General features: G+C 38.5%; 50 protein-coding genes and 7 tRNA genes (1 of these 57 running past the window's edge). 19 read left to right on the top strand and 38 right to left on the bottom strand.

Annotated elements, in window-relative coordinates; translation table 11 throughout:
• A protein-coding gene (gene purL / locus H5084_RS12910) for a phosphoribosylformylglycinamidine synthase (protein ID WP_182690729.1) crosses the window boundary here: on the bottom strand, positions 1-558 show its 5' portion. 3,339 nt of this gene lie to the left of the window's left edge; 558 of the gene's 3,897 nt are visible here — the first part of the coding sequence; its start codon is at positions 556-558; its stop codon lies off the left edge, out of view.
• Between the two features lie 193 nt (positions 559-751).
• Between purL and mltF the strand changes: the two genes are divergently transcribed.
• Positions 752-2,611, top strand: coding sequence for a membrane-bound lytic murein transglycosylase MltF (gene mltF, locus H5084_RS12905; protein ID WP_182690728.1), 1,860 nt, complete (start codon positions 752-754; stop codon positions 2,609-2,611).
• Positions 2,612-3,005: 394 nt separating this feature from the next.
• Entirely contained in the window at positions 3,006-3,419 is a 414-nt protein-coding gene (locus tag H5084_RS12900) for a CBS domain-containing protein (protein ID WP_182690727.1), read from the top strand.
• Positions 3,420-3,505: 86 nt separating this feature from the next.
• Here the strand turns inward: H5084_RS12900 and H5084_RS12895 are convergent, their stop codons facing one another.
• The 4 genes from H5084_RS12895 to ndk form a co-directional block, all read right to left on the bottom strand.
• Positions 3,506-3,676 (bottom strand): hypothetical protein, encoded by a 171-nt coding sequence (locus tag H5084_RS12895; RefSeq protein ID WP_169727660.1) that lies wholly within the window; start codon positions 3,674-3,676, stop codon positions 3,506-3,508.
• Complete coding sequence (tadA, locus tag H5084_RS12890) at positions 3,669-4,295, bottom strand: tRNA adenosine(34) deaminase TadA (protein WP_084296283.1); 627 nt, start codon at positions 4,293-4,295, stop codon at positions 3,669-3,671. Before tadA ends, H5084_RS12895 begins: the two co-directional genes overlap by 8 nt.
• 113 nt (positions 4,296-4,408) lie before the next feature.
• Positions 4,409-5,281: an A24 family peptidase gene (locus H5084_RS12885; protein WP_028869115.1), complete on the bottom strand. Its 873-nt coding sequence runs from the start codon at positions 5,279-5,281 to the stop codon at positions 4,409-4,411.
• Positions 5,282-5,642: 361 nt separating this feature from the next.
• Positions 5,643-6,077, bottom strand: a complete 435-nt coding sequence (ndk, locus tag H5084_RS12880) for a nucleoside-diphosphate kinase (protein WP_028869116.1) — start codon at positions 6,075-6,077, stop codon at positions 5,643-5,645.
• A gap of 110 nt (positions 6,078-6,187) precedes the next feature.
• Here ndk and H5084_RS12875 point away from each other — a divergent pair, with 110 nt between their 5' ends.
• Positions 6,188-7,120, top strand: a complete 933-nt coding sequence (locus H5084_RS12875) for an endonuclease/exonuclease/phosphatase family protein (protein WP_084296277.1) — start codon at positions 6,188-6,190, stop codon at positions 7,118-7,120.
• A gap of 449 nt (positions 7,121-7,569) precedes the next feature.
• Here H5084_RS12875 and H5084_RS12870 read toward each other — a convergent pair.
• The 4 genes from H5084_RS12870 to orn all read right to left on the bottom strand — a co-directional run bounded on the left by H5084_RS12870 (position 7,570) and on the right by orn (position 8,626).
• Positions 7,570-7,645 (bottom strand) — tRNA-Gly (locus H5084_RS12870).
• Positions 7,646-7,683: 38 nt separating this feature from the next.
• A tRNA-Gly gene (locus H5084_RS12865) sits at positions 7,684-7,759 on the bottom strand.
• Between the two features lie 61 nt (positions 7,760-7,820).
• Positions 7,821-7,896 (bottom strand) — tRNA-Gly (locus tag H5084_RS12860).
• A gap of 190 nt (positions 7,897-8,086) precedes the next feature.
• Positions 8,087-8,626, bottom strand: a complete 540-nt coding sequence (orn, locus tag H5084_RS12855) for an oligoribonuclease (RefSeq protein ID WP_182690726.1) — start codon at positions 8,624-8,626, stop codon at positions 8,087-8,089.
• 97 nt (positions 8,627-8,723) lie between these two features.
• Here orn and rsgA point away from each other — a divergent pair, with 97 nt between their 5' ends.
• From rsgA to H5084_RS12825, 6 genes are all read left to right on the top strand, one after another.
• A complete protein-coding gene (gene rsgA, locus H5084_RS12850; RefSeq protein ID WP_182690725.1) occupies positions 8,724-9,764 on the top strand; it encodes a small ribosomal subunit biogenesis GTPase RsgA in 1,041 nt (346 codons plus the stop codon).
• 104 nt (positions 9,765-9,868) lie between these two features.
• Positions 9,869-10,723: an archaetidylserine decarboxylase gene (gene asd / locus H5084_RS12845; protein WP_182690724.1), complete on the top strand. Its 855-nt coding sequence runs from the start codon at positions 9,869-9,871 to the stop codon at positions 10,721-10,723.
• A 37-nt stretch (positions 10,724-10,760) separates the two neighbouring features.
• Positions 10,761-12,299 (top strand): threonine ammonia-lyase, biosynthetic, encoded by a 1,539-nt coding sequence (gene ilvA / locus H5084_RS12840; protein WP_028869121.1) that lies wholly within the window; start codon positions 10,761-10,763, stop codon positions 12,297-12,299.
• A 9-nt stretch (positions 12,300-12,308) separates the two neighbouring features.
• Positions 12,309-13,382 (top strand): potassium channel family protein, encoded by a 1,074-nt coding sequence (locus H5084_RS12835; RefSeq protein WP_182690723.1) that lies wholly within the window; start codon positions 12,309-12,311, stop codon positions 13,380-13,382.
• Between the two features lie 101 nt (positions 13,383-13,483).
• Positions 13,484-14,425 carry a MotA/TolQ/ExbB proton channel family protein gene (locus tag H5084_RS12830; protein ID WP_182690722.1) on the top strand — a complete coding sequence of 314 codons (942 nt, stop codon included), beginning with the start codon at positions 13,484-13,486 and terminating at the stop codon, positions 14,423-14,425.
• 96 nt (positions 14,426-14,521) lie between these two features.
• Complete coding sequence (locus H5084_RS12825) at positions 14,522-15,556, top strand: energy transducer TonB (RefSeq protein WP_182690721.1); 1,035 nt, start codon at positions 14,522-14,524, stop codon at positions 15,554-15,556.
• A 315-nt stretch (positions 15,557-15,871) separates the two neighbouring features.
• Here the strand turns inward: H5084_RS12825 and parE are convergent, their stop codons facing one another.
• From parE to nudF, 4 genes are all read right to left on the bottom strand, one after another.
• Entirely contained in the window at positions 15,872-17,761 is a 1,890-nt protein-coding gene (gene parE, locus H5084_RS12820; RefSeq protein WP_028869124.1) for a DNA topoisomerase IV subunit B, read from the bottom strand.
• A 99-nt stretch (positions 17,762-17,860) separates the two neighbouring features.
• Positions 17,861-18,448, bottom strand: a complete 588-nt coding sequence (locus tag H5084_RS12815) for a YqiA/YcfP family alpha/beta fold hydrolase (protein ID WP_182690720.1) — start codon at positions 18,446-18,448, stop codon at positions 17,861-17,863.
• Between the two features lie 172 nt (positions 18,449-18,620).
• Positions 18,621-19,457, bottom strand: coding sequence for a 3',5'-cyclic-AMP phosphodiesterase (gene cpdA / locus H5084_RS12810; protein ID WP_028869126.1), 837 nt, complete (start codon positions 19,455-19,457; stop codon positions 18,621-18,623).
• Positions 19,458-19,628: 171 nt separating this feature from the next.
• Positions 19,629-20,225 carry an ADP-ribose diphosphatase gene (nudF, locus tag H5084_RS12805; RefSeq protein WP_409077638.1) on the bottom strand — a complete coding sequence of 199 codons (597 nt, stop codon included), beginning with the start codon at positions 20,223-20,225 and terminating at the stop codon, positions 19,629-19,631.
• 429 nt (positions 20,226-20,654) lie between these two features.
• Here nudF and H5084_RS12800 point away from each other — a divergent pair, with 429 nt between their 5' ends.
• The gene (locus tag H5084_RS12800) at positions 20,655-22,007 is read left to right on the top strand and encodes a TolC family outer membrane protein (protein ID WP_182690718.1); all 1,353 of its coding nucleotides are present in this window, start codon (positions 20,655-20,657) and stop codon (positions 22,005-22,007) included.
• A 151-nt stretch (positions 22,008-22,158) separates the two neighbouring features.
• Here H5084_RS12800 and hldE read toward each other — a convergent pair whose 3' ends face one another.
• From hldE to ffh, 7 genes are all read right to left on the bottom strand, one after another.
• A complete protein-coding gene (hldE, locus tag H5084_RS12795; RefSeq protein ID WP_182690717.1) occupies positions 22,159-23,589 on the bottom strand; it encodes a bifunctional D-glycero-beta-D-manno-heptose-7-phosphate kinase/D-glycero-beta-D-manno-heptose 1-phosphate adenylyltransferase HldE in 1,431 nt (476 codons plus the stop codon).
• 164 nt (positions 23,590-23,753) lie between these two features.
• On the bottom strand, positions 23,754-24,125 hold the full coding sequence (locus H5084_RS12790; RefSeq protein WP_182690716.1) for a DUF454 family protein: 372 nt from the start codon (positions 24,123-24,125) through the stop codon (positions 23,754-23,756).
• A gap of 122 nt (positions 24,126-24,247) precedes the next feature.
• Positions 24,248-24,598, bottom strand: a complete 351-nt coding sequence (gene rplS, locus H5084_RS12785) for a 50S ribosomal protein L19 (RefSeq protein WP_028869131.1) — start codon at positions 24,596-24,598, stop codon at positions 24,248-24,250.
• A 41-nt stretch (positions 24,599-24,639) separates the two neighbouring features.
• A complete protein-coding gene (gene trmD / locus H5084_RS12780; protein ID WP_028869132.1) occupies positions 24,640-25,386 on the bottom strand; it encodes a tRNA (guanosine(37)-N1)-methyltransferase TrmD in 747 nt (248 codons plus the stop codon).
• Positions 25,387-25,405: 19 nt separating this feature from the next.
• Complete coding sequence (gene rimM, locus H5084_RS12775) at positions 25,406-25,933, bottom strand: ribosome maturation factor RimM (RefSeq protein ID WP_182690715.1); 528 nt, start codon at positions 25,931-25,933, stop codon at positions 25,406-25,408.
• Between the two features lie 26 nt (positions 25,934-25,959).
• Positions 25,960-26,208 (bottom strand): 30S ribosomal protein S16, encoded by a 249-nt coding sequence (gene rpsP / locus H5084_RS12770; RefSeq protein ID WP_028869134.1) that lies wholly within the window; start codon positions 26,206-26,208, stop codon positions 25,960-25,962.
• Positions 26,209-26,420: 212 nt separating this feature from the next.
• Positions 26,421-27,842, bottom strand: coding sequence for a signal recognition particle protein (ffh, locus tag H5084_RS12765; RefSeq protein ID WP_182690714.1), 1,422 nt, complete (start codon positions 27,840-27,842; stop codon positions 26,421-26,423).
• A 147-nt stretch (positions 27,843-27,989) separates the two neighbouring features.
• Between ffh and H5084_RS12760 the strand changes: the two genes are divergently transcribed.
• A complete protein-coding gene (locus H5084_RS12760; protein ID WP_182690713.1) occupies positions 27,990-28,778 on the top strand; it encodes an inner membrane protein YpjD in 789 nt (262 codons plus the stop codon).
• A 214-nt stretch (positions 28,779-28,992) separates the two neighbouring features.
• Here H5084_RS12760 and H5084_RS12755 read toward each other — a convergent pair whose 3' ends face one another.
• Complete coding sequence (locus tag H5084_RS12755) at positions 28,993-29,700, bottom strand: endonuclease (RefSeq protein ID WP_245600421.1); 708 nt, start codon at positions 29,698-29,700, stop codon at positions 28,993-28,995.
• A 397-nt stretch (positions 29,701-30,097) separates the two neighbouring features.
• Here H5084_RS12755 and H5084_RS12750 point away from each other — a divergent pair, with 397 nt between their 5' ends.
• Entirely contained in the window at positions 30,098-31,372 is a 1,275-nt protein-coding gene (locus H5084_RS12750) for an HlyC/CorC family transporter (RefSeq protein WP_182690712.1), read from the top strand.
• A gap of 442 nt (positions 31,373-31,814) precedes the next feature.
• Entirely contained in the window at positions 31,815-33,377 is a 1,563-nt protein-coding gene (gene focA, locus H5084_RS12745) for a formate transporter FocA (RefSeq protein WP_182690732.1), read from the top strand.
• Positions 33,378-33,454: 77 nt separating this feature from the next.
• Here the strand turns inward: focA and H5084_RS12740 are convergent, their stop codons facing one another.
• From H5084_RS12740 to H5084_RS12665, 16 genes are all read right to left on the bottom strand, one after another.
• Entirely contained in the window at positions 33,455-34,378 is a 924-nt protein-coding gene (locus H5084_RS12740) for a LysR substrate-binding domain-containing protein (protein ID WP_028869139.1), read from the bottom strand.
• Positions 34,379-34,509: 131 nt separating this feature from the next.
• Positions 34,510-35,019: an S-ribosylhomocysteine lyase gene (gene luxS / locus H5084_RS12735; RefSeq protein ID WP_028869140.1), complete on the bottom strand. Its 510-nt coding sequence runs from the start codon at positions 35,017-35,019 to the stop codon at positions 34,510-34,512.
• A gap of 89 nt (positions 35,020-35,108) precedes the next feature.
• Positions 35,109-35,723: a hypothetical protein gene (locus H5084_RS12730; RefSeq protein WP_028869141.1), complete on the bottom strand. Its 615-nt coding sequence runs from the start codon at positions 35,721-35,723 to the stop codon at positions 35,109-35,111.
• Between the two features lie 174 nt (positions 35,724-35,897).
• Positions 35,898-37,478 (bottom strand): glutamate--cysteine ligase, encoded by a 1,581-nt coding sequence (gene gshA / locus H5084_RS12725; RefSeq protein ID WP_028869142.1) that lies wholly within the window; start codon positions 37,476-37,478, stop codon positions 35,898-35,900.
• A 151-nt stretch (positions 37,479-37,629) separates the two neighbouring features.
• Positions 37,630-38,043, bottom strand: a complete 414-nt coding sequence (locus H5084_RS12720; protein WP_182690711.1) for a YqaA family protein — start codon at positions 38,041-38,043, stop codon at positions 37,630-37,632.
• 162 nt (positions 38,044-38,205) lie between these two features.
• Positions 38,206-39,324: a sodium ion-translocating decarboxylase subunit beta gene (locus tag H5084_RS12715; RefSeq protein ID WP_220485959.1), complete on the bottom strand. Its 1,119-nt coding sequence runs from the start codon at positions 39,322-39,324 to the stop codon at positions 38,206-38,208.
• A 22-nt stretch (positions 39,325-39,346) separates the two neighbouring features.
• Complete coding sequence (gene oadA / locus H5084_RS12710; protein WP_028869145.1) at positions 39,347-41,155, bottom strand: sodium-extruding oxaloacetate decarboxylase subunit alpha; 1,809 nt, start codon at positions 41,153-41,155, stop codon at positions 39,347-39,349.
• Positions 41,156-41,187: 32 nt separating this feature from the next.
• Positions 41,188-41,445, bottom strand: a complete 258-nt coding sequence (locus H5084_RS12705) for an OadG family transporter subunit (RefSeq protein ID WP_182690710.1) — start codon at positions 41,443-41,445, stop codon at positions 41,188-41,190.
• A 537-nt stretch (positions 41,446-41,982) separates the two neighbouring features.
• A tRNA-Arg gene (locus H5084_RS12700) sits at positions 41,983-42,059 on the bottom strand.
• A 78-nt stretch (positions 42,060-42,137) separates the two neighbouring features.
• Positions 42,138-42,214: transfer RNA gene (locus tag H5084_RS12695), tRNA-Arg, on the bottom strand.
• 65 nt (positions 42,215-42,279) lie between these two features.
• Positions 42,280-42,356 (bottom strand) — tRNA-Arg (locus H5084_RS12690).
• 18 nt (positions 42,357-42,374) lie between these two features.
• Positions 42,375-42,467, bottom strand: a tRNA-Ser gene (locus tag H5084_RS12685).
• A gap of 175 nt (positions 42,468-42,642) precedes the next feature.
• Positions 42,643-42,828 carry a carbon storage regulator CsrA gene (gene csrA, locus H5084_RS12680; protein ID WP_028869147.1) on the bottom strand — a complete coding sequence of 62 codons (186 nt, stop codon included), beginning with the start codon at positions 42,826-42,828 and terminating at the stop codon, positions 42,643-42,645.
• A 98-nt stretch (positions 42,829-42,926) separates the two neighbouring features.
• The gene (locus H5084_RS12675; protein ID WP_028869148.1) at positions 42,927-44,159 is read right to left on the bottom strand and encodes an aspartate kinase; all 1,233 of its coding nucleotides are present in this window, start codon (positions 44,157-44,159) and stop codon (positions 42,927-42,929) included.
• 41 nt (positions 44,160-44,200) lie between these two features.
• Positions 44,201-46,828, bottom strand: a complete 2,628-nt coding sequence (gene alaS / locus H5084_RS12670; RefSeq protein WP_182690709.1) for an alanine--tRNA ligase — start codon at positions 46,826-46,828, stop codon at positions 44,201-44,203.
• A 581-nt stretch (positions 46,829-47,409) separates the two neighbouring features.
• Positions 47,410-48,252, bottom strand: a complete 843-nt coding sequence (locus tag H5084_RS12665; RefSeq protein WP_182690708.1) for a 23S rRNA (adenine(2030)-N(6))-methyltransferase RlmJ — start codon at positions 48,250-48,252, stop codon at positions 47,410-47,412.
• 800 nt (positions 48,253-49,052) lie between these two features.
• On the opposite strand from H5084_RS12665, the gene H5084_RS12660 reads away from it, so the two are divergent.
• The 4 genes from H5084_RS12660 (at position 49,053) to H5084_RS12645 (ending at position 52,777) form a co-directional block, all read left to right on the top strand.
• Entirely contained in the window at positions 49,053-49,700 is a 648-nt protein-coding gene (locus H5084_RS12660) for a single-stranded DNA-binding protein (RefSeq protein ID WP_028869152.1), read from the top strand.
• 357 nt (positions 49,701-50,057) lie between these two features.
• Entirely contained in the window at positions 50,058-50,378 is a 321-nt protein-coding gene (locus H5084_RS12655) for a DUF2845 domain-containing protein (RefSeq protein WP_182690707.1), read from the top strand.
• Between the two features lie 669 nt (positions 50,379-51,047).
• Positions 51,048-51,866 carry a hypothetical protein gene (locus H5084_RS12650; RefSeq protein ID WP_182690706.1) on the top strand — a complete coding sequence of 273 codons (819 nt, stop codon included), beginning with the start codon at positions 51,048-51,050 and terminating at the stop codon, positions 51,864-51,866.
• A 626-nt stretch (positions 51,867-52,492) separates the two neighbouring features.
• Complete coding sequence (locus H5084_RS12645) at positions 52,493-52,777, top strand: hypothetical protein (RefSeq protein WP_025565836.1); 285 nt, start codon at positions 52,493-52,495, stop codon at positions 52,775-52,777.
• A gap of 818 nt (positions 52,778-53,595) precedes the next feature.
• Here the strand turns inward: H5084_RS12645 and H5084_RS12640 are convergent.
• A complete protein-coding gene (locus tag H5084_RS12640) occupies positions 53,596-54,747 on the bottom strand; it encodes an iron-containing alcohol dehydrogenase (protein WP_182690705.1) in 1,152 nt (383 codons plus the stop codon).
• A gap of 462 nt (positions 54,748-55,209) precedes the next feature.
• Here H5084_RS12640 and H5084_RS12635 point away from each other — a divergent pair, with 462 nt between their 5' ends.
• Positions 55,210-55,650 carry a MarR family winged helix-turn-helix transcriptional regulator gene (locus tag H5084_RS12635; RefSeq protein WP_028869159.1) on the top strand — a complete coding sequence of 147 codons (441 nt, stop codon included), beginning with the start codon at positions 55,210-55,212 and terminating at the stop codon, positions 55,648-55,650.
• Between the two features lie 205 nt (positions 55,651-55,855).
• Positions 55,856-57,625, top strand: coding sequence for an alkaline phosphatase (locus tag H5084_RS12630; RefSeq protein ID WP_182690703.1), 1,770 nt, complete (start codon positions 55,856-55,858; stop codon positions 57,623-57,625).
• The last annotated feature ends 46 nt before the right edge of the window (positions 57,626-57,671 follow it).

Genomic DNA, 57,671 nt, shown 5'->3' with positions numbered 1-57,671 from the left:
TTCATCATCAGCTAATGCTAAACCTAAACTCACATTGGCAGCTTCTAATGCGCTTCGACCTTGGCCTATCACATCAACGCTTGTCATTTCACCCGCTTTACCGTGAACAAATAATGTCGCCGCATCATCCAATGAAGTTAATACGACTTCCATCATTCGATCATGTAACAATTCTGTTAACGCTTTGATTTGTTCAGGATTCAGTTCAGCACTGGTTTCAACATAATAAGCGATACCTCGCTCAAGGCGCTTCACTTTGGTTAAACCACAATTTTTAGCAATGTCCGTTGCTTTTGAAGACCAAGGCGAAATAGTGCCTGGGCGTGGTGCCACAAAGAGTAGTATCCCTACAGGATCATGCTCTGCTATTTTCGGTCCGTAAGTTAATAGCTTTTGTAATACAGCTAACTCTTGGTCATTTAAAGAATCAGATAAATCTGCGGCATGCATAAATTCAGCATATAGGCCTGTCACAGGTAAATCTAACGCTTCACAGTTTTTCAACAACTGATTAACACGAAATGTCGATAAGGCAGGTGCCCCTCGCAAAATTTCCATAGGTTATTACTCTCGTTGGATAAATAAATGAACTTGGGTTTAGCTCTATATTATAAAAGAAAAGCATTTTTTATTAAATAGAAACACTCTATAGTCTGTGATAAATAAACCCGTTAATTGGTAAATAAATGGATATTTAAATCCTTTATTGGATAATGTGACCACTCGACTAACTGGATTGATACAACTATCTATGAATAAACCTGTCTTCATTACTTCTATTTCTATTCGATTAAAAATTATTTTATCAATCGTGTTGGTGTGTTTTCTCGCGGCTTGTAACCCATTTGTGCATACAACTGATCTCCAAAAAATGCAGAAACGCCGTACTTTGATCATGGGCACAATTAATAGTTCATTAACTTATAATTATGATGGCGAAAATTACAGCGGGTTAGATTATGAGCTTGGAAAGAAGTTTGCCAATTATCTAAAAGTTAAATTAGTGGTGAAAGAATTCGAGAGCTTAGACGATTTATTTGCTGCATTAGATAATAACGATATTGACTTTGCAGGGGCGGGATTAACATTAACGCCTAATCGAGCAGAAAAATACCGTAGTTCCCCGCCATACTATTACCTCACTCAAAAACTTGTTTACCACAAAGGTACCTATCGCCCGCGAGAAATGGCAGACATCAATGGTCCCGTGAGTGTGTTAAAAGGCAGTAGCCACGAAGAAAACATTAGTAAATCACAGCAAGAGTATCCGGACCTAGTGATCGATGTATTAGATAACGAAGATCAAGAGTCCTTATTACGTAAAATAGCAGAAAAAGAGATCAAATTTGCGATCGTAGACAGCACTATTTTAGCACAAAAACAGCGCTATTACCCCGCACTAGCTGAAGCATTCACTATCAATGAAAAACAACCTGTGGCTTGGCTAATTCGTAAAGCGTCTGACGATACCTTGTATTCAGCGATGATCGAATTTATGGGGAACCAATACAAATTAGGTACCATTGCAAAGATAGAAGAAAAGTACTTTGGTCATGTTGGACACTTCGATTATGTGGATACACGCACCTTCTTAAAACGCATTACAAGCAAATTACCAAAATACGAAGCCTTATTTAAAAAACACGCGACACCAGAGGTAGATTGGTTATTACTTGCCTCCGTAAGCTATCAAGAATCGCATTGGAATCCTAAGGCACGTTCACCTACGGGTGTGCGAGGCATGATGATGTTGACTCTAGATACAGCGAAGTTCATCGGTGTCAAAAATCGACTCAATGCAGAGCAAAGTATTGAGGGTGGCGCTAAATATCTGACCCAACTGATCAAAAGGTTACCTGAAAGCATTCCAGAAGATGAGAAGATTTGGTTTGCATTAGCTTCCTATAATATAGGCTTAGGGCACTTATTAGATGTACGCCGAATTACTAAAATGCGTAAACAAAACCCCAATTCATGGGCCGATGTAAAAGATAATTTACCTTTATTACATCAACGAAAATGGTATACAAAAACACGTTATGGTTACGCACGAGGACGCGAAGCACAGCATTATGTAGATAATATTCGCCAATATTTGAAAACCTTGACTTGGCATGTACAAGAACAAGAAAAAGCACAAAGAATAGAAGCAGAAAAGCAAGCTGAAATAGAACGGTTAGCAGCAATTGAAGCAGCAGAGAAGCAAGCTGAAATAGACAGATTAGCAGCTATTGAAGCGGCAGAAAAGCAAGCTGAAATCGATCGATTAGCGGCTATTGAAGCGGCAAAACAAGCGGAGGTAGATCGTTTAGCGGCGATCGAAGCAGAAAAACAAGCGGAAGTAACGCGTTTAGCCAGCATTGAAGCAAAAAAACAAGCTGAAATTAAACGCTTGGCGGCGATCGCTGCGGCTAAAGAACAAGCTGAGTTAGATCGTTTAGCAGCGATTGAAGTCGCTAAGGAACAAGCGAAAATAGATCGTTTGGCCGCGATGAAAGCAGAGAAAGAAAAAGCATTGAAAAAAGAAGCTGAGGAAAAAGCAGCTAAAGGAGCAATTGAAGCAGCATCCAGCGCGGCAATCAAAACACAAACTGATGCAACTTCGCCATAGAGACAATAAGCATAAGATCCCCATTGTGAGCTAGTTCGTCTAACGCCTTTAACTATAGTCTTATTTAAAGGCTATACATAGTTAAAGGCCACAATTAAAACGCCGCTTATACCGGTTATCATTCAAGTAGCAAAGATCTGCAAGCAATGAAGATAACCGTTTCTACACATTAATTTTTAATTCAGTACCTTGTATCGAAGTATCGAAATTTATACACATCTATGCTAGCTTAATATCCTACTCTGTCACGATCACTCATATTACTACCAGCCCCACATTAATAGACAAAAACTATCAAAACAATAAAAACAATCAATTTAGACTATTAAATTTAATGCGGTATTATCCTTACATCTAGCAGAAACTAAATAAGCTAACTGATTAAGGTTATAAAATGAGCAAGCAAACGGTACAAAAAATTATGCAAAAACAACCTGTTAGTGTGCAGTGTCAAACACCATTGGTAGAGATAATTAAGGTATTGATAAGTAGTCAACAGGCACAATTACCGGTGATAAATAGTAGCAAACAATTAATTGGTATGGTGTCGTTGATTGACTGTCAAAAAGCATTAATGATCAGCGCTTACCATTGCGACAAACCTGTACGAGTAAACGATATCATGGCTAAAGATTTTACTTTTTTACAGGCCGATGAGGGCCTTTCAGAAGTAGCGATTAAAACGCAAAAATACACAGAGAATATTTTCCCTGTGCTTAATGAAGGGAAATTGATCGGAATAATGAAACGAGTTGATTTGTTAGTACACCTACAGCACAACTTAGCGCTTTGCTCACAGGCTCAGTAAACCTAAGCGATATACTTGATTACTTAGAACAGGAACGATGTTGGCATACAAGTGTTCCAACATCGTACATAGGAAGGGTTAGGCAATTAGTCCTTCTTTTCTATCGTCACTTGTATATTTTTGCTATTTCCAGCAAACCACTTTTGCACATATAAACTACCAACAATAGGGGCTTGCCCTTCTTCAGGCACTTCTTTATAACGTACGCTATTTTTAGTTTCTTTTTCAATTTCAAAATTAACCACTTTATTAGACATTGTCTTTGTCTCCTTTGTTTGCCTGTTTAAGCGCCTTTTTCTCTTTACGACGGCGCCTGAAAAAATCACTTATTTTAGTCGCACATTGTTCAGCATAAATGCCCGATGTCACTTCAATCTGATGATTTAAATGTTCATTACGCACTAAATCAAAAACACTGCCTGCTGCACCCGTTTTATAATCACCCGCACCATACACTAACCTTTTAATACGCGCGTGTACCAAAGCCCCCGCACACATAGGACAAGGCTCTAAGGTGACATACAGCGTGCAGTCAATAAGGCGATAATTTTCTAATACTTTACCCGCATTAGTGATCGCGATAATTTCTGCATGCGCACAGGCATTATGTTCAAGAATAGAAAGATTCCACCCTTCAGCAATGACTTCATTACTTTTAACTAATACCGCACCAACGGGTATCTCCCCCACGGCTTCTGCTTTATCTGCCAATACCAGTGCATACTGCATCCAATCTTGGTCGTTATAGTCAGCCGTGTTTTTCAAGGGCAAAGCATTCTCACCTTTTTGACTCTTGGGCACCGTAGGGCTATTTACAATAGACGATTGTGCTCGCGATACTGAGCAAGGTGCTATAGGGACATTATTCTCAGCCATAGGCATATCACAGTTATCCCCGGAAACACTACAGTCTGTTATAGAATGGCTGCAGTCAAATTGTTGAAGAGTATGTTGATTGGATTTGTTAGACATATCTTGATGCTATTAAACTATAAAATAAGAGAATAATATAATGTTGTTAATTCAACACCATAAATGAGATAAACCCAGCCAGCGATTGCCAAATAAGGCCCAAAAGGTAATGGTCGACTTTGTTTATCTTTAGAGGCGGCAATCACAACAATACCAATGATTGCACCGGCAAATGAAGATAATAGAATAATCAGTGGTAATGACTGCCAACCAAACCAAGCACCTAGTGCAGCCAGTAATTTAAAATCACCGTAGCCCATCCCTTCTTTACCTGTGAGTAACTTAAACCCCCAGTAAATAGACCACAGGCTCAAATAACCAAATACAGCCCCGAGCAAAGCATCCTCTAAGCTGGTAAAAGTGCCCGACATATTCACCAATAATCCTAACCAAACTAATGGTAACGTGAGTTGATCAGGTAACAGCATGGTATCAAAATCGATAAAAGTAAGGCAGATCAATACCCAAGTAAAAATTAATGCAAATAAAGCGGGCCAACCAAAGGGAATATAATAAGCAACAGCAACGGACATTAATCCTGTCAACAACTCTATGCTTGGGTAACGCGCTGATATCTTGCAATCACAATGCTTACATCGGCCTTTTTGAACTAACCAGCTAATCAGCGGAATATTTTCAAGAGAACCAATAAGGTGGTTACATTTAGGACAACACGAGCGCGGCAACACAAGGTTAAAAGGCGCTTCATCTAGGTCAATATTAGCTTCAGGGAAAGCATCTTTGCATTCGGCTTTCCAACTACGTTCCATCATCACCGGTAAGCGATAAATAACAACATTCAAAAATGAACCAATCAATAGTCCTAAGATTAAAACAGTCCCAAAATAATAACTTGGAACTTGTTCCATTAGCATGATCACTTCATTCATAATTGCCTTAACTTTGTCTATTCGTTAATTGTGGATGATTCCGATTGTATTAAGTATGCACTCTTTCTGATTTCGATTGGCATAATATCCTAATGATACTTTGAGATGCAAAGTCAGCAAGGAAAATTTATGTAAAGTATACATTTCAAGGTAAGTACCATGTCCCTTCCCCTGAAAGCATAAACTCAAGGATCAATTCAGCATTGCAAGAATCAACAAGGGAGCGAACACAACTTCAGATGGCACATTGTTGTGGCGAGCAGGCTCGTTTTTAACGAAAAATTTTAAGTAACATGGGGATAAAAAACTACTTGAACCTATAAGAACAAGTAGTTTTAAGAGAGCGTATTTGGAAACAAAATTAGTTAGCGGCAGCCAAGCAAATTTCATCATCAGTAAAAAAGTAAGCAATCTCACGAGAAGCAGACTCAGGACTATCTGAACCGTGCACAGCGTTATAACGAGTCGAGTCAGCATAATCTGCACGAATAGTACCTGCTGCTGCTTGAGTTGGGTCTGTTTTACCAATTAATTCACGGTAAGCAGGGATCACGTTCTCGCCTTGTAACACCTGAACCATAATTGGCCCTGAAGTCATAAATTCAACCAGTGGTTCGTAAAATTCTCTGCCTTTGTGTTCTGCGTAAAAGCCTTCTGCTTGTTCACGTGTTAATTGCATCATTTTTGCAGCAACAATCGTAAAATGAGCATTCTCAAAACGCTGTAAGATAGCGCCAATTAGGTGTTTACCGACAGCATCTGGTTTAATAATGGAAAGTGTTCTTTCTAATGGCATAATAGCTTCTTAAATCGAGTTAATAGGAAGTGCAATATAACCCGTATAGATAGTAGCTATCAATAACAACATAACTATAGGGGAATTAATGTCACACTTCATTTCGACAAATGTGTATTTATCAAGCAACTTATAGTCGTTACCATTCAAGGAAATTCAACATTAAAATTCATCTTCGTAAACGAATCTTAACCAAGAAAATTATCTTTGGTGTTTTACTATTACTGACGGCGGTCTTTGGTTGGAGTTTTTTACCAAGTAGTCCGGGGAAAATGACGTTAATCGATCAGCAATATAGGCAGTACTCTGTAACCTGCCCTGCATTCATTAATGTAAAAAGTACAGCGCACACCAATACGCTCAATAGTACATTTTCTTTATTAAACTGGAATATTTATAAACAACAGCATCAACAATGGTCTAAGAAGTTAAATGAATGGGCGAATCAAGCGGACCTAATCACCTTGCAGGAAGCTAAGTATGATCAAGACCTGATCCATTTTAGCCAACAACAAAAACTGTTTTATTATCAAAATATTGCCTTTAATTACCAAAAACAAAATTATGGCGTTAACACCTTTAGTCGTGTTCAAGCGCAACAGGCCTGTGGAACGCGTTATTCAGAACCTTGGACCATGGTTCCTAAAACTGGCATAGCAACCACCTATGCATTTAAAGACACAACACAATCATTATTACTAGTAAATTTACACGGCGTGAACTTCACTTTTACGGCTGAGCCACTTAAAGAGCAAGTTGCGCCTTATATACAACTCATTGAACGACATCAGGGCCCAATTATTATTAGTGGAGACTTTAATACTTGGAGTGAGGCGAGAACGGAAGAGATTATCGGCACGCTTGTAAGAGCAGGCTTTAATGAAACACAGTTCTCTAAAGATCAACGCCTGACTATCCTTGGTCTACCCTTAGATCATATATTTTTCAGAGACTTAGAAATGATTAATGCAAAAAGTATTGCCACGATTGCCTCTGACCATACACCGCAATTAGTCACCTTTAGCTTATTAACGGATAACTAAAATATAGAATTATTCGAATAAAGTTTTTTAAATCAAAAATAGTGTTTTACTTAGATTTTTAAGATATTGGATGTTCTATAGGATATTTGATGTTCTATAGGATATTTGAAATTGGAAGCATGAGCCCAATATTAGATAAAAAATACGAGACTAAAAACAAAACTGATAACCCCAGCTCTTAATAAGCAAGGTCGTTTTATTGAGTTTGGGAGTATTAATAGGTTTGTATATGCAAGTAATTTGGAGCGGTACACGAGACTAAAAAACACATGACCCCAGCACTTAATAAGCAAGGTCGTTTTATTGAGTTTGGGAGTATTAATAGATTTGTATATGTAAGTAATTTGGAGCGGTACACGAGACTAAAAAACACATGACCCCAGCACTTAATAAGCAAGGTCGTTTTATTGAGTTTGGGAGTATTAATAGGTTTGTATATGCAAGTAATTTGGAGCGGTACACGAGACTCGAACTCGTGACCCCGACCTTGGCAAGGTCGTGCTCTACCAACTGAGCTAGTACCGCTTCATATTTAGCTTTAGTTTTAGTTTTAAAATGTAGTTTGGAGCGGTACACGAGACTCGAACTCGTGACCCCGACCTTGGCAAGGTCGTGCTCTACCAACTGAGCTAGTACCGCTTCATCTAAAACTAATCGGGAAATAATCTTAAAAATAAATATGGCATTTAACTTTAAAATTTGGAGCGGTACACGAGACTCGAACTCGTGACCCCGACCTTGGCAAGGTCGTGCTCTACCAACTGAGCTAGTACCGCATCACATTTTCCTATAACAAATTTTCTGACAAGAGTCAGAAGCAAGGCATTTGGTGACGCCCCTTTGCTACGAGCCCGAATTATAGAGATGGCGTTAATGATTGCAAGCTTTTTTTAGCTAATTTAAGCTTAACAAAGCTTACATGCAGAGTTTTTAACCAAATCATTACTAACTTGCTTGAAAAGCGAACTAATACTTAAAAAAATGCTTTTGATAATGCTGTAATTCAGAAATTGACTCTTTAATATCTTGTAACGCTAAATGTGTTCCTGTTTTTTTATGTGCGTCAACCATCTCAGGTGCCCAACGGCGACCTAACTCTTTAATCGTACTAACATCAATATTGCGGTAATGAAAAAAGGCTTCTAAGGTCGGCATATGTTTGACCATAAAACGACGATCTTGGCCAATACTATTACCACATAACGGTGCAGCACCTGCTGGTACCCATTTTTGTAAAAACTCAAGCGTCTCTTTCTCCGCTTGCTCACAACTAATTTTGCTTGCTTTAACACGCGCAGTTAAACCTGAATTACCATGGTGCTCAGTACACCATTCATCCATGGCGTCCAGCGCTTGATCACTCTGGTGGATCACAAACTGTGGACCTTCCGCTAAGATATTCAAATCACTGTCGGTCACAATCGTTGCAATCTCAATAATTTTATCGCTATCAGGATTTAATCCTGTCATTTCTAGATCAATCCAGACCAAATTATTTTTGTTCATTTTGATAACCACCCTTTTCTCTTGATGAATAGCTTTATTATTTAAAAAATATAGTATGATACGCCATTCAAATCACCAGTGGTAGCAAAGGAAGCCTGTGGCTAAGAAGAAAAAACTCAGTAAAAACCAAGTTCGTCGTGTTCAAAGCAATCATAACAAGCGCTTAACACCCAAAAACGATAAACAATGGGATGAATCTGAACTAGGTCCGCAGCTGGAAGGCTTGGTGGTTAGTCGATTCGGACAACACGCTGATATAGAAGATCAAGACGGCAAAGTAGAACGCTGTACTTTACGTCGTTCAATACGCTCATTAGTAACTGGTGACCGCGTTGTGTGGCGGGCAGGTAAAGAATCGCACCAAGGTATTAGTGGTGTTATTGAAGCCGTACATCCTCGTAAAACCGTATTAACACGACCAGATTATTATGATGGTATTAAACCCATCGCCGCTAACATTGACCATATTATTATTGTCAGCTCCATTGCACCCGAGTTTTCTCGTAACATTATTGACCGCTACTTAGTCGCCTGTGAAGATATTGGGATCACTCCTATTATCGTGTTAAACAAAGTTGACCTATTAGACAAAGAGTCAGCAAAAATCATTGACCAAGAATTACAGAGCTACCGTAATATTGGCTATCAGGTTTTGTATAGTTCAATGCATGGCGATGGTCTAGACGATTTAAAGTCGGTTATGAAAGATAAAATTAATATTTTTGTAGGCCAGTCTGGCGTTGGTAAAACTTCATTATTGAACATGTTATTGCCTGAGGTTGAAGCTGTTACAGGTGAAATTTCAGAGGGTTCTGGCCTTGGTAAACATACCACTACCACAGCCCGTTTATATCACTTCAGCGATGGTGGTGATTTAATAGATAGCCCAGGAATACGTGAGTTTTCATTATGGCACTTAGAAGCTGAACGCATTGCAAGTGGCTTTATTGAGTTTAGAGAGCACTTAGGTGGTTGCCGTTTTCGAGATTGTAAACATCAGGCGGATCCAGGTTGTGCTTTAGTTGCAGCCGTTGAAGCGGGTAAAATTGATAGTGTGCGCTTTAAGAGTTTCCTACGTATTTTAGAAACCATGGATGATGCAAAAAATGCACGTCACCGCGATCCAAATATCTACTAAAATAGACGTTTGTAAAAAAGTATAATTGAAAACCGCCTTTAAAAACACGTTTAAAGCGGTACAAAACAGTGATTAATTAATATTTAAAAGCAGAGAATTTTACTATGAGCGATAAACTAAAAATTATTGGCCAATACCTTTTACCTAAACACCTCGTTACTTTATTAGCAGGTAAATTAGCGAATGCAAAAATGGGTAAGTTCACAACATTGTTAATTACTAAATTTATTAAGCAATTTAAAATCGATATGAGTGAAGCAAAGCATTCTGAGGCTGCTGATTTTGAGACCTTTAATGACTTTTTTACACGTGAATTAAAAGCAGGTTTACGCCCAATTGTTGAAGGCGACAACAACCTAGCGACACCCGTTGACGGATGTGTTAGCCAACAGGGCGAGATTAAAGCGGGACGTATTTTTCAAGCCAAAGGCCATGACTTTAGTTTACGTGAACTATTAGGCGGACGAGATGACGTCGCAGCTCCCTTTGATGAGGGTATTTTTTCTACCGTTTATTTAGCACCTAAAGATTATCACCGTATCCATATGCCAATTACCGGCAAGTTAGAGCAGATGATTTTCATTCCTGGTGACTTATTTTCAGTTAACCCATTAACTGCGCAAAATGTGCCTAACTTATTTGCTCGCAATGAACGTGCCGTTGCTATTTTCTCAACCGCTATCGGACCAATGGCTATGGTATTAGTTGGCGCAACCATAGTCGGCAGTATTGAAACGGTTTGGGAAGGCACACTAACGCCACAAAAAAATAAAGAGATTCAATATTGGGATTATCAGGATCAAGAGATTATCTTGCAAAAAGGGGCTGAAATGGGTCGCTTTAAACTAGGTAGCACGATTGTTGCATTATTCCCTAAAGACAGTATTGAATTTAGTGAAGCTTTAGCACCTTCAAGCGTGACACGTTTAGGCGAACTATTTGCAACCGTAAAATCTTAAATTTAAACCTTAGACTAATAGCATAACAAGGCTTGTCATGACAGTAATATCCAGTGAACAATATTTAAAAAAAATCTTATTAGCCCCTATTTATGAAGCAGCGATTGAAACTAAGCTACAGCCACTAAATAAGCTATCTATTCGCTTAAATAACCATATTTTATTAAAGCGTGAAGATTTGCAACCGGTTCACTCTTTTAAATTACGAGGTGCTTACAACAAGCTTTCAAGCCTCAGTGATCAACAAAAGAAAAATGGCGTGATTGCAGCATCAGCAGGTAACCATGCGCAAGGTTTAGCGTTATCGGCTAAAAAGATGGGTGTTAAAGCTACTATCGTGATGCCTAAAACCACACCCGAAATTAAAGTTAATTCGGTACGTACTTTTGGTGCAACAGTGGTCTTATTTGGTGAGAGCTTTGATGCAGCCAACGCGCATTCATTGGCGCTTGCAAAGGAGCACGGTTACACCTTGATCCACCCTTTTGATGACCCTGATATCATTGCAGGCCAAGGCACTGTTGGAAAAGAACTATTACAACAAGATGCACATATCGATAAGATATTTGTCCCTGTAGGTGGCGGTGGTTTAGCAGCGGGGATCGCCGTTTATATCAAACAGTTATTACCGCATATTCAAATTATTGCCGTTGAACCTGAAGATGCAGCTTGTCTAAAAGCCGCTTTAGCGGCTGGCGGTCCGGTGACATTACCTAAAGTGGGTTTGTTTGCAGACGGTGTTGCGGTAAAAACCATCGGCCGAGAAACATTCCGCTTATGTCAGCAATATATTGATGATGTGATCACCGTGAGTAGTGATGAGATTTGTGCTGCGGTTAAAGATATTTTTGATGATACTCGTGCAATAGCTGAGCCTGCAGGAGCTTTATCATTAGCGGGATTAAAAAAATATGCACAACAACACCAACTAAAAGACCAACGTCTTACTGCTATTTTAAGTGGTGCAAACGTTAACTTTCATAGTTTACGTTATGTTTCTGAACGTTGTGAATTAGGTGAGCAAAATGAAAGTATCTTAGCAGTCACTATTCCCGAGAAACAAGGTGCTTTCTTAGCTTTTTGTAATCAACTCGATGGCAGAGCCATTACTGAATTTAACTACCGTTATAGCGATAGCAAGCAAGCTAATATTTTTGTTGGCGTAAGAACACCCAATGGGTTTGAGGAATTAACTAGTTTAACTGAAAATCTGACCATTGCAGGTTATACGGTTGCTGACTTAAGTCACGATGAAACCGCTAAACTACATGTTCGTTATATGGTCGGAGGTGTGCCTTCTCAGCAATTAACGGAACGTTTATATAGTTTTGAATTTCCAGAGCACCCTAATGCCCTACTTAAATTTTTAAACCTATTAGGCATGCATGCCAATATCACTTTATTTCATTACCGCAACCATGGTGCCGCATATGGGCAAGTATTAGCAGGGTTTGAAGTCAGTGATGCTCAGGTAGACGAGTTTAGCGAACACTTAAATGCGTTGGGTTACAGCTATAAAGATGAAACAGGCAATCCTGCTTATCGTTACTTTTTATCACATACACAGAACGATTAAGGTAATGCTATGCTGCCTTTTTTAACACCGCTTAAAATAACGAAAATTATACAAAAGCTAACGCGCAATATGACTTGGCCAGCAATGTTTGGCTTGATCATAATGCAAGCGGCTATTACTTATGTTTTATTTGTTTTGGCAAATGAGAGGGCTCTAATTGAGCACCCATTACAGTTTTTTTATTATAATATGGTGGTGGTTTCAACGGTTGGTTTTGGTGACTTTAGTCCGCAAACAAGCTTTGGTAGATTGATTGTCGCCTTCTGGCAAATTCCTTCTGGATTAATTGTATTTGCTTCATTTATCGGAAAAACCACCCAATTATTCATTGATATAGCGAGAAAGAATATGAACGGCAGTAATGACTTTTCACATTTAACGGGGCATATACTGCTGTTTTGCTGGGATAAACACTCAACGAAGCAAGTCATACAGTTAATTCTTGGCGATAAAAAACGCCATAATCGTCAAATATTATTATGTGTCACTGAAGATATGGAGAACCCGTTTCCAGAAATTGATGAGGTTTCCTTCGCTAAATTAGACTCGTTTTCGGACACGCAAGAGCTAGATAGAGTTGGCCTAAAAACAGCCCAACGTATTATTATCGATGGCAGTACCGACGATGAAACCTTATCTATAGCCCTCAGTATTGCGACCTTCACTGATAAGAATGCGAATATAACCGCACACTTTTTTGATGAAAGTAAAGCCAAGCTATTAAAGATTCACTGCCCCTATATTGAATGCAGTATCGATAACAGTGCACAGATAATGGTAAGAAGCATGCAAGATCCTGGTTCAAGCCAAGTCACCGAGCGATTGCTTTCAACGTTAAACGGCGCAACCTTATACAGTATTTTAATTCCCGATTTGATCACCGACACTAGCTTCGGTGAGTTATTTAAAACATTCAAACAACGCTACGATATGATCTTAATAGGCTTTAGCAAAGATAAAAGTGGCAATGATATGAGTTTAAACCCAACCAATGATGCGATAGTTAGCGCGGGTTATCACCTTTATTATATTGCCAATGAACGCCTTTATGTTGAGGATATTGATTGGCAAGATATCAATTAGTATTTGCTCAATATTCGTGAAATATTTGCAGAGTGTTCGTAGAGCACTCTTTCAATGATCACTCCCTATTTTGTTCATTTTGATGCTAGGACGCAGCGATAATGAGTATAGAAACAAGCGCGACTTCATATCAATCATTAACCTCAATAGTAGCTGAAAACATACCTCTTTGGTTCCAACAAGGTGGGACAATGGGCATGATTATGTGGTTATTACTGTTGTTATCTTTTGTTACAACAGTTGTGACACTAGAGCGCTTGTTCTTTTGGGCTATTTATTATTTTCAACGGGAGCGCTTTACACTACAAGAGTGTTTTGCCGCTTTAAATAAACACCAAAAGACCGACGCCTTATTAGCTTGTCAAAAAATACCAACACCCGCATTAAAAATGTTGGCTCATGGTATTGAAGGCCTGCCCACTTCCCCCACAGAAAAAATGCATGCCTATGCAGCTATACAGATAAATAAGTTATCACGAGGACAATCGTTATTGCGTACTATCGCCATCATTTCTCCGATACTAGGAGTGATAGGTGCTTTGCTGTTCTTTATTGAAGTTTTACCGGTTATTGCAGTAGAAAATAGCAGCAATAATCAAGCGCTGTTGGTGGTAACTTCGCAGGCATTAATTCCAGTAGCGACGAGTCTCATTGTGATGACTTTGGCTTTATTACCTTATCACTTGTTTGGTGTTTTTATTAACACACTACGCTTACATCTAGCCACCATACTTGCTCAGTTTAACCACCTTTGCCAACAGCAAAGCTTAATCAATAGCACAACCAATAAAGCGATGCAGAGCGTTAACAGTGCACAGCAAAAAAATGTTACAGAAAACATTCAAAATGATCCCGTATCAGAACAAACAAGCATGCCTTATCATTATGAATTTTCAAAAGAAACGGGTGAGGTCAATGTAACTATTCACCCTCAAACTGAAGATATCAAACGAGTCAGTTCATCCTCAATTGCTAAAATGTATGCTCAAACACTCACGCCTACTAATGCGAATACAGATGAAAAGCCTATACTAAAGAAATAACTTAATAGTATTTTTATGTCATTAAGTTTTTATGCCCATTAAGTTTCTATGTCAAAACAAACTAACAACATCAACGAATATTAAGGCACCCAGTATATGAAGTCTGCTTATCACTACTTTCCTTTTATTATCATAAGCTTTTTATTATATGCAGTGTTTTTCTATTTTCATGGTGATCTATTACCAAGTAATCAAGTTAATCTGCTAGCAACAAAAAAAGTATCGGAAATAACCCAACCGACATTAACAGCGACACCAACACCGACACCGACACCCAAAACAGCCTCATCTTTAGAATCAGCCGCTTCTACAACAATAATCAAAGAAAAAGAAGCGCCCCTTACTAATAATAAACAGCACATTAATCAACAACGTATCGACCAACAACTGCTGACATCACCACAATCTAAACAAGAGGCAGCATCAACAATTGATAGCATAACCGATCAACAACCTGCATCAATCACAATAGTAGCTTCTATGTTAGAGGCAACTCAAGCCGATTATCAACTGGCTAAAATCCGCCATCAAAACAGTATTAAAAATCATCTAAGTACCGACGATGCACTATTAAAAGAATTTATATTTAACCAAAATCTGATTAATTTACCTGCTTTAATTCCCAAAAAAGTAAGCAATAATAAGCCCAGTGAAAAGGTGAAAAATCTTAGTTCCTATTCATCTAACGCCCTCAATGAAAATACAGTGTTAACATCCATTGCTTCGACATTACCGCTTAACAATCCAACACAAGTTATTCGTAATAATAAACTTAAAATCATAATAAAGCAGCCACCAAAGCAGGCTTCAACGCCAAGGACCGAACCAAAAAGGCTCAACCCAAAAGGCACCGATAAACCAACAATATTACAGGAAGCCGTCGCTATTTCAGGTAAAAAGCCTAAATACCCTCAGCGGGCAGCTTTAAGGCAACAAAAAGGACAAGTAAAAGCAACAATGACAGTCATGGAAAATGGACAAACGATAGCGGTAAAATTAACAACGTCTAGCGGTCATGAAATGCTTGATAAAGCGGTATTGAACTTTATAGAAAATGAGCGGTTTATGCCCGCTTTAAAAGGGCAAGAAAAAATAAGCAGCGAGCAGTCATACTCATTTCGCTATCAATAATAAGTACTTAACAACCAGTTAAAAATGATCGATAGCAACGCCATTAAGTATGTTTTCAAATATAACGAAGGAAAAATGAGTCAATTTAAGATGAAATTGCGTCAAATGCTCGGTCCATATTCAAAATTTGTAACGCAGATGTGATGCATTTTAACCAGCTAGTTAGTTAGCGAAATGGGTATACCAATAGGAAACAGTCATCTTATAGGGGGCACTCCCTTTGTATCAAGCAATGTAATACAGAGGGAATAATATCAGCTTATGCTTTCTATAAGATAACTGATGCTTTATTTGGGACAGTTTATGCTTTATATATTAATCAATTGCAGCCATATCACCACTTGCTTCTAACCATGACTTACGGTCTCCCGCGCGTTTTTTAGCTAGCAACATATCCATCATTTCCATCATTTTATCTGCATCATCGATGGTTAATTGTACTAGGCGACGCGTATTCGGATCCATGGTAGTTTCACGCAACTGTAAAGGGTTCATTTCACCAAGGCCTTTGAATCGTTGAACGTTAACTTTTCCACGCTTTTTCTCTGCTTGAATGCGATCTAGTATGCCATCTTTTTCAGATTCATCTAAAGCATAATAAACTTCTTTACCGATATCGATTCGATATAAAGGTGGCATCGCTACATAGAAGTTACCGGCTTCAACAACGGCTCTAAAATGACGTACGAACAAAGCACAAATTAGGGTCGCAATATGTAATCCATCGGAATCCGCATCAGCAAGAATACAAATTTTTCCGTAGCGCAATCCAGACAAGTCTGTAGAAGCGGGATCAATACCAATTGCGATTGATATATTGTGAATTTCTTCTGAGCTTAAAATTACATCGGACTCATCTTCCCAAGTATTCTTTATTTTACCTCGTAATGGCATAATCGCTTGAAACTCTCGGTCTCGAGCTTGTTTTGCACTACCGCCAGCAGAGTCCCCTTCAACTAAAAACAGCTCGCCTCGCGTTGGGTCTGGAGTCGAACAATCAGTTAGTTTCCCTGGTAAAGCGGGCCCTTGCGTAATTTTTTTACGTGCGACTTTTTTGCTTTTACGATTACGTGCTTGAGCATTATTAATACAGAATTCAGCTAAGGCTTCCGCCTCATTAACATTGGCGTTTAACCATAAACTAAAGGCATCTTTAACAACACCTGACACAAAAACTGAACATTGACGAGAAGATAAGCGTTCTTTTGTTTGCCCAGCAAACTGCGGCTCTTTTATTTTAACGGAAAGAATATAACTACATTTGTCCCAGATATCTTCCGGACTTAATTTAATACCACGAGGTAGAATATTACGAATATCACAAAACTCGCGCATCGCATCCAATAAGCCTTGGCGGAAACCATTAACATGCGTGCCCCCTTGAGAGGTTGGGATCAAGTTAACGTAACTTTCAGTAATAGAGTCACCGCCTTCTGGTAGCCACACAACAGCCCAGTCAGCCATTTCTCTGTTGGCAGAAAACTTACCTACAAAGGGCACAGAAGGTAATAATTCGTTGTCAGCAACGGCTTCTAATAAATAATCATTAAGGCCATCTTGATAGCACCATTCATAATTATTTTTATTCACTTTATCTTTAAATTTAATGGTTAAACCCGGACATAATACGGCTTTAGCTTTTAATAAATGTAATAGACGTGAAACAGAAAATTTAAAACTATCAAAATATTTTGGGTCTGGTCTAAAGTGCACGCTAGTGCCGGTATTACGTTTTCCACAAACACCGATTTCACTTAGTTCTTCTACTTTGTCGCCATTTTCAAAGGCAATATGAAATATTTTAGCATCACGACGAATTTGTACATCAACACGCGTAGAGAGCGCATTAACCACGGAAATACCTACACCGTGTAAACCTCCTGATATTTCATAATTTTTACCAGAAAACTTACCACCGGCGTGTAACTTACAAAAGATCAGTTCAACACCAGATATCTTCTCTTCTGCATGCATATCAATCGGCATACCTCGACCATCATCAATGACTTCCAAAGACTGGTCTTCGTGTAAGATCACCTGAATAGAACTTGCATGGCCTGCCAATGCTTCATCGACCGAGTTATCTATTACTTCTTGGGCTAAATGATTTGGACGATTGGTTTCAGTATACATACCAGGTCGATGACGAACGGGATCGAGTCCGTTTAATACTTCAATGGAATCTGAATTATATTGTTCGCTCATGCATGCACCTATGGTTATTCTGTTTAATAATGATGAAGTTTAATGGTTGTTAATTCTGCGCGTAAGTTACCACAGAACAAAACAGTTGATTGTATGTATTTAGTAAAGAAAATGAATTATTTCTGCAACATAACGTTCAAAGCCAATAAAGCTATGATCGCCCCCATTTTCACAGGTTATTTTACATTGTTTATATTTTTTTAATGCATCTCGGTAGTCTAAAACTTCATCTTGCTGCTGTAATAACACCCAAATGTTCTCAGGATAGTTAATTTTTTCAACATGTAGAGCCTTGAGCTGCTCAATATAATCAGAGTTAATAATGTATGGCTGCTGAAGATAGGGATGAATCTGTTCACCTTGGTAAAAATCTAGCAAAATATTCGGTGTGACTGCGGGGTTAATAAGTACAACTTTTACCGCATATTGCTGAGCCACCTTGGTTGCTAAAAATCCACCTAAAGAACTGCCCATAACCGCTATTTTACATTTATCATATTGTTTGAAGACAGATTCAATAACAGACCACATATCTTCAGGATAGACGGGAAGTTGTGGGCAAACAAAATGAATTTCAGGATGTTCTAACAATAAATAATCACGCATTTGTTGTGCTTTAAGTGATGCAGGAGAGCTATGAAAACCATGAAGTGAAAGCAATACTTTGGTTATGTTAGCGGTTGTCATTTTACCTCTTATTTAACTTCAGATCAGAGTAATGAAAGCGGAAGTTATTTTTATGTAGTTCAGTTAAATTTATAATTATACAACATTGTTGATTTTGTTCACTGCTATACGAGCTATAGAGCCAATAACTGCTTATTGCAGGCTAGTTTTACTTACCCCGAATTGAGATTATTTAATATCCGGTGGCATTCACATCAGTAACAAAATCACCAATATCAATACGTTCAACTTGGGTGTTTATTTTACCTGATTTTGTCAATGTTAAATAGCGATATCCAGGGGCTTTATCATCAACAGCAAAATCATCACTTTGTGGTTTAAATTGTACACAAGTAGATGGGCTGGTTAGGTAACGAACCCCATTTTTAGTGACATCAAAAGCTTGGTGAACGTGGCCAGATAAAACCGCTTTCACATTATCGAACTGACTGATCAACTCAATAAGTTGCGCATTGTTTTTCAAAATATGTTGGTCTAACCAGGCCGAACCTACAGGCAATACATGGTGATGAATTGCAATCAAAGTATGTTTTTTTGGGTACTGCTTAAGCTTATCTTCTAGGAAAAATAATTGTGACTCACTGAGATGACCGTAAGGTACGCCAGAGACTTGAGAGTCCAATAGAATAATTTGCCAATGTTCGCTGACTATTTGTTTGGTTTGCGCAAGACCTTCATTTAATAAAGCAGGCAACATCACTTCTTGCATATCATGATTACCCGGCAACCAATAACAAGGCATTTTTAATGTTTTAATGCGCTCACTGAAATCAAGGTAAGACTGAGTAGAATGATCTTGCGACAAATCACCAGTGCACAAAACAGCAGCACATTTAGCAGTGTATTGTTGAGCATGCTCTATAACAGCATCATAACTATCTACTGTTTTAATGCCTAATAAGTCTTTATCACTATCAGCAAAAAGATGTGTGTCGGTAATTTGTAATAACTTTACCTCCCCCTTATGATCCGCATTTAGCGTTGCTACCGTCTGATGTACACCATTCATTTTTATATTATTCACTCTATAATTTAAAGTTAACACACCACGCTAAATGGCCATTTTATTAAAAGTCAGCTAATTATTTTATCATTCTCACAATAATGAAAATGAATTAATGATTAAAAGTGTCGACAAAAGCACATTTTCACAACCTAAAATATGCAATCAGTATAAAAATTAGATATTTAAGCCATTTTTATAATTTAATTGTAACCACTGCAACCCAATAATCGTTGCCGCATTATCAATTTTTCCAGATTGCACCCATTGATAAGCTTGCTCTCTAGAGACCACATGAACTCGAATATCTTCGCCTTCTTCAGCTAAGCCAAAAACACCTTCCACATTACGACTGTCTACATTTGCTACAAATAAATCGATAGTTTCAGTCGTGCCGCCAGGACTCACAAAATAACTGAGCATAAATTGGCACTGGTCAATCACTAATCCAGCTTCTTCGAATGCTTCTCGCTTTGCTACTTCCTGTGCATCTTCACCTTCATCTATCATGCCGGCAATTAATTCTAATAACCAAGGAGACTGTTTGCTGTCCATCGCGCCAAAACGAAACTGTTCCACCAAGATCACCGTATCCAACGCTTTATCATAAGCTAATAAAGCCGCCGCTTTACCTCTTTCAAAAAACTCACGTTGAATGGGCTGGCTCCATTCACCAGAAAACAATTTATGTTTTAAAGTGAACTTATTACATTTAAAAAAACCTTTATAAAGTGGCTCACAGCCTAATATTTTCACATCATTTTTGTCGTACATTATTTTCCCTTTCATTCTCTGTTTATCATATTCAGTCATCTGATATGAATTGAAATCGCTAGCATCAGTCGTGTTGGCAATACCGCTAGTGGCCTATTATTGAGCGTGTAAATGAAATACTTAAATGCATAAACCGCACCAATAAACGATTTACTCATTTTTTAAATAGTTATAGGATAAACATTATAATTAATGATTAAAGTTAATAATTATAGAGACACACAACTTTTTTAAAAATGGTTTTAAAAATCATTTACATACAGTAAAACCCCTATTGAAAAACTCAAAAAAATACGATTATATTCAAATTTTAATTGTATTTTTAAGCAACAAATAATAGTTAAAAATAGGTTTTTATAATACCCTACAATATTAAAAATTAGCCTTTCTTCATATGAGCAAAAACACACTCAATAGGATTTCCATATCATGAATTTAAAACGCCTTTATATTGCAAGCTTACTAGGCTTATCAAGTGTTGCCGTCAATGCTGATACGCTACAACAAGTTTATGAAACAGCCAAATACAAAGATCCCATTATTTTAAAAAGCAAGGCACAATATGATGTGTTTGTTGAGCAAGTATCAGAATCAAAATCGGTATTATTACCACAAATTGGTTTTGGATTAGATGCCAACCATGTGCAATCTAGTATTAGTACTAATACCAACACCAACTATGGCGCAAGTTTAGACCTAACACAGTCACTTTATAATGGTACTTATTGGCAACAAACTGATATTGCAGAGAAACAAGCAACACAATACGCTGCTATTTACGGTTATGCCGCACAAGATTTATTATTCCGCGCAGCTACTGCTTACTTTGATGTATTGCGTGCCGATGAATCAGTTAAATCTGTAAAAGCGAACAAGCGCGCTGTTGAGCGCCAACTAGAGCAAACTAAACAACGTTTTGATGTGGGTTTAATTGCAATTACTGACGTACATGAAGCGCAGGCAGAATACGATAGAACAGTGGCTGATTTAATCACAGCAGAAAATACATTGGCTAATAATTATTACCTATTGCGTGAGTTAACTGGTGAAGATGTTAAACAAGTTGCGTACTTAGATACTAAAACATTTGACCCGCAGCCACTTGAAGGCGATGTTAAAATTTGGCGTAATAAAGCCTTAGAGTATAATTTAGATTTACATAACAAACGTATTGCTAAAGAACTAGCAAAAATGAATATCGAATTAGCTGAAGCTGGTCATGAGCCAACACTCAATTTCACCGCTGGTTTAGGCTATAACGATTATAATTACCATGACTCAAACTCAACATCTTATGATGCAACAGCCGCTACTTTTGGGCTTAGCTTGAATGTACCTATTTACACTGGTGGTGGTATTACTTCTCGAGTTAAACAAGCACAATTTAACTATGTTGTAGCAAGTGAAGATCTAATACAAAGCTTCCGTAGTATTGATGCACAGATCAACAGTGGTTATAACAACGTTCAAGCTTCTTTAAGTTCTATTCGCGCTTACGAGCAAACGGTTGTTTCATCACAAAGTGCGTTAGATGCCGCTGAAGCAAGCTTTGAAGTAGGAACACGTACTATTGTTGACGTTTTGGATGCGACACGTAACTTATACAGCTCTGAAAACTTATTAGCCAATGCTCGTTATGATTACATCATTAATATGCTGCAACTTAAACTATCTGCAGGTACATTATCTGAGAAAGATATTTTTGATATCTCAGCTGGATTAACTGATGTATCAATGAGCCCAGATGCTAGTGTTTCTGAGATCTCAAAAGCTAAAAAGTAACAACACTAAAATAGCAATTCATCGAAATTGTTATTAACATGAAATACTAAGTTCTAGCATCAAATTAAAAAGTACTAAATTAACAAGTGCTAAGATCAAAAAAGGGAAGCTTCTGCTTCCCTTTTTTATTCTCGCCAATTCTCAGTTAACTTTAACGTTCATTACGAATTGTTTTAATGATCTCGGTTGTTGAGCAACCATCTTTAAACTGCAGTACTCTCACCTCACCACCATTGGCAATGACTTCAGCGCCACCGGCTATTTGCTCAGGTGTATAATCTCCACCTTTAACCAGTAGATCAGGTAAAATACCAGCAATCAAACGCTGTGGAGTATCTTCACAGAACTCGACCACCCAATCCACAGCACCTAATCCCGCTAATACAGCCATACGTCGGTCTGCAGTGTTAATAGGACGCCCTTCCCCTTTTAAATCGCGTACAGACTGGTCACTATTAACAGCAACAATGAGTCTATCTCCTTGTTCACGAGCAGTATTTAAATAGGAGACATGGCCAGCATGTAAAATATCAAAGCAGCCATTGGTCATGACTACCTTCTCTCCACGATGCTGCGCTAATTTTACCGCTAATTGTAATTGGCTTTCTGTTAACACACCAAAGCCAATTTCTTGTTGGCTATAGACTGCATTTGCTAACTCAATGGTATTCACTGTCGAAGTACCAATTTTGCCCACCACGACACCTGCGCCTGCATTGGCTAGCGCACAGGCATCTTCATAGCTGCTGCCCGCTGCAATAGAGGCAGCTAATACTGCAATCACAGTATCCCCTGCACCAGTAACATCAAATACTTCTTGCGCTTGAGTAGGTAGGTGGAAAGGTTCTTCGTGCTCTCTAATCAAAGTCATACCGTGCTCACTACGAGTCACTAATAAGGCTTCTAATTGCAAATCTTTAATTAACTGTCTAGCGCGTTCGAATAGCTCTTGATCATTTTTACAATGACCTACTACCCCTTCAAATTCAGAGAGATTAGGAGTAAGTAGCGTCGCACCGCGGTATTTTTCAAAGCTCGTCCCTTTAGGGTCAACCAAAACTTTAACGCCGCGACTTTTGGCAAGTTGGATCATTTTTTGTACGTCAGCTAATGACCCTTTATTGTAGTCAGAAAAGACAATCACAGGATTAGACTGATCCAATGCGTTGCTCATCTTATTAATCATTGCTGTACTATCAACATCAGCAAATGATTCTTCAAAATCCAGACGAATTAATTGTTGGTGGCGGCTTAATACACGTAACTTTGTAATTGTCGGTGCATTAGGAACAGTGACAAAATCTGTTTCTACATGCACTGAATGTAGGCTATCTTTAATCGATTGTGCCGCTTCATCGTCGCCAACCAAGCCCACTATTTTTGACTTTGCCCCTAATGCTGCAATATTGAGTGCAACATTTGCCGCACCACCAGGACGTTCTTCTATTTGTTTAACATTAACGATAGGTACTGGCGCTTCAGGAGAGATACGTGCAGCAGGACCATGCCAATATCTATCTAGCATGACGTCACCGACAACTAATACGTTTGCTTGCTCATATTCAGGTAAGGTTATTTTCATTTTATCTCTCTCTAGGGCGTTTATCGGCTTAGATTATCACAGACCTCATTAAATCACATTTTCAAAACAGACAATTTGATGTTTTTAAACACATAAAATTCGATAATCAAACACTCATAAAGTAAATTCAACACAAGGCATTCATGCAACTGCAGCTTGTACCGCTAAGACTCAGGTAACTTCCTGATAAAGAGAAGTAAAATAAGCATTATTACGACTAACATTAATTGTAAATACAATTGCCCTATCAATAAAAGGATAGAGATCAGGAAACTAATGACAATACTTAAATAAATAATTGGTTTACGTTGTTTATTGATTTTTTTATGCGCTTGCCAATGTTTTAAATCATCACCAACAGCAGGTAGATTTAACAACCACAGTTGAAAGCGAGGTGAGCTTTTAGAGAATCCGAAGAGCGCCAATATAAAAAAAGGAGTTGCTGGAAGTAAGGGTAAAATAATGCCTAATAGTCCGAGTAATGTTGCGCAGCAAGCGACTACGAATAAGGTATATTTAATTAAATTTTGTAACATTTAACCTTTCCCCTAATCTTAAAAAATGCCAAAAAAAAGGCCTGCATTAAGCAGACCTTTTTATTATAGCAATTTTGCAACTTACATTGCTCAGCCAATTTTAATTAGCTGAGAAAATGAAATTACTTACCTAGCTTCTCTTTAATACGAGCAGCTTTACCAGTAAGTTCACGTAAGTAGTAAAGTTTAGCTTGGCGAACCAGACCGCGACGTTTAACTTCAACGCTTCCTACAAGTGGGCTGTGAGTTTGGAATACACGCTCAACACCTTCACCGTTCGAGATTTTACGAACTGTGAATGCTGAATGTAAACCACGGTTACGCTTAGCAATAACAACACCTTCAAATGCTTGAAGACGCTCTTTTTCACCTTCTTTTACGCGAACACGTACAACAACAGTATCACCTTGAGAAAACTTAGGGATGTCTGTACGTAGTTGTTCGTTTTCAATTGCTTGTAAAATATTACTCATTTTAATACCTTTTAATTCTAGTTAACTAATAACATCGCTGTTTAGTTGGAGCTACTATCCAGAGCAGCAAGCAATTTTGCTTGCTCGTCAGTCAGAGCTAGATCTTTTAATAAATCGGGTCTTCTTTGTTTCGTGCGCTGTAATGATTGAGTTAATCGCCATTGACGAATTTTCTCGTGATCACCACTTAATAAAACACTCGGCACTTGCTTTCCATCTAACACCTCAGGCCTTGTATAATGAGGGCAATCAAGCAATCCATCCGCAAAGGAGTCTTGCTCAGCTGATTGACTATGACCCAAAACACCCGGTACAAAACGTACCACAGCATCTATTAAAATCATTGCCGGCAGCTCACCACCACTTAACACATAATCACCAACAGACCATTCTTCGTCTATTAAGCTTTCGATTATACGCTCGTCTATTCCTTCATAGCGTCCAGCCACTAATATCAAAGCTTGAGAGCTTGATAAAGACTGCGCACCTTGATGGTCTAAACGTCGACCTTGAGGAGAAAGGTAAATTACCTTTGCCTCGTGTCCTGCTTCTCTTGCGCTCTGTTTTGCTGCGTTGATTGCATCCCGTAAAGGTTGCACCATCATCAGCATTCCAGGCCCACCACCATAGGGACGATCATCGACCGTTCTATGTTTATCTAATGTAAAATCACGTGGATTCCAACATTCGATAGAGAGCAAGTTATTTTTAATCGCTCGACCTGTTACCCCATTCTCGCTAATGGCCCGAAACATGTCCGGGAAGAGGCTAATAACCCCTAACCACATAACTTTTCTCCTAGGGTAATTAGAAATCAGGTTCCCAATTAACTGTAATTAGTTGGCCTGTAATATCAACATTCAATATTACTTGCTCTTCGATGAACGGAATTAACCGCTCTTTTTGTCCAAAAGCATCATTCGAGTTGGCTTTTACAACAAGCACATCTTTAGAGCCTGTTTCCATCAAATCAGTGACAACACCAAGATGATAACCTTTGTCAGTATTAACCTGACACCCGACTAAATCGCGCCAGTAGTAGTCTGCTTCCAATTCTGGAAGGCTAGATGGTTGAACAAGAAGGTCAAGGCCAACTAAGGCTTGTACTTCTTCACGAACATCGTAACCGTCTACTTTTGCAACAAAACCTTTATTGTGACGTTTCCATTCAGTGATATTCACTTCACGTAAAGCCCCATTAGATTTCATTAACAATGGCTTGTATTGAAAAATACTTTCAGGATCATCGGTGTAGGAGTGGATTTTTAACCAGCCTTTGATGCCGTAAACTGCACCAAATTTGCCTATTTCTATTGGTTGTGCTTGTTCGCTCACCTAATATCTCCTTCACCTAACCGCAATTAAGCAGCTACAGCGTTATCTTTTACTAATTTAGCTACACGATCACTTAGCTGTGCGCCAAGACCAACCCAATGGTTGATTCGATCTGTATCTAAACGTAATTTTTCTGATTGACCTTGTGCAGTTGGGTTAAAGAAACCAACTTTTTCAAGGAAACGACCGTCACGTGGGCTACGGCTATCAGTTACTACCACTTGGTAGAATGGGCGTTTTTTAGCGCCACCACGAGCTAAACGAATAGTTACCATATCGTCCTCTATATATATTATTAAACGTCGAAAGTCAGTGAATTCTGACCACCTGCTTCTGTAGAAAGCCGCAAAATTATACTCTTATTTAGAAAAAGAACAATCAAAATCACAGTTAGCAATCAATTCAAACGGCTAAAATATAAAAAAACCCCGTTGAATAAGATTCAACGGGGTTTCTAAACAATCCTAACATTGTGCTTGATTATGTTTTATTTTTTACGGAAACCGCCTAAACCAGGCGGTAATCCAGCGCCTCCCATGCCCGGCATACCGCCGCCCATACCAGGCATCATGCCTTGCATGCCACTCATCATTTTACGCATGCCACCGCCTTTACCGGCCATTTTCTTCATCATTTTTTGCATTTGCGTAAACTGTTTAAGCAGTTTATTCACATCTTGAATTTGCGTACCAGAACCCGCAGCGATACGACGCTTACGGCCACCTTTGATAATTTCAGGCTTGGCACGTTCCTTTTTAGTCATTGAATTGATGATCGCTTCCATTTGATTGGTTGCTTTGTCATTCACTTGATCTTTCATTGCATCAGGAATATTCGACATACCCGGCAATTTATCCATCATGCCCATCATGCCACCCATGCTTTTCATCTGCACTAATTGGTCACGGAAATCTTCTAGGTCAAAACCTTTCCCTTTTTGAACTTTTTTCGCTAATTTAGCCGCTTTATCTTTATCAACTTTAGTTTCAAGTTCTTCGATTAATGAAAGAACATCACCCATGCCTAAGATACGAGACGCAATACGATCTGGATAGAAAGGTTCTAAAGCATCAACTTTTTCACCCATACCGATAAATTTAACGGGTTTACCAGTGATATGGCGAATTGAAAGTGCAGCACCACCACGTGCATCACCATCAGCTTTTGTTAAGATAACACCGGTTAATGGTAATGCTTCATTAAATGCTTGTGCTGTATTAGCCGCATCTTGGCCGGTCATCGCATCTACAACAAACAATGTCTCAATTGGATTAATCGCTGCATGTAAATCTTTAATTTCATCCATCATCTCGCCGTCAACATGCAAACGACCTGCCGTATCGACAATCACAACATCAATGAATTTCTTTTTCGCATGAGCAATAGCAGCATTGGCAATATCAATTGGCTTTTGCGTGATATCACTTGGGAAAAACTCAACACCCACTTCACTCGCTAGGGTTTCTAACTGTTTGATCGCCGCAGGACGGTAAACGTCAGCACTCACGACTAAAACTGATTTCTTTTCTTTATTTTTTAATAACAATGACAACTTAGCAACAGATGTGGTCTTACCCGCACCTTGTAAACCTGCCATTAATAATACTGCTGGCGGTTGGGTCGCTAAATTTAAATTTTCGTTGACTTCACCCATTGCCAATTCAAGTTCGTTTTGTACAACTTTAATAAAGGCTTGGCCTGGGTTTAAACTTTTGGCAACTTCTTGTCCAATCGCGCGTTTTTTGATTGCTTTAATAAAGTCACGAACAACCGGTAAAGCTACATCGGCTTCTAACAACGCCATACGTACTTCGCGTAATGTGCCTTTAATGTTGTCTTCTGTTAATCGACCTTTACCACTGATACTTTTCAGTGACTTCGACAATCTGTCCGTTAAATTCTCAAACATGTTTATGTCTCATAGCTATAAATAATTAGGATTTTGTGTATTATACGCATTTATGCTTTTTCAAAATAGTATTAACTTCTCATCCATTCAATAAAGCTTATAATGAAGGTTATTAAAAGCCATTTTTCTGAGTAAAGGCAGTAATATATGAGTCAACTGGCAACTATCAGTGTTGTATTTTATTTACTAAGTGGCTTACTTGCTAGCCGCCAATTATTTTCACCTCAAGCAAAGTTAAGCTATCAGATTATTACCTTATCAAGTGTCGCACTATTAAGCCACGCTGCTTGGTTATATCAGAACATCTTTTTAATAAATGGTCAAAACTTGCCTATTTTAAATGTTGTTTCATTGGTGAGTTTTTTAATTGCGGCACTGTCACTGGCTATCAACAAAAAAATCAATACCGGCGTTCTGTTGCCAATCGTGTATGGGTTTAATATTATCAATTTTATCGCCGTGGTGTATTTACCAAGTCATTACATTACCCACTTGGAAGATAACCCGCAGGTTGGCTCACATATTATTTTAGCGTTACTCGCTTATGCCATGATGGCCATCGCCAGTTTATTTGCCTTACAATTAGCCTATGTCGATTACCGATTAAAGAAACACAGATCGCCTATCGCAGGGTTGAATTTACCTCCCTTAATGACACTTGAAAAAAGCTTATTTCAGTTTATTTTAATAGGATTTATCTTATTAAGTTGTACATTGGTCACTGGCTTTATGTTTTTAGATGATATGTTTGCAAGTGAAAGCGCGCACAAAGCTGTGCTGACGATTATTGCTTGGGTTATTTATGCGACCTTGTTATGGGGGCATTTCAAGAAAGGATGGCGTGGCCGTTTAGTGATTTACATTACCATCGTAGGCTCATCATTTTTAACACTTGCTTACTTTGGTAGCCGCTTTGTTAGAGAAATTATTCTCTGATCCTTTACGCCAGCATGTTCACAGCTAAGTGATACCATCTTGTTATGATAAGCAGTTAAAAAAGATAAACAGCTATCAGCACTCAACAAGATGGTTTACATTCTTGTTGCCTTAAGAAGCCTCTACACCCCATTAAAATAATGCCATTAAACTGATTTCATTAGAACGGTTTCATTAAATAGTGTGTAGTTTATTAAACTCAATTTGATGGGGACTAGTTTAGTCCAGCAGCTTGGCAACTTTGCTGTACTATTTCGTTATTGTTGCCCTGTATTTTTTGAATACGTTTAGCACGTTCGCATTCCCATGCATTAACGGGATAGGTTTTATGCCAAGCGGTCATTAACTGACGCTGCTGACGACTCATTTTATAACTCGGATAAATAGTATCCATGTATAAATAAGTACGTGCAATCACACCTCGGCTTTGTACAGGCGGCTCTACTTTACGCTTTTCTATTTTCATTGCGCAGCTACCAAAACTACTTTGAACATTGCCTAACATCACAAAGTTATAATTGCTGCGACTTGCATTAACTGACCCAATCGCGGGATATAGATTGTACATATCAGCTTGCATATATCGGTATTCTGCATTGGTCTTTTCTGCGCAACGTCGCCCTTTATAGGCTTTACCCTTGCTCGTCACGCATTGCTTATCACCACTTCGCCATTCAGTAAAGTTACGCCCGAAGTTTTCTGCTGGCACAACATGTTCCCACTCAATGCGTTTTGCTCGTTTTTTGTATTTTTTGCTTTCAAAGCCGGAGCTAGCAATCACATTTTTTTTGCTATCAAACTCTGCATCGCAATATAAAGTGTGACGTTCTTGAGGATCGGTATAGACTTCTTTTTCTAATTTCTTTTTAGCACTAGAAAAGGATTGGATTTGTGTGTTTTCGGCATAGGAAGATAATGACAAAAATAGTAATGTAATAAACAGTAAAGGTTTGATAAGCAGGCCCAATTAGTCAAAAGGCGGCATTATCAATATTAATTAACACACTGACAAGTGATTAACGTCATAAAATGACAATTATTGAGTTTTAATTGAGCATATACAGAATCGTACTCAAGAGTCACATTACAGCTCGCTGATCAGTAGTCGTTAGCGCTATATAAGTTGGCAAATAGCTGAGTAAATAGCTAAGTAAATAGTTTGGAGGATAGATTCGATAATTTTTAATAATTCACATTATCTTGTCAATATATTTTTTTATAGGTTTTTTTAGAAAATCTACTTTGTTATATTTGCATTTCTTCGATAATATCAAGGTCATCATTTTTAATTTTTTTAAAAGCAACTATCGAGAGTACTCTTGAACGAAATACCCACAAGTGCATTATTTATTAGTTTAGTCGTTTTAATCATCATCTCAGCTTATTTCTCTAGTTCAGAAACCAGCATGATGTCTTTAAATCGCTATCGTTTACGGCACTTAGCAGCAGACAAAAACAAAACTGCAATACGTGTTGAAAAACTATTAAACAAACCAGATAAATTGATCGGCTTGATCTTGATTGGTAACAACTTAGTTAATATTTTGGCTTCTGCTATTGCCACTATTATAGGGCAGCGCATGTTTGGTGATGCAGGTATCGCTATAGCGACTGGCGTACTGACATTAGTCATACTGATTTTTGCCGAGGTCACGCCTAAAACACTCGCGGTTTTATACCCTGAAAAAATTGCTTTCCCTAGCTCAGTATTATTAGCTCCTCTACAAAAAATATTAAGCCCCTTAGTTTGGTGTATTAATGGTATTTCTAACGGTTTATTAAGAATATTTGGTATCAGTGTTCATAATCAAAGTGACAATGCATTATCGAGTGACGAATTGCGCTCTGTTGTACATGAAGCCGGATCAATGATCCCTGAGCATCACCAACAAATGCTCTTAAGTATTCTTGAGTTAGAGAAAGTCACTGTCGATGAAATCATGGTGCCACGTAATGAAATTGCAGCGATTGATATCAACCAAGATTGGGATACAATTTTAAAGCAGTTAAAACATCGTACGCATACTATGACTTTGTTATACCGCGACACCATTGATGACTCTATTGGTTTCTTACACGCACGTGACTCGCTATTGATCCTGTTAAAAGAAGACTTCACTAAAACTACATTGTTAAGAAGTGTGCGTGAGTTGTACTTTATTCCAGAAGGCACACCACTGAATACGCAATTGATTAAGTTCCAACAAAACAAAGAACGTATGGGCTTAGTGGTGGACGAATATGGTGATATTCAAGGGTTAGTGACCTTAGCAGACATATTAGAAGAGATTGTTGGAGACTTCACTACAACACATGAACCGCACAGTTCTGAAGAGATCCACAAGCAACAAGATGATAGTTATATTATTGAAGGTAGCTTAGGTATTCGTGATTTGAACAAAGAAATGGGTTGGTCTTTACCTACCGATGGACCGCGCACCTTAAATGGTTTGATCCTTGAACATCTTGAAACGATTCCAACATCAGCAGTAAGTACTCGTATCTGCGGTTACCCTATGGAAATCATAGAAGTTGAAAATAATATGGTTAAGTTAGTGAAAATTATTCCTCATTTATATACTGAGGAAAACTAATATTATCAGTTCATTTAGTATAAAAATCGATTAACCTCGCTATTTTAAGAACACAAAATCAGCTACTTTCTATCAAGCAAGCCAATCGGTTTGCTTTTTTTTACTTTGAATTTAGTGTTTAAGCCCCTCCCCTTAGTCATTTCCCGCCAGAAAAACATTAATTACTGATGACCAGCGCCACCTTGTAGTGACTGGATTAAGCATGTGAACTTGATTGTTACGTTTATTGATATTATTGAAATTGTTGAATTTGTTGAGTTTGCTTTTAAGTATCAATCTTTTTGATTCTGAGAATAAAAACTATCAAATATTCTTTATCTGAAAATGATCGTATTGTTTTTACAACGCATCAATAGCGTTCAATTAATAGTTGAATCCAAGAGGAGATAAACAATGACAACCACTTCATATCATTTTATTGCAGGAGGCTTAGTGATTGCATATGAACCATGCCATTAAACACTTAAATACTAATACGATCCAAGCAGTAGCTAGCTCACACCCTTTAGCGGATGTCAGTAATTATGGCGTACAGAAAGCCAATAAAAGTAAACTTCATTCTTTTGGCTTATCGGTATTTGCAGGTGTTTTTATCGCCATTGCATTTGTTTTTTACCTTACGGTAACGACCGGTAGCGATGCCTCTTCTTGGGGCCTCACACGTTTAGCGGGGGGCACTGCATTTAGTTTAGGCTTAATACTCGTCGTGGTATGTGGAGCAGAATTATTCACTAGTACCGTATTGAGTAGCGTTGCTTGGGCTCAAGGGAAATTAAGTACTCTGCAGTTAATCGGTTGCTGGGCACGTGTTTACCTAGGCAACTTTGTTGGGGCGATGCTGATTTTATTACTTATTTTTGGTGCCAAAATGTATCAACTTGACGGTGGGCAATGGGGTATTAATGCGCTGCATGTAGCACAGCATAAAATCCACCACAGTTGGCTACAAGCCTTTTCATTAGGCGTGCTATGTAACCTATTAGTGTGTTTAGGTATTTGGATGACATTTAGCAGTAAAGATATGCTAACAAAGTCATTCTTACTGATATTACCGGTTGCAATGTTTGTCAGTAGCGGTTTTGAACATAGTATCGCGAACCTATTTATGGTGCCTTTGGGGATTGTTTTACAGCATACCGTACCTGCTGAGTATTTAATCTCATTGGGGTATAACGCGAATAGTTTTGCGGACCTAACAGTGAGTCATTTTGTGCTTAACAATTTAATTCCCGTCACTCTAGGCAATATTGTCGGAGGAGGAGTAATGGTTGGATTAGGGTATTGGTTAATTTACCAAGATGTTCCTATGTCATTAACAAACTCTGCGCCATTAACAAATCCAGTGCCATTAACAACACAATCAATAACACCGACATCACTGACTCACGGATCAACATCAGACCTCGCCACGACCACTTATTTACCATCACAAGGAACACCCATTATGAACAATACATTTTTAACTGACCTAACAGTTGCACAGCTAATGGATACAAAAGCCATCACTTTTTCAGGACAACAAACGGCAACCTCTGCTTTATTGGAATTATCAGCACAGCAAGCGCGTGGAGCAGTTGTCATCAATGAGCAAAAAGAACTACTTGGTTTTGTCTCAGAGCAGGATTTATTACGTAATTGGTGGGCAAATGATTTTGAGTTAGATCAGCAATTAAGTGTCGCTGATGTGATGCAAACTGAAGTCTTAAGTGTTACTCCAGAGCAAAGTATTGCAGAATTAATTGAATTTATGACCGTCGATAAAAGCATCTTATATCCGGTTAGCGATTCAGGTGTTTTATTATCAAGCCAATACCTAAGTTACCATCAACGCCTGAATAAAGCGGCAGCTAAACGACCTTCTATTTATCCAGTGATTGATAATGGTATCGTAGTGGGTACGATCACTCGCCAGCATATTACTCAGCATTTACTGTTACAGATGCAGTTTCAAGAAAAAGGTGTTTCTGAGGTCCAACAAAAAACCACATCGGATCAAGCAGCTTAATATAGTCGTATAACTCACGCTACGTGACTCAAAATGGCATAGCTTAAAGTTATCTGCCTGCTCCATAAAAAATAGAATTAATCGGAAAAATGATTAATTCTATTTTTTTGCAAGCTACGTACTAAACGTTTAGCTTCTGTTATAACGCAATCTTTTAATGGATTTTGCCCTAAATCATCTAACCAAACAAACGATAAACTACGATGCATATCTAATTCAGGTGTGTTCAATATCACTAATTCGCAACGTTCAACTTCTCTTTTTACATCTAACAAGGGTAAACAGCCTAGATAACTGCCATTTTTCACCAATTCTTTAATAACAGGGACACTTTCATATTCTTTCCATACATCAAGGTGGTCAATTAAACCATGTACCGCACTTTCAAAAATACGTCGCGTACCAGCCCCATGCTCTCTTAAAATCCACCGGGCTTGCTCTAACTGCGCAAGGTTAACCACCTTTGAATGTGCGTAAGGGTGATGGGTGTTGGTAAAAATAACTAAATGGTCATCAAAAATAGCTTCTTGAATAACACGACTATCATCATTGCGCCCTTCAATAATACCCAATTCAAATTCATGATTTAGTAATCCTCGAATCACCTCTTCACTATTTTCAACAAAAAGTTCAATGCGTAGTTCAGGAAAGTCACTATCGATATTACTGATTAGTTTTGGCAATAGGTGTTCAGCCGCGGTTTGGCTTGCACACAATGATAAGGTCCCACTGATTAAATGCTGATCTTTTAAGCCTTGATCAATTTGCTGTGCATTCTGGATCAGTTTGCGAGCCTGCGGTCTTAACCATCGCCCCCAATGGCTTAAGGTTAAACGGTTACCATGACGAATGAACAAAGGTCGATCAAGTAAGTTTTCTAGTTGTGCTAAGGACATACTCACAGCAGATTGTGTCATGCATAGGTGCTCTGCTGCACGGCTAACACTTTCATTGCTCGCGATAGCGTTAAAAACTTGTAACTGCTTCAGGGTGTACTTCATGAGAGTCCATTAATGACGTAATTGAGCCCTCAATGTAAAGCATCAGTTTTTTTGATACTTGATATAAAACAATTCACTAAAAAATAAAGCAAAAAAAAGGCTGCAAAGCAGCCTTAATAGTTATCTGATACTTACAGTTGCTGCAATTGCTCTGCAGACAATGAAATATCATCATTTTTATTGATACCAACACCCGCATCTATAATTGCTTGTGCAATCTCTTTTGCTTCAGTTAATGAGTGCATGGCATAAGTGCCACATTGATATTCATTTAGTTCTGGAATTTGATTTTGATTTTCTACATTCAACACATCTTGCATTGCCGCTAACCAAGCTTGACCCACTTGTTGCTCTGTTGGTGCACCGATTAAGCTCATGTAAAACCCAGTACGGCATCCCATTGGTGAAATATCGATAATTTCAACTTGATCACCATTGAGATGATCACGCATAAACCCTGCGTATAAATGCTCTAATGTATGAATGCCTTTTTCAGATAAAATATCTTTATTAGGCGCGGTGAAACGTAAATCAAATACTGTAATAGTATCCTTACTTGGTGTTTGCATGGTTTTAGCAATACGTACTGCTGGCGCTTTCATAATAGTATGGTCAACGGTAAAACTATCTAATAATGGCATAGGGTGTTTCCTTATTACTTAATTAATTATCTATCTATTCATTTCAAGGACCGAGTTTGATCGATTACGTAGAGTATTACACCTACTGGCTAGGTATGAAACAGTCGCCATAACCAACTCGAATCCAAATTTTCTTGGCAACCTTTTAACTGTGTTGCATATTTTTTAGCACGTACATCCACTTTGCGAGAGACTTTTACTAGCCACGCTTTTTTGTTGTAACTCTTACGCTTGTATCCTGTCCAACCCTCATGATAATTCAAATACTGGCCGTAAGCATCCCACTTCGACACACCATTTATTTTATGCGTTTTACTGGTGAACCAGCCCATAAAGTCGATAGCGTCATCAAAATCATCACGATTAGACCAGTCATTACCTGTTTCCCGCTGGTAGTCACTCCAGGTCATGTCTCTGGCTTGTGCATAACCGTAGGCATCACTTGCTCGCCCAATGGGTATAAACCAAAAGTATTGCATCGGTGGCGCGGCATCATGTTTAAAACTACTTTCTTGATACATAATAGCAATCGGCACATGAATGGGAGTCCCCCATCGCTCTTGCATTTTTTTGGAAGCACTATACCAATCCCGATTTTCAAAAAAAATATCACAAATATTTTCAGGATTTTTAGGAGGTGGTGTTGCACAGGCGATTAATGCGATAGGAAAAATTAAAGTGATTATTTTTTTAAATAAATGCATAGCTTTACTTTAAACCTCTCTGTTAATCGCAGAATAACGTGTCATTTTCCTATTTTATTAGCACTAAATGAATAACATCCAAAACAGATTAATAGTTACCTAACACGTTGCGCAGAGAAATTTTAACAGCACGTACAAGGTACATGCTGTTAGGGATAACTCGCTAGGTGCTGTTTATACTTTTTTAGCGTTAGTAAAGTAATCGGTTAAAAAATCAGGAAAACTCAATGTATCTGCAGCTTCAATGGCTTCACGCTTTTCAATTGACGTTTGCTTTTGCTGTGCAAATATCTGCTCAGACCAAATAGAATAAGGTTGCTCTTGTAGCTCGACTTTATACTGTTTTGCCAAACTCAATGCTAATGTCCCATTATCACCCGTAGAATCTTTGATGCACTTTAAAATACGCGCAGAACTGGTTTGCTCTGGGTCTTCAAAACGAGGGCTGATATGTTGCATTGCATTTTGATAACGATTATCCACGCGCTCTTTATCTAATAACGACGCCATTTCAGACAGTTGCTGATTTAACCACTTCCCCCAACCTGCAACATCTTTTGTTTGCTCGGCAATGGTTAAAGTAAGTTCAGGTTCACGACCTCGTGTTACCATTTCATTAAAGTTATCCGCACAGGCTGCGTATTCTTCTTGCGATAACGTTGGTGATTCAACACTTGCACACCAAGTTAAAAATAGATCTAAGAAGTTTACTTGCTCTTGAGTGATACCTAATTTACAAAATGGATTCACATCTAAAGAACGGATTTCAATATATTCAATACCACGTGCTTTTAATGCTTGCGATGGTGTCTCATTAGCTTTTTGAACACGTTTAGCACGAATAGAAGCATATAATTCGTTCTCTATCTGCAAAACATTGTCATTAAGCTGAACATATTCGCCATCTTTGACTATGCCCATCGCAGTAAACTTAGACTCTTTTTTAGATAACGCTTTACGCACGCTATCAAGGTAGGTGTTTAAACTGTTATAGCAGATATTTAAATCTGATTGAGAACTATTGGTATAACCTAAATCACTCAAACGCAATGACGTCGCATAGGGTAAATAAATGGTTCCTTTACCTGTCGCTTCAAAAGGAAGTTTTGTTTCTTTACCTTGTAAAAATGATTTACAAATAGCAGGAGAAGCACCAAACAAATAAGGAATAACCCAACCATAACGTAGGTAATTTCGAATTAATCCCATATATCCAGCAGATTGAGCGGCTTGACCGGTTAGCGGAGATCCATGCAGCTCCCCCCAATTATCCCAAAATGCTGCAGGTAATGAAAAGTTATAATGCACGCCAGAAATAATTTGCATCATACTACCGTAACGGTTTTTAAGACCTTGGCGATAGGTCGTTTTCATTCTGCCAATATTAGATGAACCATACTGTGCTAATTGCACATTATCTTCACTCATCACATAACAAGGCATACTCATTGGCCAAAGGTATTGTTCACTCGGTAAGTTCATAACCACATGATGATGAATGTCATTAAGATAGTTAAAGAGTTGATCTACGCTCGTTGCAACCGGCGTAATAAACTCTAACAGACTCTCAGCAAAATCAGTGGTGATAGAAGTATGTGTAAGTGCGCTACCGTAAGCACTAGGGTGCCCTTCTTGCGATAGCTTACCATCCTCGTTCACACGTAACGTTTCGCGTTCTATACCACGACCGAATGCAATGAAGCTCTCAGGATGCTCGCTGAGGAAATTAATACGCTGTTGAAAGTTCTTAGCCAAGTGTAAACCCCTAGGTGATTTTTTTAGAGCGCTAACTCTACCACCTAAATTAGTTGAACTAAATAAGCATTTAATAGAAACAAGAAAGCAGTACTTAGAACAGTAAAAAATTGGTGTTTTGTTAAGCGTTTTTACTCCCGAATCAAGAGTGTTATGGAAAAATAAGGAATAAAAACATTAAGAACAAATAACGCAGACTTTTACCAATCACGATATTGATAAAAGCACGTCCTCTGGAGAGCTTAAGCCAACCAGCAAACAAGCAGATCACATCACCTACGATAGGCAGCCAACTTAATAATAATGCAACATTTCCCCACTTTTGACAGAACAATAATGTTTTGGGGTATTTTAAAGCCGCCTTTTCCTGTCCAAAATTAATATAATAACCAAGTAAGTAAGTCACTACTGCGCCTAAACTATTACCTATGGTTACAGCAAAAAAAAATTCCCATTTCAAAGATAACTGTTGCTGCAAGTAGTAAATAAACAGCACTTCAGAGCCACCTGGAAATAACGTTGAGGAGATAAAACCACTGCTAAATAGCAGCCAATAATCATTCATATATTTTTCTTAAAAATGTCAAAGTTAATTATCTATATTGTAGGAAACACCTAAATAACGCCTATCCTTATTTTTGCTTTTAAGAATAAGTATTGATCCCCCTATAAAAAAGGCCACTAAAAAGTGGCCTTAATTAATAAGTATCATTTGTTAACAGCTTATCTAGCCAACAATCGCTAATAGTACACCAGCTGCTACCGCACTCCCTAATACACCGGCCACGTTAGGACCCATAGCATGCATTAATAAGAAGTTATGTGGATTTGCTTCTAACCCAACTTTATTAGCAACACGCGCGGCCATCGGCACCGCAGACACTCCAGCTGCACCAATCAAAGGATTGATTGGACTTTTTGAGAAACGTCCCATTGCTTTAGCCATCAATACACCAGAGGCAGTACCAATCGAGAAAGCAATTGCACCTAACCCTAAAATACCCAATGTTTCTAAGTTCAAGAACTTATCTGCAGATAGTTTAGAACCCACGCCTAAGCCTAAGAAAATCGTAACAATATTAATCAGTTCATTTTGAGCAGTTGAACTTAAACGGTCAACAACACCAGACTCTCGCATTAAATTACCTAAACAGAACATGCCAACCAATGGCGTAGCTGCCGGTAAAAATAAGATAGTCATGAACAATACCGCTAACGGGAAGATAATTTTTTCTTTCTTACTGACCGGGCGTAACTGTTCCATTTTAATTTGACGCTCTTCAGGCGTGGTTAATGCACGCATGATCGGCGGTTGAATAATAGGAACCAATGCCATATATGAGTAAGCAGCAACCGCTATTGCACCCAGTAAGTCAGGGGCAAGTTTAGACGCTAAGAAAATAGCCGTCGGCCCATCAGCACCACCTATAATGGCAATCGCAGACGCATCAGCAAGCGTAAATTCAAAACCAGGTACTAAGTTTAATAAAATAGCGCCAAATAACGTCGCAAAAATACCAAACTGTGCAGCTGCACCTAAAAATAAAGTTTTAGGATTAGCAATCAAAGCACCAAAATCAGTTAATGCGCCCACCCCCATGAAGATAATTAACGGGAACACCCCCGTTTCAATACCAATATGGTAGATGTAATAAAGCATGCCTCCTTCATCATTAAAACCTGCATTAGGGATATTCGCTAAAATAGCCCCAAAACCAATCGGTAGTAATAATAAAGGCTCAAACTTACGCGCGATCGCTAAGTACAATAGCAACCCACCGACGGCCATCATCACTAATTCAGGCCACTGAAAGTTTGCAACTCCCGTATCGGCCCATAGTGTCATTAATCCATTCACGTTATCTTCCTTAACCTATTACAAACAGTGAGTCACCGACATTCACAGCATCGCCTTCTCTGATGTTAACGGCTTGCACTGTGCCTGATTTTGGAGCACGAATTTCAGTTTCCATTTTCATCGCTTCCATAATCACCAGTACATCACCTTCGTCGACGTGGTCACCTTTGTTTACCAGTACTTTAAAGATATTACCCGCTAAAGGTGCCGGCACATCCTCACCTTCGGCATCAGCAGTCGCTGCAGGTGCAGCAGCGTTTGCCGCAACCGTTGTATTCACCTGTGCAGCATTAGCTTTAACTGGTGAAATACCGTCGATACTACCTTCTGGCCCCACTTGTACATTAAACAGCTGTCCATCAACTGAAACAGAGTAAGACTCTGGCGAATTTTTCGCTTTAGCAGGGGCATTAGCAACTTTCATATCATCAGCGCTTGGTACAGGCTCAAATGCATCAGGGTTATTGCGATTTTCTAAGAATTTAAGTCCGATTTCAGGGAACAACGCATAAATAAGAGCATCATCAATCTCATTGTCAGCAACTTTAACGCCTTTTTCAGCCGCTAATTTTTTGAACTCAGCTTCGATCGATGCCATTTCTGGCTTAAGATTATCCGCTGGGCGACAAGTAATTGCTTGCGCGCCATCTAATACTTTAGCTTGTAATTCGGCATTAACAGGTGCAGGCGTTGCGCCATATTCACCTTTTAATACACCAGCTGTTTCTTTAGTGACATTTTTATAGCGCTCACCCATCAATACATTGATTACAGCTTGTGTGCCAACAATTTGAGACGTTGGTGTCACTAAAGGAATTAAACCAAGATCTTCACGAACGCATGTAATTTCTTTTAATACTTCGTCCATCTTATCTGCAGCACCTTGCTGTTTAAGTTGGCTTTCCATATTAGTTAACATACCGCCCGGTACTTGTGCTATCAAAATACGTGGGTCAACACCTTTCAATTCACCTTCAAATTTCACATATTTTTTGCGTACTTCGCGGAAATAAGCAGAGATATCTTCTAGTTTATGTAAGTCCAACCCAGTATCACGCGGCGTACCCTCAACAATAGAAACTAATGTCTCCGTTGGTGAATGGCCGTAAGTCATACTCATTGAAGAGATAGCACTATCAATAATATCAACACCCGCATCAATCGCTTTTTGTTGAGTCGCTAAACTAAGACCTGTTGTTGCATGGCAATGCAAGGCTAATGGGATATTGGTGCAAGCTTTAATTTTTGTAACTAACTCTTCTGCAACATAAGGTTTTAATAAACCAGCCATATCTTTAATACAGATAGAGTGCGCGCCCATGTCCTCCAGACGTTTCGCCATATCAACCCAACCATCGATGGTATGGACTGAACTCGTCGTATAAGAGAGAGCCCCCTGAGCATGAGCACCAACTTCAACAGCCGATTTAATCGCCGTCTCAAAGTTACGCACGTCATTCATGGCATCGAAAATACGAAATACGTCTACGCCATTAGTATGTGCACGTTCGACAAACTTCTGTACCACATCATCAGCATAATGGCGGTAACCTAATAGGTTTTGGCCTCTTAACAGCATTTGTTGTGGTGTATTTGGCATCGCCGCTTTTAAAGCGCGAATACGATCCCAAGGATCTTCACCTAGATAACGAATACATGAATCGAAAGTAGCACCACCCCAAGTCTCTAAAGACCAATAGCCTACTTTATCTAATTTCTCTGCGATGGGTAACATATCGTCAATACGCATACGTGTTGCAAATAATGATTGGTGTGCATCACGTAAAACAACTTCGGTGATTGCGAGAGGCTTAGACATATTCACTTGCTCCTTTATTGATTCTTTGTCCATTAAACTGCTCGTGCTTTGCGGTATTGTTGCACTGCACTAGTGATCGCAGCGATTACTTGAGGGCTTACTTGTGTTTGATTAGCAGCTTGTGTAGCAACGGGTGCTTTACGCTTAGCTGAAATGACAGGTTTGTCTGCAGGGATATATTTAGCCATTAGATTTATACAAATAAATAATAAACCTAAAAACATATAAACAAATGCCATGCCGAGACCCAATAGCATAAATGCAGTGACTAAAGATCCTGTAATATCCATAAATGTACCCTTTCCTTTTCTAGATACACACTGAAACAGCCATTCAACAGATTAAAAATGAATATTTATTCATATCTAATAAGTATTTAATATGCTGTTAACAGTGAGTATTGAATACTGATCACGATTAAATCCATGTAAATAATAAACATCAACCACCAGATTACTTGATTTAATACGCGTTGAACATATGTATTTTCAGTAAAATAGTGTTTCACAGGCGCTTATTATAGTGGTTTTGGCTAAAAAATGAAAGCAATGGAATTTGACTCAACTTCCATAGTTTGCATTTAGCAATTAATAGTCTAGTAAAGGTGAAAGCAAGCGAGGTTAAACTTGTGACTTAAATATAAAATTAAGTGACTATTTATGCAAAATTATAAAAAAAACATGCATTTTTAGAGAGAAAATAAGTATAAAAAAAGAAATATAGTCATTTATTATGATTAAACATTCAAATAAAGTTGAATTTACAGGGACTATATAAGATTAAATAAAATAAGATGGAATAATAATAAAAGCGAAAAACTAAAGAAATGGTGCGGGTGAAGGGATTCGAACCCCTGACCGCCTGGTTCGTAGCCAGGTACTCTATCCAGCTGAGCTACACCCGCATGGTGCTTAATATTATTGGGAATAATATTAATAAGCTCTAAAAACAAAAAAACTTACTTTCGTAAGCTTGTAAAGAATGGTGCGGGTGAAGGGATTCGAACCCCTGACCGCCTGGTTCGTAGCCAGGTACTCTATCCAGCTGAGCTACACCCGCCGCGATATTCTTTATGTTTTTATTTCAATTCTTAAGCTCACCGTCTTTTCGTGCAAATAGAAAGATGGTGCGGGTGAAGGGATTCGAACCCCTGACCGCCTGGTTCGTAGCCAGGTACTCTATCCAGCTGAGCTACACCCGCTTTAAGAATCTACAAGAATGGCGGTGGAGGAGGGATTCGAACCCTCGAACAGGCTATAAACCCGTTACTCCCTTAGCAGGGGAGCGCCTTCGGCCACTCGGCCACCCCACCGTCGTCTTGTTGGCGCACATATTACTGTCTTCTGAAAACAAGTCAAACCTTTTTAGCATAATAATTTACTGCTTGCTTGCTAATTAAACAAACTGCTTGTTTTTTATCTGTTACGGTTGAATTTTAGACATAAAAAAAGAGCAATTAAGCTCTTCTTTAAATAACAGTTCACTGTCTATTCTGAACTGGCTGCGTTCTTTTCAGCTTGAATACGCATATAAATCTCTTCACGATGCACTGATACATCTTTTGGCGCATTAACACCGACACGTACTTGGTTACCTTTAACACCTAAAACAGTAACGGTCACGTTGTCACCAATCATAAGAGTTTCGCCTACACGGCGCGTTAAAATTAGCATATCCTGCTCCTAAATTATTTTTATTTCATTTCCGTTAACATGAGTATGGCTCACTAAACACTAAATTCATCTTTTATTTAGTGCTTAGTTCACAATTTCTATTTTTCTTGCTTTGGTTCAGACTCTAGTTCAAATGCTTTATGCAATGCGCGTACAGCCAATTCTAAATACTTACTATCTACTAGCACTGAAATTTTAATCTCAGAAGTAGCGATTTGGTGCATGTTGATCCCTTCGGCACCTAAGGTCTCAAACATTTTTTGTGCCACTCCTGGGTGATTCCACATACCTACACCCACAATAGACACTTTAGCAATCTCGTTATTACCTTGTACTGAATCAGCATTCAACTTAGTACAAACAACTTCTAATAACTTAGTTGCTTCAACATAATCATCACGATGTACAGTAAACGTAAAGTCAGTTTTACCATCACCTAATGTATTTTGTACAATCATATCAACGTCGATATTGGCTGCACCAATAGGAGAAAGTATTTGTGCTGCAACAGTCGGTTGATCAGGAACACCTGATAACGTTAGACGCGCTTCGTCACGATTAAACGCGATACCAGAGATAACAGGAGATTCCATTTTATTTTCCTCATAACTAATTAACGTACCGCCACCATCTTTAAAACTAGAAAGTACACGTAGTGGCACGTTGTATTTCCCTGCAAATTCAACCGAACGAATTTGTAACACTTTTGCGCCTAAGCTGGCCATTTCTAACATCTCTTCAAAAGTGATGCTATCAAGACGACGTGCATTAGGCTCAACGCGTGGGTCAGTTGTATAAACACCGTCAACGTCGGTGTAGATTTGGCACTCGTCCGCTTTTAATGCAGCAGCAATCGCTACGGCAGAGGTATCACTGCCACCACGCCCAAGCGTGGTAATGTTATTATCTTCACAGCGGCCTTGAAAGCCTGCGACAACAACAATACGACCTTGCTTTAAGTGTTTTTGTAGGTTTTCAGTTTCGACATCTAATATACGCGCCTTAGAATGGCTGCGATCAGTTTTCAATCTAATTTGATCACCAGTCATGGAAACGGCATCAACACCTAAGTTATGCAACGCCATCGTCAATAATGCGATCGTCGTTTGCTCCCCAGTTGTTAATAACACATCCATTTCACGTGCACTTGGTTTCTCAATAAACTCTTTCGCTAAAGCAATTAATCGATTGGTTTCACCAGACATAGCGGATAAAACAACCACAACGTCATTGCCCGCCTCTTTTGTTGCTTTTACTTTGTCAGCCACTGCTTTGATTCGCTCAACAGTGCCAACGGAAGTACCGCCATATTTTTGAACTATTAGTGTCATTTTTTTTCCTTGCTATACAGTTGGGTATAGACTCTTAATTATTATAAACGTTCAATTAACCAAGGTTCTACGAGTGCCAGTGCATCTTTTAATGCAGCTGGATTATTTCCTCCAGCCATCGCCATATCAGGACGACCACCACCTTTACCACCAACAGGAATCGCAACAACATTAACCAACTCACCCGCTTTGACTTTGTTAGTTAAATCTTTAGTCACACCAGCAATCAAACTCACTTTGTCATCACCAACCGTGGTTGCTAATACAACGATGCCTGATTGCAGTTTGTTCTTCATTTCATCGACGCTATTACGTAACGTTTTAGGGTCAATGCCTTCCATGTAAGCAACAACTACTTTCACGCCGTTGATATCGATAGCTTGTTCAGTCAAGTTTGAACCTGCTTCACTTGCAGCTTTCGATTTAAGTTGTGCTAGCTCTTTTTCAAGCACTTTATTACGCTCTAGCGTTTGCAGGATTTTCTCGCCTAATGTGAATGAATCACCTTTAACAAGATCACAGGCTTTATTGAATTGCTCACGTAAGTTTTGCAATACATTACCAGCAGCATCACCCGCAGCCGCTTCAATACGACGAACGCCTGCAGCAGTGCCCGCTTCAGAAGTGATAATGAATAACCCCATATCACCCGTGCGTTGTACGTGCGTACCACCACATAGTTCAGTAGAGAAGTCCCCCATTTGAACAACACGCACCATATCGCCATATTTTTCACCAAATAATGCCATAGCACCTTGGTTTTTAGCTTCTTCGATACCCATCAATTTAGTTACAACTTCATAGTTATTGCGAATTGCTTGGTTAACGATGTAAGTGACTTTATTAAGTGCTTCAGCTGATACAGCTTCAAAGTGAGAGAAATCAAAGCGTAATTTCTCAGCATCACATAACGACCCTTTTTGAGTCACATGCTCACCTAAGATTTGGCGTAGCGCTTCATGTAATAAATGCGTTGCAGAATGGTGTAATGCAATTGATTTACGACGCTCAGCTTCTACTTCCGCGGTAACAGACTCCTTCACTTTCACAGAGCCCATGCTAACGTAACCAATATGTAAGAAAGCATCACCAGATTTTTTAGTATCAGTAACAACAAAAATACCATTGCTCAACTTAAGCACACCTGCATCACCAACTTGACCGCCTGACTCAGCATAAAATGGTGTTTCAGCGAGTACGATTTGTGCGTTATCACCTTCGACTAAACTATCAACAAACTGACCTTCTTTGATCAAGGCTGTTACGGTAGAAGTGCCGGTTAGCGCTTGGTAACCAATAAACTCAGTTTTATCTTCGATTTTCAATACATCGTTATAATCTTTACCGAAGTTATTTGCTGCTTGAGCACGTTTACGTTGCTCAGCCATTGCAGAATCAAATCCATCTTGGTCGATAGTTAGTTCACGCTCACGCGCAATATCTGCAGTTAAATCAGCAGGAAAGCCATAAGTATCATAAAGTTTGAAAACAACATCACCAGGAATAATAGATCCCTGTAAAGCATCTAATTCGTTATCTAGAATTTGTAAACCACGCTCGAGTGTTTTACCAAACTGCTCTTCCTCTAAACGTAAGATCTTTTCAACAAACTCTTGTTGTTGGCCTAGCTCAGGGTAAGCATCGCCCATTTGTTTAACTAGCTCTTCATAAACCCGGTAAAAGAACACCTCTTTTGCACCTAGTTTATGACCGTGACGAACTGCGCGACGAATAATACGACGTAATACATAACCACGCCCTTCGTTAGACGGCATCACACCATCGCAGATCAAGAAACCACATGAACGAATATGGTCAGCAACAACACGTAATGATTTATCTTGTAAATCTTGTGCGCCGGTTACATCAGCTACTTTTTGGATCAAACCTTGGAATAGGTCGATATCATAGTTTGAATGACCATTTTGAATAATCGCAGAGATACGCTCTAAGCCCATACCCGTATCGATAGATGGGTTAGGTAAATTTTCCATTGTGCCATCAGCACTACGGTTAAATTGCATGAAAACGATGTTCCAGATTTCAATGAAACGATCGCCATCTTCTTCAGGAGAGCCTGGAGGACCACCCCAAATGTGCTCACCGTGATCGTAGAAAATCTCAGAACATGGACCACAAGGCCCGGTATCGCCCATTGACCAAAAGTTATCAGACTCGTATTTCTTTTCAGGTGATTTATCACCAATGCGAATGATTTTATCTTCTGGTACACCGATTTTATTCGCCCATAATGAAAATGCTTCGTCATCACTTTCATAAACAGTCACAAGCAACTTTTCTTTTGGTATTTTAAGAACGTCAGTTAAGTATTCCCACGCAAAACCAATGGCATCTTCTTTAAAGTAATCACCAAAACTAAAGTTACCCAACATTTCAAAAAAAGTATGGTGACGAGCCGTGTAACCAACATTATCTAGATCGTTGTGTTTACCACCAGCACGAACACAACGTTGGCTTGAAGTTGCACGAGTATATGCTCTTTTTTCAGTACCTAAAAAGGTATCTTTAAATTGATTCATACCTGCATTAGTAAATAACAAGGTAGGGTCATTATCAGGGACGAGAGAACTACTGCTCACGGTTTGATGCCCTTTCTTACCAAAGAAATCCATAAATCCTTGGCGAATATCAGCGGTCGATTTAGTCATGACTTATTCCATGTAAAAGTGTCAATTTAGGTATTCTTAAAAAGTGAGTCTTTAAGGGCTAAATAGATGAAAAAAATAAATGGAGGCTAATATATCATGCTGATGGTGCGGGTGAAAGTAGGGATAAATAGAGTCTTGGCAATAATTTAGTCATTAATATACCCGTTCCGTATAAGCAAACCTGCGAACTTACCGTTTATAGGATTTTGATTATACCTGCCCCGCCCTTTTTTCATTAAAGTAAGCTTCAAACAAGTTTATTTATCAGCATCAGAGTAATCAATTTCATAAATATTCATGAACACATAAAACATTGCTTTTAATGGGTTTTTAATAGATTTTTAATGATAGCTTTTTGTAAGTTATAGAGGAAGTATCTAGCGATGTAGAAAAAGTGCCGCTATTTTTTACTGCTATCGCAGGACAATAGGAGTCTCGATGACTCGTTACTCCCTTTGTCGCGTAAATGTAGCACTTTATAAGAATTACTGGCGGCGCAGATAAATGCACACAAAAAAACGTTGAATAATTTGATTCAAAGGGAGGCAAGTATTGGTTATCCATCGATAACCAATACTTATTTATTCAGCGACTAATGTTTCAATGCGGTAAAAACCTTCGCCATTAATACCGAGTGTTTCCGCTAAAAACGGTAAACTATGTTGCATCTCTTTTTGTAACGTCCAAGGTGGATTAATCACAATCATGCCACTAGAGGTCATGCCTCTTTCTTCTTTATCCGCTTCAATCGCTAATTCATAGAGTTGAATATTTTTAATACCCGACGCTTTTAACGACCTTTCCATTTTATTAATCAAAGTACGTTTAACAACGGGATACCATAAAGCGTAAGTCCCTGTCGCAAAACGACGATGAGCAGCAATTAGCTTTTCAACTACTTCGTCATACTCTGTTTTAATTTCATAGGAAGGATCAATCAAGACTAAACCACGGCGCTCCTTAGGTGGCATATTAGCAACTAACCCTTGTAAGCCGTCTGTATTACTCATTTTAATACTGCGATCACCAGAAAAGTTAGCTCGCATGTTAGTAAATTCATTAGGGTGTAATTCAAATAAAAACATACGGTCTTCGTCACGACGTAACTGATTACAAATCATAGGAGAACCAGGATAAGACAATAATGCCCCTTCCCCATTAAATGCTTTCACTTGATCTAAATAACGTGTCACAGGAACCGGTAATTTAGTTAAGTTCCACAATGCACCGATACCGTTATTAAACTCACCTGTTTTTAACGATTGCGCAGAGTCTAATTGATAAGCACCACAACCAGAGTGTGTATCTAAGTAACAAAAAGCTTTGTCTTTTTGTAATAAGTAATCAAGGATAGAAGTTAATACAGTATGCTTTAAAACATCTGCAAAATTCCCAGCATGGTATGAATGGCGATAACTCAGCACAAAAACTCCAAAAAATTAAAAAAATGACTGCCGTAGTATAAAGAGTTTCGCGCTCTATTGCGCTAAAAAAGATAAGCTGGAAATTAGCCGCCTGTTATTACCCTGCGTCGCTCTCCCCCTTATTTTTAATAAAGTAGAATGCTTAAGCTAAACTAAGCCAAAAACACAAAAACAAACACTTTCATCTGTTTTCAATATTATTAATAACACTCAAGACCGCTTGTCATCGCACTCTCTACACTGTCCAATTTTAATGTTTTTAGTTACGTGACTGTTTTTACAAGCTTTAACTTTTTAGAAACGTCTTGACCAATCTTTCTCTCAATGCAGACTTCTTGAGTCAGCAAAGTCAGTGCAATGGGGATCTACAGCACATATCAATTTTCAGGTGAATTTTTCAGTGGTATTATAGGTGGGTTATCCTATAAACTAGTGGCTAGTAGTGGCTTATTTTTATGCTTAACAGGGTTAATGATTGTCTGGTTTATACTGTCTCTTGGCATGCATAACCCAAGCAAAATTGGTACTTTTACGCTTGCACTTTTATATTGACATCAAGCATAGAAGATCAACAACAAGCCAATATACTCATTAGCGATTGCTAGCATTAGAGGGCGCGTTAGAAGTTGTTGTTATTGCAAAAGAGCAAATTGTTTATACCGAAGTAAATAAACGATTTATATCAAAGCGAATACACAGCGTTTTCAACGACAACAAGCGCAATACATTTTAGGTAATAGTTAAATCACTATTACAATCAAATATTTTACATAAATAAGTCGAAATAGCGGAGCAAAAACATGTTTAACCGTAGTGTAAACAAAGTAGTCCTAGTAGGTAACCTAGGTAAAGATCCAGAAATGCGTTACACCCAAAATGGTGGCGCAGTGGCAAACTTTTCAATCGCAACCACTGAAAGCTGGAAAAACAAACAAACAGGTGAATACGAAAATAAATCTGAATGGCACAACATTGTTGTATTCGGTAAATTCGGCGAAATGGTCGGCCAGTACCTGAAAAAAGGTGCAAAAGTTTACGTTGAAGGTAAATTACAAACTAACAAATGGCAAGGTCAAGACGGTCAGGATCGTTACAAAACTGAAATCATTGCTAACGACATCCAAATGTTAGATGCACGCTCTCAAAATGCAGGCCAAGGTCAACCATACCAAGGTGGACAGCAGCAACCAGGTGGTTACCAAAACGCACCACAACAACAAGCTGCTCCAGCACAATCTTGGGGTAATGCACCACAACAGCCACCAGCACAACAAGCAGCACCTAGAATGGCACCAGCTTATCAGCCACAACAAGCGCCGCAGCCTTCACAACCTGCTCCGCAACAGGCACCTGCGCCACAACGCCCAGCACCACAAGCTCAACCAAAACAAGAGCCGGCTGCGTTTAACGAACCATCAATGGATTTTGATGATGATATTCCTTTTTAGAATTGAGTTATCTTTTTAAGTTAATTTGTTAAATTTTTGAATAGTAAAAACCTAGCACTGCTAGGTTTTTTTATGTCTGTAATTTGAAGTGTTAAATTCACCTGACTTTATTTGAGTTGATGCTTTCAAATAATCAATAAGTTCATATATATCTCACCTGCAGTATTTGCACTATAAATATTACAATGCCCTACGCTTTTAGATGATTAAAAATTTACAAGTGAACTATAGCTCTTTGTTTTATCGATAAACCAACGTAAAGTAATAGTAATATTTTAATCATTAACTCTTGTCGTATTTCCACCGTTAAAATGACATTTTGTGAGTTAATAAAGCTGTTATACCTAAGGAGAATGTATGGAATGGTACTATTGGGTCATTGTTTTTTTTATTATTGTTGGTGTTTATTCGCACTACACAACAAAATGGCGTAGAGAGCGTCTAATGGAAAAATATGGAGATTCAGTATTAGTTGAAAAGCTAATGTCAAAAAGTTTTTGGCAAGGTCAAACTGAAGGTCAATTAATTGATTCTATTGGGAAGCCTAGAGATATTGATCAAAAAGTATTAAAAACCAAAACCAAGAAAGTTTGGAAATATAACGAAACAGGAAAAAATAGATACGCCTTAAAAATCACATTAGAAAATGGTGAAGTCGTAGGTTGGGATAAAAAATAGGTATAATCGGGTAGCTGGAGGTATCTAACCTCCAGCCCCACACTAACCTGCATGAGGCTCCGCACAGGGCGGTTCATCTTATGATGAGTAGTGAATATTAATCTACAAATCCTTTAATGACATCAATCCTTGCCTGGCTAAAAACTCATTACTGATCGCACTATTGATCCCTTTGGTTTTCGCTAACTTATGTTTACTCACAGTTTTAGCACTTTTAAATTCATGAGACTGAAAAGCCAAGGCAGTTATAGACCAGTGCCTGACTGGTTAAGTTACCAATCGGGTGTTAAGCCCCCCAGATAAGAGCATGTACTTTATTTATACTGCTACATCATTTACGGTGACCATTAGATCACGTGGTTTCACTAACTCACCTCTAGCCTACGCCTCATATGATATTCTTGTTCATCAGCTCGCAAAGTTGCTAGCGGCTTCCTCCGACCCCATCCTCACGGATAAGCCCTTGCCATTCGGTAGTAGTTAGCGTTTAATCATTTAATTGATTAAACGGTGACCTTCCTACAGAGGACTTTCACCTCATTATTTCATGCCCATACTGGGCGTACACAACGGTTAAAGCGGGACAAAAAAGTTTGCGGTTTCGCCCCTCAACATTTTAGCAAATAATTTTTTCCCCTTAACAGGGCTTTTATACGTAGGACTGTATCCATGGAAGATTCACTATTAAGAATCCTAAAAAAGTTTTTACTTGTTGCTATTGGCTCAGGCTTATTAAGTAATGCACTCTATATACACGGCTTAGCTTACTATGAAGGGTATATCGATAGGCTTGGATTTGAATATGATTTTTTTCCTTTGCCCAGTTCGGATGTTCTATTTTGGACCTATTACGCAAGTAGGGAGTTAGGAGCTAGCTCTATAGTTGCAATTACTAAATTTAAACTACCAATTATATTCATTGTTGTGGGAGTAGTTTATTTTTTATCTAGGGTTTGGATGGAGTCATCGAAGAAAAGAGTCACTAACCCAATAAAAAAGGCAAGAAAAAATAATATTAAGTTGTTTAAAAAAATATATAAGTTTAGAGCAGGTCATAAAGCTATATTTTATTCTGTATATATTCCTATTAGATGGTTAATTTTAAAAGAGCAGTCTTTAATGGCTTTTATTGCTTCCTATTTCTTTTTAGTTTTTTTGTTTTTTATCCCAATTTTTTTGTTTATTTGGGTTTACTTTCCAATGGTAGGTTTAGATCACGGTAGAAGCGTTGCCGAATCAAGGATTGAATTTTATAAAGCCCACCTTTGTGGTGATAAAGATGATTATTGGGATGAATGTGTAGCTTTTGATACAAAGCATCTTAAAAATTACAATACTCCAGATCGCGTCGAAGGTCGTCTTATGCTAAGGAGTGGTAATTTACTAGGTGTGTTTACAGAGAAAGGTCCAGTGGTTATTACAATGCCAAATAACTATTACTTAGAAACAAAAAAGAACCCGTGTTTTGGTGGTTGTGAAGTCAAATAACGTATAATCGGTGCTGGAAGTGTCTAACCTACAACACCCACACCAACCTGCATATACCAATAGTGTCAGGTCTTGCTTTTTGCCTGTGCAAGCAATTCACTAACAAGTACCAATTGGGTCAGATCTTGCCTTTTGCCTATGTAAAGCTTTTCACTAATAAATAAAGTCGATACTCAATATGGCTACGTCAATTTCCCCCGTTAAGTTTTTCTGCTTAAATCAGTACTTTTAGTAAACTAAGGTATGGAGCAATTTATGCGACAGCATAGCTATATGAGAAAGTAGGTCATGGGGGTAGGTATTGTCTTTTACCTACTTTCTTCTTCTGATAAGAAAAAGGTAATCGCCTACATCGCGAAATACCAAGTAATTAAATATCAGATAGCCTTGATAAATGCGGACGTATCGGCGACTCCTCTCGTTAAACCTTCTAAATTAATCAATATCTTTAGCAAGTTTACTGCACTCGTATTAAATTAAATAACGATACAACCTATTAGCTGGTGCTAAGAAGGTTATGATTACTTTATTATGGAAGTTGATTTTTTAAACCATTTTCCGCTGTATGAGTTACTCTACAAACCTCGTTATATTTTCTCTGGTTTGGCTGTCATAAGGATTCAATGATGAATATAGATAAAGCAAAAAAACGTATCGCGAAGCAAGTTAAAAAAGGATTTAACGGCTACCCTCAGATCTCACTAGCGTATTTTGGTCAAACGTCGGATTCTGCAACTAAAGTCATCGTTTCATTCACTGCGGATGAGAACGCTAAACCACAAGACCAAACGTTTTTGAGTGAAAATGACGCGCGGGAAGACGAAACGATTCAATCGACGTTAGTAAAAATAATTGAACGAACGGATGCTAATACGGTTATTGAAATCGATGGTGTTTCGATCATTAATTAAAAAATAAAAAAGTGAATGGGGTCAAATCTTACTTTTTTCCTTTTTAAAATATGGCATCAAAAACTCATAATAAAGATGAAGGACTTTCAGCAACAGTAAACAGGACGTTTGCTGTAAGTTCATTCAGCGCATGGACGCGCTGTATGAAATGGTGCGTTAGGAAAGCCCTTTATTGTTTGGGCAAGAAAGCGAATCGGTGACAGCTTTCTTTGAATCTTTTATAGGTATAGGTTCTTTGCTGTTCAAAGAAAGTAGAGTCGCCGACAGGGCGAAATACCAAGCTGAAAATATTAATGTAACTCGTTGAGCGCAGACGAACCCACACTCAAAATGGCTACCACTCTCCCGCCGTTGAGCTTTCCCAAACGATGAAGGACTTTCAGCAACAGCAAACAGGACGTTTGCTGTAAGTTCATTCAGCGCATGGACGCGCTGTATGAACTGGTGCGTTAGGAAAGTCCTTTATTGTTTGGGTAAGAAAGCGACTCGGTGTCAGTCTCTTTGCCTACTTTCTCTTCTGATAAGAGAAAGTAGGGTCGCCGACAGGGCGAAAACACAGTAAATAAAAATCAATATGACCGGAAGAGCGCAGACGAAGACCAATACTAACAAAAAAATAGAAGCCTATTGAGGCTAAAAAAAACGCATGCCTAATTGCTTAGACATGCGTTTATATTATTTCAAATATCGTTAGATAAACTTGTTTAATTTTATTTAGCTTAGTTTAGTTCAGCTCAGTAGTAACCAACGTCAAGGCATTAATGAATATTATGTCATTCAGTAAAAAACTAAACTATCTATTAAAACAACCACTTAACTTAAAGTGCTGTTTCTAAGATTTGACGAGAACGTGCTAAATCTATTGTGCCGTTTTCACCAAGCTTAGTCATACCATGCGCTTCTAAACTTACCATTGCAGTATCAACATCAGCTTGTGTTAAGTCGATTTCGCTTAACGATACAGGTGTTTTCATTGCAGAGAAAAAGGCTTTTGTTTGTTCGATAGCTGCATCAATACGTGCATCATCAGAACCTTCAGTAATATTCCAAATACGCTCAGCGTACTGTAATAATTTTGCTTTTTTCTCTTCACGACATACTTGCATGACTGCTGGTAACACGATGGTTAAACTACGGCCGTGGTCAACGCCAAAGTTACCCGTTAGTTCGTGACCAATCATGTGTGTTGCCCAATCTTGAGGAACACCTACACCAATCAAACCGCTTAGTGCTTGAGTCGCAGCCCACATTACGTTGGTACGCGCTTCCATATTTTGTAAGTCAACAATCAGTTTTGGGCCTTCTTCAACTAATGTTAATAGAATGCCTTCTGCAAAACGATCTTGGATTTTTGCATTAACTGGGTACGTTAGGTATTGCTCCATTACATGAACAAATCCATCAACAACACCATTAGATGTTTGGCGTTCAGACAAGCTCAATGTAGTTTGAGGGTCTAGTACTGCAAATTGAGGACGTACAAGTGGATTACCAAATGCTAATTTTTCTTTACCACGAGTAACAACAGCACCTGCGTTTGTTTCTGAACCCGTCGCAGGTAATGTCAAAATACAGCCTAATGGTAATGCTGTTTCAATCTTGCCTTGTTTAGCAAGAATATCCCACGCTTCTTCACCTTCAAAGTTCACTGCAGCTGCAATAAATTTAGTACCGTCAACAACAGAACCACCGCCTACTGCTAATAAGTAATCAAAACCTTCTGCACGAATACGCTCAACCGCTTTCATTAATGTATCGTATTGTGGGTTTGGCTCAATACCTGAAAACTCATCCCAGTTATGGTCAGCAAGTGCTGTAACTACTTGGTCGTAAACGCCGTTGCCCTTAATAGAACCGCCACCATAAGTTACTAATATTTTTTTGTCTTTTGGAATACTGTTAGTGATTGCTGCAATTTGACCTTGACCAAAATGGATTGCGGTCGTGTTGTGGTAACTAAAATTGTTCATCTATTACTCCTTTAAAACGATTGTTGGACTCAAGTAATAAGTGCAATCGTTTATTAAAAAATTTTTGTATTGCTGAAAAACGAGATATTTGAATACATGATATTTGAATATATCGAATCGACTTTCATAAAAGCCCTATACGCTTCAGCTTTACATTTTGATCAAATATGAAAACAACATGGGCCAAATATTGATCGGATATGGCACATCGAAATAATTATCATTCGAATTAAATTGCACACAACTTAATTGTGCGGCAATTATATCTCGCATTGAAACGACAACGCAAGTATATTGTGCACAATGTAATTATTTAACGGATTGAATATGAGTAGCGATAAGGCAGAATTAAAAGTGAGTAAAAGTGAAGAGGTGGGTGATAGTTTAGTTGATGAGAGTTCCGTAGGTAAGAGTTCAGTGGGTAATAGTTCAGTTAATAACTGTTCAACTAATCATTGCTCAATAGTTGAGCCCGGTTCTAACTTAGCCATTGAAAAGCAACTTTGTTTCTCTTTATACAGCACAGCCAATGCCATTGTTCGCGCGTATCGCCCGATGTTGAAAGCACTTGATTTAACTTACCCTCAATATCTAGTGATGATTGTGCTTTGGAGTAATAACGGGATCAATGTAAAAGATCTCGGGCAGATATTACATTTAGATTCCGGCACCTTAACGCCTTTATTAAAACGCCTCGAAAGTAAGCAAGTATTAATGCGAAAACGCGGTGAAGATGATGAACGCGTACGTGAAATCTTTTTAACTGCACAGGGTATTAACTTAAAAAAACAAGCTGAAGCCGTCCCAGAACAGATGTTATGTAAAGCTAAATTACCTTTGCAAGAATTACTCGAGTTAAAAAAAGGCTGTGATAGATTATTTGAAAATTTAACTGAAGAATAATTGGTACAATCATAATAGATGACGGTTTTATTTTCTAATATTGGTAAGCATTTTTTACAATAAATAACCTAAGGTACTCACTTATCTCAGTTTTATATGTAATGCGAAACAGCAACTAAATAATAAAATAACTAACTATTTTATCATTTAGTTGTCACATGCTTTCTCTAGACTACTCGTTTTTACATACAGAAGGATAAAGTGAATGAAAGGTTCTATTTCTCGTCGTGACTTCCTCATTTTAACAGCGAAAGGTGCAGGCGCAGCGGTTGTATCATACGGTTTAATGGGTTGTGCTACCGATGATGATGATGACAATCAAACAAACAATAGTATTCGCTTCAATCATGGTATCGCCAGTGGTGATCCTTTAATGGATGCCATTATTTTGTGGACACGCATAACACCAAGTAGCGATGGTGAGATAACCGTGTCTTGGGAGATAGCAATAGATCAGGCTTTCACTCAATTAGTTAACACTGGTAATACCACCACCAGCGCAGCAAGAGATTATACAATTAAAGTAGATGCTATCGGTCTTTCGGCTAGCACTACTTATTATTATCGTTTCATCTGTAATGGCACAACGTCTTCAATAGGTACCACTAAAACCTTACCCGATGGCTCGCCTGATTCTGTTAAATTAGCGGTGTTATCTTGTGCGAACTACCCTGCAGGATTTTTTAACGTTTATAACTTAGCGGCGCAACAAGATGATTTAGATGCCGTATTACATCTCGGTGATTATATTTATGAGTATGGCCGAGGTGAGTACGGAAGTGATAATGCCGAGACATTAGATCGTCAAGTATTACCGGCAACTGAGATCTTTAGTTTAAGCGATTATCGTACTCGTTATGCCCAATACCACAGCGATCCTGATTTACAATTACTACACAGTAAAGTGCCTTTTATTACCGTTTGGGATGACCATGAAGTGGCTGATGATACTTGGAGTGACGGTGCTGGAAATCATAATGAAGGTGAAGGCAGTTTTGAAGATCGTAAGCTCGCAGCGTTACAAGCTTATTTTGAATGGTTACCTATCCGCCCTTGGAGTGAAGGTAATTATGCAGAAATCTACCGTCAATTTTCATTTGGTGATCTCGTTGATTTATATATGTTAGATACACGTGTTCTAGCACGAGAAAAACAACTCGATTACGCTGATTATTTCGATGGTAGTGTTTTGTTTGATGAAGCGACGTTTAACCAAGATCTCTATGAAACTGAAAGAACTATGCTGGGCACAGAGCAATTACAATGGCTTAAAGATAGCGTAAGTGTGAATAATGGTCGCTGGCAATTATTAGGTCAACAAGTGTTAATGGGTGAAATGAAGTTGCCTGGTGCAGTTGCATTAAATGCTATGAGTACTACGGATTATGCTGAGTTAGGACCATTATCTTTGTTAGCTGGGCGTATTAAAGCAGGTGACCCTACCATAACCGCAGATGAGCAAACTTACTATGAAGCCAATGCAGACAAACTCACTGCTGATTCACTTAGTTTATTATCTTTTCCTGAACTGCCATATAACTTAGATGCATGGGATGGGTATGCGACAGAAAGAGATAAAATATTGGCGCTCTTTAATGACGCGTCAAAAAATTTAGTGGTAGTGGCGGGTGATACGCATAATGCGTGGGCAAATGAGTTGTCTAATAGCGATGATAAAATTGTCGGTGTTGAGTTTGCAACGGCTTCTATTTCCTCCCCCGGCCTTGAGTATTATTTAAGTATTAGCGATGATGCAATAGAAAGTACAGAGGATGTTTTTGTGTCTTTGATTGAGGGGCTTAAGTATTCAAATGCTAAAGATAGAGGCTTTTTAACACTCACCTTCACTCAAGAGAAGGTTGAAAGCCAATGGCATTATGTCGACACTATTCTTAGTTCAGAGTACGCAGAGCTGACTGATCGACTTAAAGTCGCCACTAGTCATGCAGATGAGCCTGGCTTAACGTTCTCATAAACTTAGCTTAAACATAGCGGCAATAACTAATATAACTAATATAACT

Source organism: Psychromonas sp. SR45-3 (assembly GCF_014163575.1).
GTDB classification, from domain to species: Bacteria; Pseudomonadota; Gammaproteobacteria; order Enterobacterales; family Psychromonadaceae; genus Psychromonas; species Psychromonas arctica.
Note: the sequence above shows the minus strand (reverse complement) of the source record. Positions and strands in the feature narration are given on the sequence as shown.

Bases quoted from the DNA above. Each gene is read 5' to 3' on its own strand.
- H5084_RS12830 (WP_182690722.1), top strand. From the start codon at position 13,484: ATGAGTATAGAAACAAGCGCGACTTCATATCAATCATTAACCTCAATA.
- asd (WP_182690724.1), top strand. From the start codon at position 9,869: ATGAGCGATAAACTAAAAATTATTGGCCAATACCTTTTACCTAAACAC.
- H5084_RS12645 (WP_025565836.1), top strand. From the start codon at position 52,493: ATGAATATAGATAAAGCAAAAAAACGTATCGCGAAGCAAGTTAAAAAA.
- ndk (WP_028869116.1), bottom strand. From the start codon at position 6,077: ATGCCATTAGAAAGAACACTTTCCATTATTAAACCAGATGCTGTCGGT.
- H5084_RS12675 (WP_028869148.1), bottom strand. From the start codon at position 44,159: ATGACACTAATAGTTCAAAAATATGGCGGTACTTCCGTTGGCACTGTT.
- H5084_RS12740 (WP_028869139.1), bottom strand. From the start codon at position 34,378: ATGAAGTACACCCTGAAGCAGTTACAAGTTTTTAACGCTATCGCGAGC.
- nudF (WP_409077638.1), bottom strand. From the start codon at position 20,225: ATGTACGACAAAAATGATGTGAAAATATTAGGCTGTGAGCCACTTTAT.
- H5084_RS12790 (WP_182690716.1), bottom strand. From the start codon at position 24,125: ATGTTACAAAATTTAATTAAATATACCTTATTCGTAGTCGCTTGCTGC.
- ilvA (WP_028869121.1), top strand. From the start codon at position 10,761: ATGACAGTAATATCCAGTGAACAATATTTAAAAAAAATCTTATTAGCC.
- focA (WP_182690732.1), top strand. From the start codon at position 31,815: ATGAACCATGCCATTAAACACTTAAATACTAATACGATCCAAGCAGTA.
- orn (WP_182690726.1), bottom strand. From the start codon at position 8,626: ATGAACAAAAATAATTTGGTCTGGATTGATCTAGAAATGACAGGATTA.
- mltF (WP_182690728.1), top strand. From the start codon at position 752: ATGAATAAACCTGTCTTCATTACTTCTATTTCTATTCGATTAAAAATT.
- luxS (WP_028869140.1), bottom strand. From the start codon at position 35,019: ATGCCATTATTAGATAGTTTTACCGTTGACCATACTATTATGAAAGCG.
- H5084_RS12720 (WP_182690711.1), bottom strand. From the start codon at position 38,043: ATGAATGATTATTGGCTGCTATTTAGCAGTGGTTTTATCTCCTCAACG.
- H5084_RS12900 (WP_182690727.1), top strand. From the start codon at position 3,006: ATGAGCAAGCAAACGGTACAAAAAATTATGCAAAAACAACCTGTTAGT.
- cpdA (WP_028869126.1), bottom strand. From the start codon at position 19,457: ATGAATGGTGTACATCAGACGGTAGCAACGCTAAATGCGGATCATAAG.
- H5084_RS12660 (WP_028869152.1), top strand. From the start codon at position 49,053: ATGTTTAACCGTAGTGTAAACAAAGTAGTCCTAGTAGGTAACCTAGGT.
- trmD (WP_028869132.1), bottom strand. From the start codon at position 25,386: ATGTGGTTAGGGGTTATTAGCCTCTTCCCGGACATGTTTCGGGCCATT.
- tadA (WP_084296283.1), bottom strand. From the start codon at position 4,295: ATGGCTGAGAATAATGTCCCTATAGCACCTTGCTCAGTATCGCGAGCA.
- H5084_RS12730 (WP_028869141.1), bottom strand. From the start codon at position 35,723: ATGCATTTATTTAAAAAAATAATCACTTTAATTTTTCCTATCGCATTA.
- H5084_RS12815 (WP_182690720.1), bottom strand. From the start codon at position 18,448: ATGACAACCGCTAACATAACCAAAGTATTGCTTTCACTTCATGGTTTT.
- ffh (WP_182690714.1), bottom strand. From the start codon at position 27,842: ATGTTTGAGAATTTAACGGACAGATTGTCGAAGTCACTGAAAAGTATC.
- oadA (WP_028869145.1), bottom strand. From the start codon at position 41,155: ATGTCTAAGCCTCTCGCAATCACCGAAGTTGTTTTACGTGATGCACAC.
- parE (WP_028869124.1), bottom strand. From the start codon at position 17,761: ATGAGCGAACAATATAATTCAGATTCCATTGAAGTATTAAACGGACTC.
- H5084_RS12630 (WP_182690703.1), top strand. From the start codon at position 55,856: ATGAAAGGTTCTATTTCTCGTCGTGACTTCCTCATTTTAACAGCGAAA.
- H5084_RS12875 (WP_084296277.1), top strand. From the start codon at position 6,188: ATGTGTATTTATCAAGCAACTTATAGTCGTTACCATTCAAGGAAATTC.
- alaS (WP_182690709.1), bottom strand. From the start codon at position 46,828: ATGACTAAATCGACCGCTGATATTCGCCAAGGATTTATGGATTTCTTT.
- csrA (WP_028869147.1), bottom strand. From the start codon at position 42,828: ATGCTAATTTTAACGCGCCGTGTAGGCGAAACTCTTATGATTGGTGAC.
- H5084_RS12895 (WP_169727660.1), bottom strand. From the start codon at position 3,676: ATGTCTAATAAAGTGGTTAATTTTGAAATTGAAAAAGAAACTAAAAAT.
- H5084_RS12705 (WP_182690710.1), bottom strand. From the start codon at position 41,445: ATGGATATTACAGGATCTTTAGTCACTGCATTTATGCTATTGGGTCTC.
- H5084_RS12760 (WP_182690713.1), top strand. From the start codon at position 27,990: ATGAGTCAACTGGCAACTATCAGTGTTGTATTTTATTTACTAAGTGGC.
- H5084_RS12650 (WP_182690706.1), top strand. From the start codon at position 51,048: ATGGAAGATTCACTATTAAGAATCCTAAAAAAGTTTTTACTTGTTGCT.
- H5084_RS12715 (WP_220485959.1), bottom strand. From the start codon at position 39,324: ATGACACTATGGGCCGATACGGGAGTTGCAAACTTTCAGTGGCCTGAA.
- H5084_RS12885 (WP_028869115.1), bottom strand. From the start codon at position 5,281: ATGAATGAAGTGATCATGCTAATGGAACAAGTTCCAAGTTATTATTTT.
- rpsP (WP_028869134.1), bottom strand. From the start codon at position 26,208: ATGGTAACTATTCGTTTAGCTCGTGGTGGCGCTAAAAAACGCCCATTC.
- H5084_RS12655 (WP_182690707.1), top strand. From the start codon at position 50,058: ATGGAATGGTACTATTGGGTCATTGTTTTTTTTATTATTGTTGGTGTT.
- H5084_RS12825 (WP_182690721.1), top strand. From the start codon at position 14,522: ATGAAGTCTGCTTATCACTACTTTCCTTTTATTATCATAAGCTTTTTA.
- hldE (WP_182690717.1), bottom strand. From the start codon at position 23,589: ATGAAAATAACCTTACCTGAATATGAGCAAGCAAACGTATTAGTTGTC.
- H5084_RS12835 (WP_182690723.1), top strand. From the start codon at position 12,309: ATGCTGCCTTTTTTAACACCGCTTAAAATAACGAAAATTATACAAAAG.
- H5084_RS12800 (WP_182690718.1), top strand. From the start codon at position 20,655: ATGAATTTAAAACGCCTTTATATTGCAAGCTTACTAGGCTTATCAAGT.
- H5084_RS12640 (WP_182690705.1), bottom strand. From the start codon at position 54,747: ATGAACAATTTTAGTTACCACAACACGACCGCAATCCATTTTGGTCAA.
- rplS (WP_028869131.1), bottom strand. From the start codon at position 24,598: ATGAGTAATATTTTACAAGCAATTGAAAACGAACAACTACGTACAGAC.